Origin of the sequence: Carnobacterium gallinarum DSM 4847, assembly GCF_000744375.1 — a bacterium.
Classification (GTDB): Bacteria; Bacillota; Bacilli; order Lactobacillales; family Carnobacteriaceae; genus Carnobacterium; species Carnobacterium gallinarum.
The window spans coordinates 576,715-634,385 of record NZ_JQLU01000005.1; the positions used below are offsets into that span (position 1 = coordinate 576,715).

The following is a 57,671-nucleotide window of genomic DNA, read 5'->3' on the forward strand; positions in this document are numbered from 1 at the left end:
CAGCGCTTTTGCTATCTTCATTCCATGTCGCCTTATAAAAACAATCATAGCTTTCAGTTAATTTATTTTGAATTTTCAACGTTAAACCTAAGTTAAATAATGGTTCTCCATAGTATGGATTCGGACTTTTCCATGTAAGTTTTGCTACGGCTTTACGGAAAAAAACTTCACTTTCGGCAAATAATCCTTTGCGATATAAAAATAAACCATAGCCATTATTTAAACGAATATCTTCACTCTCTCTTTTCAATCCTTCTAAATAATAATCTTCTGCATCCAGTGTTGCATGACGATATTGCTCGATATGAGTCGCTGCTAAAAATAATTCCTCTGTTGATTTTAATTCTTCCGGACGTAACAATTCCTCGGCTGGTTCAGGTAAAGCTTCTAACTCATCCGCTATCCCTCGATAGTCAACTAGGATGTCGCCAGTCTGACTCAAAACCTGAATGTGTAAATCCGTAGAAATCACTGTTAAGTTCGTTGGGATTTTTTCTTGGAAGAAATTTTCAGGTGCTAGCTCTATTTCTTTTGCAAATAAAAGTTCTTCTTCTAATGTCACCCTTACTTGTGCCTTAGAGTATACTTGCGTTCCATAAATAGTGACAACTAATTGATTCATTTCTAACTCCACATTAACAGCCGCTTGAATCGTTGCATTTTTCACTCGTCCAACACCTTTATAAGGCATAAAATATTGTTTGAAAGTCTTTTCTTCATAAGGTTTTAGCCACGTAAAATCTGGTTGGTTATCGGTAAATACGCCAGTCATCAACTCAATATACGGACCATCCTCATCTGTCAAATTCCGATCCCATGCTTGTCCAAAATCACTATTTCCCCAGGTCCATTGCTTTTTCCCAGGTGATACATGATGATCGGCTACATGGAGTAAACCTGCTTGCTTTTGTTCATCATAGTTGCCAATAAAATCAAAATCAGAATGATAGGCCATATAAGATGTCGGAACTTTGATATTTTTATATTTAGAAATATCAACACCTTCTGAATAATCATACTTATAATAAGTTCCTGTAGCAATCGGAAAACTAGACACTGCCCGTTTACCATGATCCATTACAGCATGAACATCTGGTGGAAACACTGAAATTGTATGATCGTTAACTGGTACTGCTGGATTCGCCCACCATAAAAAAGTTTGAGGAATATCTGTCCGATTATAGACTTTACCAGTAATTTCAATATACGCCTTATCTGGATAAAGTGTGAAACCAGCCATCCCCTTAGTGCCGTACATTTGATCGATTTCGCTCACCCAAACAGTTTTACTCCCATCTGGATTTTCTGTTAGCTGATATTCAGTTGGCATAAATGTTGAAGGGCGATGATGTTGTGGCCAATTAAATTCAATTCCACCTGAAATCCATGGTCCAACTAACCCAACTAACGCTGGTTTTATCACCTGATTATAATAAACAAAATCATAATCATTGGTTTTATCATAAGCTCTCTGAATACGTCCACCTAATTCTGGTAAAATCGTTACTTTTAAATACTCATTTTCAAGATAAATCGCTTGATATTCAACATCTACTTGCTCATCAGCTATTTTCTCAGTCACCGGAAGTGGATAAACTTTCCCACTACTTCCTTGATAAACACGTTTTTCAAAAAAAAGAGGATTTTTATCTGGTTCTGCTGCCAGATAAGTTGGAATCATTATTTTCTCTTCTTGTATTTGAACCGTTCCTTTTTTCATAGACGTTCACTCCCATTCTCATTTGTTGCCTTAATCATAGCGAATTCATTGATTTAAAAGAATAGGTTATTCCATTCATTCATGGACTATTCTACACTTTTTTGCTATATTAAAGAAAAGGAGGAGAGTCTATGTTTTCAATTAAGAAAAAAGATGGATTTAAGGATGAACGCCATCTAACACTTCCGATTAAAAATTTCCCTACTTACTTAACTCATCCACTTGTTAATCACACTTATGTAACCGAATTAGGATTTTATCCTAGTGCGAAATATCATTATCGTGAACGTTTTGATGGTGTAAGTGAAAATATTTTAATTTATTGTCTCGATGGTCGCGGCATGATTGAAATTGAAAATGAATCTCCTGTTACCTTAGAACGAGGACATATTTTTTGTATTCCTGCTAATGCTCCCCATCGCTATTACTCTGATGAACTGCATCCATGGTCCATTCTCTGGTTTCATTTTAATACCCCATTAAGTCAGCATTTTCCGATTATTGAACGAACCGAAATTCTCATAACTACTCCAGAAAAAAGCAATTTATTGCAAAGTCACTTTATTGATTTATTTACAATTGCTGAAAAAGACTACACCTTAGGCAATATGATTTGCATTTCTAAATTAATGTTAACCATTCTAACTGAAGTTTATTTATTAGAAGATGGAGTATCTTATGATAAACAAAACCGATATTTGACCACTTGCATTCGCTATATGAACGAACATATTCATCAAGACTTAACTTTAGGTGAATTAGCTTATGAGTTAAATATTTCCCAAAGTTATCTAAGTAGTATCTTTAAAAAATATACGCAAAAATCTCCGATAGATTTTTTAATTACGTTAAAAATAGAACAAGCTTGTAAATATATGAAAATGACTGATTTAAAAGTCTATGAAATCGCCACAAAAGTCGGTTATCAAGACCCTTATTATTTTTCTCGCATCTTTAAAAAACATATGGGAAAATCACCTAAAGAGTATAAAAAAAAATTAGAAAAGAAGTTTGTTTAAATCACCTCCTCAAGAATTAATTACAAAAAAAAGACAGAATATGCTGATGTGCCAACATTTCCTGTCTTTTCATTCTATTTTCAGTTCTAAACATCTTCACCAATAATCCGTACTTCGGTTTCTAATGCCACACCAGCATCTTTCAGAATAACTTCTTGAATATAAGCAATTAATTCAATATAATCTGTTGCCGTTGCTTCATTAATATTTACAATAAAACCAGCATGTTTCTCAGAAATTTGAGCACCACCCCAAACTTTCCCTTGTAAACCAGCTTCTTGAATCAACTTGCCAGTAAAATAACCTGTTGGACGCTTAAATACACTACCACAAGACGGATATTCTAAAGGTTGTTTTGATTCACGCAAAACAGTCAGCTCCTGCATCCTTGTTTGAATAGCTTCTGGATTGCCTTTTTTCAATTGGAATACTGCTTCTAAAATAATTCCACCACGTTCTTGAATTGCACTATAACGATAGCTAAAATTTAATTCTTCATTGCTTAAACGCTGAACATCTCCAGTTTCAGAAATGACTAAGGCACTCTCAAGTACTTCACTAATTTCACCTTCATAGGCACCAGCATTCATAAAGACTGCTCCACCAACACTTCCAGGGATTCCACAAGCAAATTCTAAACCTGTCAAATCAGCTCTCAGCGCTTGATAAGAAGTATCAATTAATTTTGCTCCACTTTGAACAATTAAGTGGTCTTTTTTCACTTCGATTTGTTTCATATCCGTCAAGACCATGACTACACCGCGAATTCCACCATCTTTAACAATCAAGTTACTAGCGTTGCCCAAAACAATCAAAGGCAATTCACGTTCTTTAATCCACGCAACTAATTCAATAACTTCTTTTTCCGTTTTAGGGAAAACTAAGATATCGGCTGGTCCTCCGGTTTTTGTATATGTGTAACGTGACAATGGTTCGTTCACTTTAATAACCACTGTTGGAAAATCGCTTTGCATTTCATTTACTACCATTTTATAACCCTCACAAACTTTTGATTTTATGTCTTCTATTTTAACATGAGGAGTGGGCTTTTAATAGTCTTTGTTGGACTTCTTCACGAATCTTTAAACTGATTCCGCTTCATTTTTAGCTTGGATAAAATTTGCAACCGCTCCAATTAAATTCGCATCATTTTGAAACATACACGGCGCTAAATCAGGCATAAACGTAGCATATGGCGTTCGATCTCGAATCACTTGAATTTTAGCTTCGATTGCTGAAATTAAATCTGGTTTGGCTGAAACGCCTCCACCTAAAATAATTTTTTCCGGATCAAAACAATAGGCTAAATTATAAATTCCAACTGCCAAATAATGATAAAAACGTTCAACTGCCTTCTTCGCCCAATCATCCCCCTGTTCGGCTAATGCAAAAACTGCTTCGCCTGATAAAGCTTGATCGCCGCTTAAGCCTTTTTGCTCTGATACTGTTTTTGCCATCACAACCGCTGACCCATAATGGCTAAATTCCTGATCATCTTGAAGTAGCATCATCCCAAATTCACCGCCAAATAAATGTCGTCCTTCTCGAATTTTTCCATCAACAATAACGGCTCCACCAATCCCAGTTCCCAACACAACGAAAAGTACATCCTGACATCCTTTTGCTGCACCTTGCCAAACTTCAGCTAGCCCCGCACAATTGGCATCATTTTCAATGGCCACAGGTATCCCAAAGCTTTTTTCTAAGACATCACAAATCGGAAATCCTGCCATAAAAGGTAATGCACTAGCAACTTCAATCCGTCTAGCCGACTTATTTACTACACCCGGGCAACTAAAACCTACACCAGTTAGCTCATAATTTTGACTTAATTGTTCTTTAATTACAAGCAATGTCGCTTCCATATCCACCCAGTTTTTTGGAGTCGGTACACTGCCTTGCTCCTTAATCATTTCTTGATCCCACACACCGAACTTAATAGACGTTCCACCAATATCTATTGCTAATAGCCCCATTTTTATACTCCTTATCTCTGTTTTTAATTACAATGTCCGTTTAATTTCTCCGGTAACAATCTGATGGCACAATTCATGGCTAAGCAACGTAGACTCTGTTGAAACAGGATTTTCACCATTAGGAATGCTTGCAATAAAAGTCCGAATTAAAGGCGCAAAACCGCGTTTTTCCAAAGTAGGCTCCCAATCACCAAACTGTTGTACCTGCTCTTTTCCTAATTCATTGCTACTATAATCAGTTAAATTAACCACTCGATGCGTACCCGTTGGTGACATAACTTCCATCACTTCAGAATTAGCGCCTGATACATAGTTCATTGAGGCCACACAGACAGTCTTAGCTGTAATCAGCTGCATCACACAATTTTTCAGTTCGCCTTTTTCTTCAACTACATGATAGCTCGTTTTTAAAATCGGATCATCCAACAAATAGACCGCCGTATCTAAAACATGGATAAACATATCATAAATACCTCTTTGTACACTGCCGCCACCATTTTCCTTGTTTTTCTGTACAAAAATCATATTTTTATCTGGAACAGCCTTTAACTTCTCAACCATCGGCGCAAATCGACGATTAAACCCAGTCACCAATTGCAATTGATTGTCTTCAGCTAATTGAATTAAAGCCTTCACCTCTACCAAATCTTCACTAATTGGTTTATCTACATAAACATGAATATTATTTTCTAATAGTTGACGAATAATTTCACCATGTGTTTCTGTCGCCGTATGCACAAAGGCTGCTTTAATTCCACTGTCTATTAGCGCTTCAATGCTTGGATAGATATTCTTCACACGATATTGTTCTGCGATTTTCTTTAATTTTTCTTGATTTCGTGTATATAAATGCCATTCAACTTCTTGTCCCATCGCCATCATTACTGGCAAATATGCTTTTTGTGAAATTCCACCTAAACCAATAACACCAATTTTCATCATATTTTCTACCTCTTTACTTAATTATTTATTCTTCAACGAACACTAACTAACCTTCATTCATACATTTAATTTATAAAAAAGCCTTTTCAACTTTTAGTTTACCAAATTTCCAACAGAAAATCTGCATTTGCCTTCCATAATTAAACAATAAGTTTGAATGATTTACTATTTCTAAAGCTTTCAGTACAATAGGGATAGACTATTTAATTTAAAAAGGAGTTTAATATTATGAAATTCATCTCATGGAACGTCAACGGTTTAAGAGCTGTGGTCAAAAAAGGCTTTATTGATATTTTTAATGAACTTGATGCTGATTTCTTCTGCTTACAAGAAACAAAACTACAAGCAGGTCAAATTGATTTAGATTTACCTGGCTATCATCAATATTGGAATTACGCTGAAAAAAAAGGGTACTCAGGTACCGCTATTTTTACAAAGCATGAACCTGATGAAGTTCTTTATGGCATTGGCAAAACCGAACACGATCAAGAAGGACGGGTGATTACTCTTAGCTACCCAACCTATTACCTTGTAACTTGCTACACGCCAAATTCACAAAACGAACTAAAACGGTTAGATTATCGAATGACTTGGGAGGCAGATTTTTTAGATTATTTAAATGAACTCGATGCACAAAAACCTGTGATTATTTGCGGTGATTTAAATGTTGCTCACCAAAACATTGATTTAAAAAATTGGAAAACTAATCAAAAAAATGCTGGATTCAGCCCTGAAGAACGCCGTAAATTTACTGAATTCCTTGAAAATGGCTATATTGATACATTCCGTTACTTCTATCCAGAACTAGAAGGTGCTTATTCTTGGTGGAGCTACCGTTTTAATGCCAGAGCAAACAATGCCGGTTGGCGGATTGATTATTTTATTATCTCCGAACGTCTTAAGGATCAATTGGAAGCCGCTTCTATATTAAATACACTTACTGGTAGTGACCATTGTCCTGTTGAACTAACACTTAATTTAACTAAATAATCGACTTAAAAAGTGGCTTCATAATTAGGTGAATAGTAGTCAAATTCCTTATCTATTATGGGATTATTACTTGTTTCAAGTTCTTTAATATGGTAGTATTTTGTGTACAGAAAAAATAAAATGAATTTAAAATTAAAACTAATAATGTAATTATTTTTACATTATAGATGTTTAAAAAGGCTTTAAAATCCATTTTAATCGACGTTGTTATTTTAATTTCTATTCACTATGCGTAATACATTTGCACATGTACGTTCCTTATTTAGATGTTTTTATATGAAAGGGTGGCTTATTTGGAAGCTTATCAAAAAGATCAAGAACAAGTTTTAACTGAGTTAAACACTTCTATGGAAGGTTTACAAAATACCGAAGCAAAAAAACGCCAAGAACAAGATGGCTTAAATGAACTTCAAACAAAAGAAAAAGATTCTGTTTTAAAATTATTTCTGGGTACATTTAAAGACGCCATGGTAATTGTCTTACTCATTGTGGCTGCTATTCAAATGATTCTTGGTGATGTTATGGAGTCCGTGATTATCTTTGCTGTTTTAATGGTGAACTCAATCGTGAGTGTTGTTCAAACAAAAAAAGCAGAAGGTTCACTAGATGCGCTTCGTCAATTATCAGCCCCATTGGCTAAAGTCATTCGTAATGGTACAAAAGAATCCATTCCAGCAAAAGAATTAGTTGTTGGTGATATCGTTTTACTAGACGCTGGTGATTATGTTCCTGCTGACGGTCGATTATTAGAAAGTGGTTCATTGCGCGTCGATGAAGGTATGTTAACTGGTGAATCATTACCTGTTGAAAAAAATACCGAACAATTAACAGGTGATGCTCCCGTTGGCGATCGTCGCAATATGGTCTTTAGCGGTTCAATGGTTGTTTATGGTCGTGGCTTGTTCGTTGTGACAGCTATTGCTAACCAAACAGAAATTGGAAAAGTAGCCAATCTACTAAATAGTGCTGAACCAAAAGCAACGCCGCTTCAAGTAAAATTAGATGCTTTCAGTAAAAAATTAGGTTTTGGTATTCTTGGGTTGTGTATTCTGATATTTGCCATTCAAGGCGCTCGTATTTACTTTACACAACCAGAAGATATGACTAAAGAAATTTTACAAGCCTTCATGTTTGCCGTAGCAGTTGCAGTTGCAGCCATTCCTGAAGCTTTACAGTCAATTGTTACGATTGTCTTATCTGTTGGAACGAATAAAATGGCAAAAAAACATGCAATTATTCGTAAACTTCCAGCTGTCGAAACATTAGGTTCAACTAGTGTCATTTGTACAGATAAAACAGGAACATTAACTCAAAATAAAATGACCGTTGTTGATTATTATTTACCCAATGGACAAACTGGTGATTTTGCTACAGATCCAACTCAATGGTCTGCATCTGAAAAACGTCTAATTCAAATTGCTGTTTTGTGTAATGACTCAACAATCAATGAGGAAGGACAAGAACTTGGTGATCCAACAGAAGTAGCTTTAATTGCATATAGCAATGCTGTCAATCAACCTTACCAATTAGTTCGCTCTTCATTCCCACGAGAAGATGAGATTCCTTTTGATTCTGATCGTAAATTAATGTCTACTGTTCATACTATCTCTGGCGAACGGATGATGTTAACAAAAGGTGGTCCAGATGTTGTCTTCCAACGTTGTAGCCATGTATTGCTAGATGGTGAAGTTGTTCCATTAACTGACGATTTACTTCGTAGCCTATCTGATCAAAACGAAGATTTTTCTAACCGAGCTTTACGAGTATTAGCTTATGCTTACAAACCTGTAGAGACTAACCAACAAATTACTTTAGATGATGAACAAGATTTAGTTTTAGTTGGACTAACTGCTATGATTGATCCTCCTCGTGACGCTGTTTATGCAGCAATCGACGAAGCAAATAAAGCAGGAATTCATACAGTCATGATTACAGGTGACCACAAAACAACTGCCAAAGCAATTGGACGTGATATTGGTTTAATGGTAGATGGTGATATTGCCTTAACTGGGCAAGAATTAGATGCTTTAACTGATCAAGAACTAGATAGTAAATTAGAAAAAATTAGTGTTTACGCTCGAGTTTCTCCAGAGAATAAAATTAGAATTGTTCGCGCATGGCAACGCAAAGGCAAAATCACAGCAATGACTGGTGACGGTGTTAATGATGCACCTGCCTTAAAACAAGCTGATATCGGAATTGCGATGGGTAGCGGAACGGATGTTGCTAAAGATGCCTCTGCAATGGTATTAACAGATGATAATTTTGTTTCAATTATCAGTGCAGTTGAAGTTGGACGTAATGTCTTTGATAATATCAAAAAAGCTATTGCTTATCTATTTGCTGGTAACTTAGGCGCAATCATTGCAATCATTGTTGCGTTACTAATGAACTGGGTGAATCCATTTACTGCCTTACAATTACTATTTATTAATTTAGTGAATGACTCTTTACCTGCAATTGCATTAGGTATGGAAAAAGCTGAACCAGATGTAATGAACCGCAAACCTCGTAATGTTCAAGAAGGAATATTTGCTGGAGCTACATTAAAATCAGTTATTTATCGTGGAACTTTAATCGGAGTAGCTGTAGTAATTTCACAATATATTGGTATGGGTATCTCACCTGAAATTAGCGTGGCAATGGCCTTTACAACCTTAATTTTAGCAAGAACCTTACAAACATTCCCTGCTCGTTCAAATACCCAAACTTCTCTTGCTGCTGGCTTTTTTAGTAATAAATATGTCTTTTTAGCAGTTGGCATTTGTTCTGTCCTTTATGGAATTACGTTATTACCAGGTGTTCGTTCAATCTTCTCAATTCCAACCAACTTTGGTTGGGCACATTGGTTAACAGCGGCTAGTTTAGCTGTTATCGCAGTAATTTTAATGGAATTAGCTAAATTTTTACCAGGAAAAAATAACTAATATTTATTAAGTACTCTTAGAACAAAGCTAGAAAAAGGCTAACTGAGGAGATTCCTTCCTCAGTTAGCCTTTTATTTTTTAGTTCGATTTCATTAATTCAGTTACATATGCAACTGTTTCTGGTTGATTAGCTTCAATTTCAGCAATCTTATCTGCAAATTGTGGCAAGTGTGCTTTATGAGCAATTAATAACTCATCAAGTAAAGTTTTCGACATCTTTCCACCTGGCACTAATGGATTGATTGTAAATGCATGTAAAGCTGCACCGTAATCGCCATCAATTGCTGCACGGATAACCGTTTCTTCCATTGCTTTCATGCCTTGGATTAAACCACGTGCTGCTGGCGGGAATGTTCCCCAGTTATAAGGTTCTGGACCATGACCTGTAACAGGACCAGATACTTCAACCACACAATCATAAGGAAGATCAACAATTGTTCCATTATTTTCAGTCGAAACAACCATGTCTGTCCGTTTATCATTTTGGATAGATGCGATTAACTCACAAGCTGCATCACTATAATGCGTACCACCACGTTGCTCTAACTCTTTTGGTTTATAATCTAATTTAGGATCTTTATACAGTTCAAACAAACGCGTTTCTGTTGCTTTTACAACTTGAGCCCTTGTTTCACCTTTTTTAAATTCCTCTACCGAATGCGCTAACATTTCGTCTTCGATATAGTAATAACGATGGTAGCCACATGGCAACATACCTAAATCTTTAATTTGTTCATAATGGAATGGCACATTATGAATATTTTTCAAATGACTTTCAGATGCATGTTCTGGTGAATAAATTAAATCAATTAATTCTTGTGTACGTTCATTTCCTTCTTTATCCCACACACGGTGCCAATGGAAATGGTTAATTCCTGCATATTTGATAAATAAATCTTTTTCAGGAATACCTAATTTTTCTGCTGCTTGCTTGCTATGTCCGATTGGAACGTTACATAAACCAGCTGTTTTTTTCCAGCCGCCATGTTTAATTGCTGCTTCTGTGACCATACCTGCTGGATTCGTAAAGTTTACTAACCATGCATCTGGACATAATTCTTTCATATCTTCAATAATCCCTAAAATCACTGGAATTGTACGGAACGCTTTAAACATTCCACCAGCACCATTCGTTTCTTGACCTAACACACCATGAGATAATGGAATACGTTCATCTTTAATACGTGCTTCTAATAAACCAACACGGAATTGAGTGGATACATAATCCGCATCTTTTAAGGCTTCACGACGATCTAAGGTTAAATGTACTGTCCAAGGAAGACCAGCAGCCTTAACCATCCGTTTCGCCATCTCACCAACGATTGCTAATTTTTCTTTACCTGCTTCAATATCTACTAACCAAATTTCTTTAATTGGCAACTCATCTTTACGTTTGATGTAGCCTTCAATTAATTCTGGCGTATAACTTGAACCGCCACCAATAGTTACAATCTTTAATGCATTTCTCGACATATAAATATCCTCCTATTAAGCGTTTTCTTTTCTACAAATTAACTATACTTTGTGTAATGCATTACATGTCAAGAAAGGAATTGTATATCTTTGTATTTATTTTAGAACCGCTTACAAATCAGCGTTTCTGAGTTTTCTATTTAGCCAGTCTTTGTCTTAAACTATAGGAAATTTGTAGGAAGACATCATAATAAAAAGAACTACGTGGACATACATAAAAAAAACTATTAAGCTACCAATTACCGATTGACCATCGATTATCAGCGGCCTAATATGTTTTTTGTTACTGCTCCATTATTTTGGAGCAGCTCCCCAACCGATTAGAAATGAGAAGCTTTTTTCTATTAATTTATATTATTTCCACTAAACTAAGTCGTTTTATGACTTTTTGCTATGAATAGCAGACATTACTTTTCGAGCTAACGGCTGTGCAATCAATAGTTCAATAAATAAAACAATACCAAAGTTTCTAGGCCAAGCCATTAAAAATCTAGCTATAAGTCCTTGTTCAAAAACAAACCCATGGCCAATAAAGTCTCCAATCAAAGTCATGCAGAATGACATACCGACTACAGTAAATAATATTGAAAAAAGAAGGTGAGCGTTAAAGCTATCTTGAGTTCCTGAATATTTTTCTACTAGTTTATTAACAAAGCGGCTAATAACAAAATTTTCAAGTAACATCGCCACAATAAAAAATAATGGAAAAGCTTTTAAGATGATAAATAGCACCTCTTTATTTATTGTATAGAATTGAAGGTAAATATTTAGGAAAGTCATTAAAAATGCTGTTATTCCACAAATAATCACACCATATAAAAGCCCTTCTTTATTACTTTGAGGTAAGCGTAAATCATGTTTCATTGTCAGTCTCCTATCTTTTTATCAGAGAACAAAAAAAGACGCAGAATCCCATCTGTTCAGATGGTTCCTACGTCTACTTGTAATGTTCACTGTTTGACAATTATAACAAAACAATTGAGTGCTGTCTAGATTAAAATGATAAATATTGTTTATTCCAATTTTTTTAATAAATACTGATTGCTTTTGTTGTAGGATGTTTTTGTATGTCAAAAGGCTTCTCTTATAACTACGTAGTTGTTTTCTATTTAACTTTTAAGAATGTAATTTCGAAGAGTTCAAGCAAGCTAATTTTATTTAAACTCAATTAAACATGACTGAAAAAAATTAAAATAGCTCCTTTAGAATTAATGATTTTTAATCCTTTGATTTCATTAAGAAGAAATGAACTTGCACCTCTACTAGCATTTCACCACCAAAAAGTTTATACTAATAACAAATCAAAAATAGTTCGAGGTGAAAGACATGAATTTTGTTGCATTGGATTTTGAAACAGCCAATCATGAACGCCATAGTGCTTGTTCCGTTGCTATGACGGTGGTACGCAACAGCCAAATTGTTGATAATTACTATACACTCATTAAACCTGAGACGCCTTTTTTCTGGCGGAATGTCCAGATACATGGCATTCATGAGGAAGATGTTGCTGATGCACCAAAATTTCCAGATATATGGGATAATATGAAGCCCTTCTTTATTGAAAATCGTCTAATCGTTGCACATAACTTGCCGTTTGACCAAGGCGTTCTCAACGCATGCTTAGATTACTACGGGCTTGAACGTCCGCACTTCCAGACTCTATGCACCGTGCAGTCAAGTAAAAAATTATTGACTCAGCTTCCGAATCATAAGCTGAATACTGTTAGTGATTATTTAGGAATCGATTTAAAAAATCATCATCATGCCTTAGATGACAGTAATGCTTGTGCCAACATCTTGCTTTATTTAGAAGATCAATTTGGCACGGATCCATTAAAAAAATTAGTTAAGCATGTCTGACTTAAAATAAAACAAAGCGAGCCACTAGAAAGTCTAGCGGCTCGCTTTGTTTTATTTTCTATATTTTTTACTATTAATCTGGATCGATCATCTTACTCATTAAATATACATCGAGATAAACGCCATCTGAAAAGACGCCACGTTGCATGACTCCTTCTTCGACAAATCCAACTTTGCGGTATAGATCAATTGCTCGCTGATTTCTAGCTTGAACGGTTAATTCAATTCGCCGAACGCGTTCTGTTTCTATAGCCCACTCAATTAGCTCCGTAACTAGATTCGTTCCTAAACCAAAGCCCCAGTAATCTCGCTCTACTGAGACGCCTAGCTCAGCAATGTGACATAATTTAGGCTCTTGATTCCCTGTCAGTGACGCTGCCGCGATTACTTTTTTGCCCAATAACGCCACTAGCAAACAAACATTTTCAGCCTCTACGATTCGCTCAAGATGAAGCTCCTCTTCTTCTAACGTAAGCTGTACACCTTCAGATCCCATTGATAAAAAATCCGTTTCGACTGCTGTTTTTTCTAAAAAGCGAATCACCTCGGCTGCATCACTTGGGAGAGCTTCGCGTATGACGATATCAATTTCTTCCGACAAAAACGATCACCTTTTTCCATCCTTTATAGTTGCTACGCTTGATTATTACTTTTAGCAAATGCCTCTAACAGAGCTTCATATCGTCTTCCAACTGCTGACAAAGAAATTTCACGTTCTGCCAGATCGGTTCCAGCTGGGACAAGCTTGACTTGTAGATAATCCTTAGGTAAATCTTCTGGAATAAAAGTCGCCCATTCAACTACAGAGACGCCCTCGCCTTGAAAATACTCTTCTAGACCAAGTTCATCGCCACCTGTTTCTTCTAGACGGTAAACATCCATATGATACAACGGCAAACGTCCATCTGTATATTCTCGAATAATCGTGTAAGTCGGACTTTTAATCACCCGTTGAATTCCAAGACCTTCTGCCAAACCTTTAGTAAAGGTTGTCTTTCCAGCACCTAGATTGCCTTCTAAAAGCACTACATCACCCGCTTCTAAATAATTCGCCAGCTTTCTAGCTACTTTTTTTGTTGCTTCTTCATTTTCGGCTCTAATGGTAACCATCGATTATCCAACCTTTCCATAATTATTAAATAGTTCAATTAACGTTTTCAGTTAGAGGTTACATTTACTTAAATTTCGTGATACGCACCGTATACTTCTTGTTTCTTTAGCTCACGAATTTTAGCGACTTCTTTAATTGCATCCTTACTTGAGCAGTCTGTTTCTGTCATTATCAGCTCAACATGTTCTTTTAAACTTAACGCTTGCCAGCTTAAATCCACTGCTGCTGCTAAACTTCCATCAGGATTTCCGTCTAGAATTAAACAAAATTCACCACGAATTTCATTATCCGTCGCCCAGATTAAAGCATCTGCTAAACTGCCTCTTAGGAATTCTTCAAACTTCTTCGTTAATTCACGACAGCAAACAATCCGTCGTTCCTCACCAAATACAGCAATCATTGCTTTTAAGACTTCCTTTAGACGATGCGGAGACTCGTATAGAATGATCGTTTCTTGATGACGGTTTAACTCCTCTAGCGCTGCCAGCTGCTCTTTTTTCTTTCTTGGCAAGAAACCATAAAAATAAAAAGGCTGTGGTGCTAATCCAGAAGCAATTAATGCAGTTAATCCAGCATTTGCGCCAGGTAAAGGTACAACTGGAATTCCTGCTTCAATACACGCCACAACTAATTCATGACCAGGATCACTAATTGATGGCATACCTGCATCGCTAACTTGGGCGACTGAAAGTCCCTGTTCTAGCTTTTCAATTAATTGTCCGATTCGCTCCTGGGTGTTATGTTCATGAAAGCTAATTTGCGAGGTCGTTATTTCAAAATAATTTAATAGCTTTTGCGTATTACGTGTATCCTCAGAAGCAATCAAGTCCACTTCTTTTAGCATCCGGATACCTCGAATCGTCATATCTTCCAAATTGCCAATCGGCGTCGGAACTAAATAAAGGATGCCTCTTGTTTCATCATGAAAGCTCTTTTGACTTTGAATCATCTCCACTAACCTCCTCACTATTTATCACACAAATTTGCTGGTTATCGATAGGAAATACAACGCCAGCCTTTTTTAAAAAATTAATCTTTTGTAAGCGTGTCTGCTTTTTAAAGGCATATTCTGCCTTTGTTGCCTCGCTCCGAGTTGCAAAGCTAGCCGCATAAATCATTTTTAAAGGACGGCGAAATTTAGGCTTCGTATATTTGGCGCCCACTCCATCATTATGTTCCTTTTCACGACGTTTTAAATCTGTTGTATAACCGCCATAAAAACTATCATCCTTACAGTGCAATACATAAAAATAGCTAAGCTTCTTTTCCATACATAATCTCTCTTATCTCTGGTAAATAGTCGTTTTCCTCACTATAAACAGTTAATGGCGGCATTACTCGAAAACCAGTATCCTTGCCGTCCTTAATTCCTTCAATCAATAGAATATTGGCTTCGCGTCCCTCTTTTGGATAAACTAATTGCATTCTTTTAGGCGCTAAACGATTTTTCTGCATCGCGGCTAAAATCTCAACTAATCGATCTGGTCGATGAACAAAGTAAGCTTTACCATTCATTTTCAGTAAGTCGCTTGTGACTTTCATGACTTCGTTTAAATTTGTATAAATCTCATGTCTAGCAATCGCCAAATGAATATTCGGATTTTTCTGACTTGTAACTGGTGTTGAAAAATAAGGTGGGTTACAAGTTACCACATCAACTGAATCCTTAGGAATCCATTGAGTTGCATCCTTTAGCGCTCCATGAATCATTGAGACTTGCTGATCCAAGTGATTTAGCTGAATACTTCGTTGTGCCATATCGGCTAGCCGCTCTTGTAATTCAATACCAATAATTGGACTTTGAGTTTTTTCACTTAATAATAAACCCACTGCGCCATTTCCGGCACATAAATCAACAATTTTAGCCTTAGAATAACGTGGTAAATTAGCAAAATGGGCTAATAAAACCGCATCAAGCGAGTAAGAAAAAACCGTTGGACTTTGGATAATATCAAGATTTGCTCGGACTAATCGGTCAAGCCGTTCATCCCCTTTTAACCATTGATTCAAAATTAGTTCACTTCCTTGTCCATTCATTCCATTGTCGCCATTTATTATAGCATAATTTAGGACTAGGCGGATGATTGATTTTAATTTGAAACAACTAGCTTTTACGATTTAAATAAGTTGTTACTTGACCATCTACTTGACGTTCAAAGTTAATTGGTTCACCCAAAAAAGCACTTAATGATTCTTTGGTGAGTAAATCGTGAGTTGCTCCTTTGGCAACTATTTGACCTTCTTTTAGCAATAACATTTTATCAAAACAAGGCAATAGTTCTTCTGTATGATGCGTAATATATAACAAGGTCGTCATGGGCGAATTTTTTGCAATTTCTTCAATATGATTTAACAAATTTCGCTTTGCAACTAAATCCAAGCCGGTGCAAGGTTCATCCAAAATCAATAATTTGGGCTGGGCCATCAAGGCTCGAGCAATTAAAATTAGTTGACGTTGCCCCTGAGAACATATTTCATAGCCCTTACCAATCAAATGCGCTCCGCCAGATAAACGTAATTGTTCTTTGGCCGTCTCCATTAATTCTTCCGTTGCTTTAACATGGAGACCAATCGTAGCAAAACGTCCACTAGCAACAATTTCCTCTGCTGTTTCATGTTCATATAGGCGCTGTTGTAAGGCCGAACTAACCCAACCGATAGATTGTCTTAAATCAGGCAAAGAAGTTTGACCAAATACTTGATCGAACACTGTTATTTTCCCTTCACTTGCCCACATGTAGCCATTAATTAATTGCATTAAAGTCGTTTTCCCTGAACCATTTAGACCTAGTATGCCCCAACGTTCTCCGGCTTTTACTTGCCAGTTAATCTCTTTTAAAATCCAATTATTTTGTCTTTTAAACCACACATCTTCAAATTCAAACATCCTATCTCCCCCGAGTTCTCAATTTGTTAAAACCATTATTATCAGAGTACCACATAACTGAAGCGACTAATAATAGTTTCTTACATACTTAGTATCCTAAAAGAATACAGCGAGTCGGATAACATTATCAGTTTAATAAACTACTAAAAAACCATAAAAAATCAACATTCGCTAAAATAGATTTCTTATGGTTGATACTGTTTAAACTAGCTATCCCACTTACACATAATTGGTAAGAATGTTATTGATTAAATTCATTTAAAGGCGGGTATTTTAACTTCTGCATTTCAGCATTGGACAGACCACTACCACCCCAATATTTCTGTTGTATATCTTTTTGTAATTCTTTATAAGCTTGAACTGTTACAGTACCTTTTTCATAATGGTATTCATAATAACTATCTGGTTCATCTTTGACGGACACTAGGAGATTATAACCACCTAATTTCCAATCTTTTTGAAATTCTTTAATAAGAATTTCATTTTCTGTTATTCCTTGTTGGTCCATATAGCTATTTATAGAAACCTCAGCTTTATTTTTATTTACTAGTACCACCAAGAAAAAAAGTAAACCTATAGTTATTAAAATTATAATATATTTTTTCATATTCTACTCCCTAGTACGTTTTAACTAACACAGGTTTGTATGAAAGCGTAAAATGATCAATTAATCCATATGGTGAAACAATTCCTACTGAACTAGTTCCATTAGCCCAACCACGTGATTCGATTGCAATTTCTTCTGGAAATTGCCCAAAATTATTTGATTTAAGCCAATCTGAGTATGATAAAGAATTTTCTAAAACTGATTCATTCTTTCCATCTTTAAAAACTTTTTCAAACTCTTCATTCTCTACAATCCACTGCTCTAACGAAAGTTGATTAGAGTCAATGTATCCATCTTGAACCCCCTCATAGTAAAGAGATTGATAATCTATATTCTCTGCTGCTGCATATTGTCCTCCACACAATAATCCAAGTACCATTCCCATAAAAACTACTAATTTTTTCATTGTCTCACTCCTAAAATTGAATTTTAGACATTATGTACTAGCTATAATAAGCATAACATATCTATTTAAAAACAAAAATATTATTTTGTAACATTATAAAAATATAAAAATAAAATAACTGAAAAAATTATTAATATAACAAAAAAAGATGCTACCGACTCAACTAAAGAGTCTCTAGCATCAATTTATTTTAAGTTACGATTAATTATTTTGAAACTACAGTAAAACGTTGATTTATATGTTTTCCTTGTTCGGCTTCATCAATTAATGCAATCGCATAGTCTGCATATGAAATCTCGCTTTCACCTGCTCCATTAACTAATAAATTTTCTTCTCCTGCTGTATAACTGCCTGTGCGTTCTGCATCTGGCAAGAACATTGCTGATGGGCTTAAATAAGTCCAAGTTACATCAGATACTGTTTTTAATGTATTCAAAGCTATCCCCATACTATTAGAAGTTGGTTTATAAGCATCTGGAAATCCTGGTGTATCCATCAAACGAACCGTTTGTTCTGGATCAACATACAAGCTTCCAGCCCCACCAACTACCATTAAACGAGGTGCTTTATGACCTTTTAAGAGATCCGTTAAATGCGCTAACGTAGTTTGATGCATTTCTTCTTCACCATCAGGTGCATTAAAAGCATCAACTAAAATATCTAGCTCTTTTACATCATCATAGCTAAGTTCTAGAATATCACGTTCTAAAACAGTAACTTTAGTATCTGTAATTTTAGCTGCATTACGAACAATAGCCGTTACTTCATGACCTCGTGACACAGCTTCTTTCAAAATAAAATTACCTGATTTTCCACTTGCTCCAATAATACCAATTTTCATCTAAAATTCCTCCTAATTCTTTTTTGTAACTACGAAAGTTACAATACGTATATAATAAAAAGGCGAACAACTTGCTCAACCTTACTAAAACCATCCTCTACATCTAAGCCAATTGATCATGCTTTTGAAGCTTATCTAAGATATCTGCCAAAGTTTCATTACCTAGCTCGTTAATTAAAGCTTTTTCAGCATTAGACATACTTTCTTCTAAAGCACTCTGAATGTTTCTTCCAATAATACAATCTGGATTTGTATTTTGATGAAGACTAAACAGCTTACTCTCTGCCGGTGTCACAGCCTGATAAATAGCTGACAAGCTGATTTCACTTGGCTCCTTAATTAAAGAAATACCACCAATCCCTGGTGCTGAATTCACCATTCCCGCCTTCTTTAGCAAACCAACTACACGCCGAATAACAACTGGATTCGTATTCACACTACCTGCAATAAAATCTGAATATATTGTCATTTGACGATTCAACGCTAACAAAGATAACACATGAACAGCTACTGGAAATTTAGTTGAAATACTCATAACAACTCTTCCTCTCTATCTGTAACTATTATAGTTACAAAAAACTTTTTTGTCAACAATAAAATAAGCTTTTATCAACTAAATGACCAAAAGCTTATTAGCGACTTCTCTTTAATTGCTTAAATCCGTTCATTTGCAGCAATTAACTCAAAAATTGATTCTGTATGACTTGTAATAAAATGATACGCAGTTGGCTCATTTTTTAATTCTACTACTTTAAACTGATCATCTTCTTTTAGCATATGAAAAGTAAATTTTGTTGTCACTTTTTGACGTCCTAAAAATTCATTTAATTCTTCTGCATTCATTTTATTCATCTGTTATTCCGCCTCTCGATTTGCATTCTTTGATTTGATACTACTATAACACAGATTTTATTTTTACACTTCTGTTTTAATACAATTTTTTGTAGTAATTTTTTCAATTGTCAAATTTCAGACATATTTGTTCATTTATTCACAATGTATTCCTTTTTATTATTCATTAATCAAAAAAACCTTTTATACAGCACATTAAATTTACCAATAGTTTTCAAAAAATGCTCAAACAATCACAAAATAACATAAAAAAAGACTATGCTTTTAAAACATAGTCTACTATTTTATTAAAGTAACTCATTTGCATCCGTTAATTCAAATGTTGCTTCTGCATTTTCTTCAATAAAGGTATAAGCCTCTGGTTCATTTTTTAATGAAATTACAATCATAAAATTATCAGGATTTACCATGTTAAATGTAAATTTCGTTGTTTCCTTTTGACGTTTTAAAAATTCTGTTATCTCTTCTGCTGTCATTTGATTCATAGAAATCCTCCAACCTTTCTGTGTATAAAGCGTTTTCTTTTTTGGTTACTTCTTAATATAACACAACTTTACAGATATATCCTAGTATTTAGTTTCTAGCCACAGAAAAAACTCTCTAAAAAGAGCATTTCTTCAATCCTATATCTGATACTTTAAATAGATAACAGAGATACATACCAATAGCAGCACCTATAAAGCCTACTAATTGATTTTCAAATAAGGATCAAAGATTTTTTGCTTTTTCTCCCCCTATCAAAAGAGATCTATACACCAAATTAAGCAAAAAACTTCAAGCAAGATTCCCCTGCTTGAAGTCCAATTTATTAGTTTAAACTTTACTTTCTTTCTCCATAGATAACATCCAAACAAAATGCACATGGTTCATCATCAACTCGACGAGAGCCATAAAAGACGTTACAGACATGAAAGCCATCTTCATATAACTTTTCCAAATTCATACGGGATTTAGTCATCTCAGGCTCAATCACTTCTTCATCAACCTGTTTTTGCTTTTCAATATCACTTAAACGATCTCTTAGATGCTGATTCTCAATACGTAAAATAGCATTTTCTTCTACCAATTCTTCTACTCCAGTTTTAAGTGCAGTAATTTGGCGTAATGTAGCATCAGTATCTAATTCTAATTTGGTAAAACTATCATACAAAGTTCTTTTATCCATGCGTCCTCACCTACTTTTTTTATATGAACTTTTCTAAGAATTAAGTGTAACAGTCTTCCCATTATTGACTTGCTAAAGCTTCATTTAGTTCATCCATCGTGTATTCTAAAGGCGTTTCTCGACCTTTCAAACGCACTTTAATAATTCGATTAAGTAGATTTAAACCAATAACAGTACCTTCACCATCTGGTGTAACTACTTTCTTTCCATAATCTGGTAATTCACGTTTAGCTGCTTCGTATTCATCATTCTCATATTTCAAACAGCACATCAAACGACCACACAAACCAGAGATTTTTGTCGGATTTAATGAAAGATTTTGATCTTTCGCCATCTTAATAGAAACAGGCATAAAATCACCTAAGAACGTTGAACAACACAGCATCCGACCACAGGGACCAATCCCTCCCAATAGCTTCGCTTCATCACGAACACCAATCTGACGTAATTCAATTCGTGTTTTAAAAATACTAGCTAAATCCTTAACTAATTCTCGAAAGTCAACTCGACCTTCTGCACTAAAATTAAAGACCATCTTGCTACGATCGAAAGTATATTCAACATTAATCAGTTTCATTTCTAGCTTATGTTGAGCAATTTTTTCAGTAGCAATCTCATATGCTTTAGTTGCATCCTGTTTATTTTGTTTTTCTTTATCAAAATCTTTTTCAGTTGCAACACTGTTAATGGGTTTCAAAGGATGAATTAAATCTTCCTCTAAAACTTCTTTTTTATCTATCACAACACTGCCGATTTCGACACTATGCTGCGTTTCTACAACTACTCGGTCACCAACACTACACTCCCAAACACCAGGAGAAAAGTAATAAATTGTGCCAGCATGTTTAAATCTAACACCAATTACGGTTTTCATGAACGTTCCCTCACACTCCGGCTTTATCTTGTTTTTACGGGAGATACACTCATTAATAGAAGGACCATTTGTTCAAATACACCTTGAGCAGAAACATTGCTTTCCAGTTTTTTCTTACTGAACAAAATCGTTTCGATTGCCTGAGTAATATCTTTTCCTCGACTTTGCGCCAGAAACTCCTGTAAATTTTTTTGATATTGAGGATAGGCTAATAAATCAACGGAACCATATAAAAGCATCAACGCATCTCGATAAGCCAATAACAATAATTCAAAAATTAACAGTTGTTGCTCACGTTCTTTAAAGTGAGGCATCACATCTGTTTGAACAAAAATAAAAGCCTGTTTTTCATTTTGAGAAATTAATTGAAACCATTTCCAAATAATTCCCCTAGATTCATTAAACCACTCATTGCGATTCATTTCAACTGCTGTTTCTAAACTATTTGTTAAATGTACCAATAATGAACCTTGATTTTCACTAATATCAGATTTTTGCAGTTCATTTAATAGCATTTTTTTCGATAATGGAGAAAAATGCACTAATTGACAGCGGGATAAAATAGTCGGTAAAATACGTTGCTTAGCTGTTGTCAGTAGAAAAGCAATTACGGTTCCCTCTGGTTCTTCTAAAAATTTTAGTAAACTATTCGCTGCTCCAATTGTCATTTTTTCGACATCTTCTACAATAAAAATCTTTTGACGACTTTCAACACCACTTTTAGAAAATTCGACTTTTAATTCTCTAACTTGATCCACTTTAATCGAAAGACCATCTGGCGCTAACTCAATCACATCAGGATGCTGATGTTCTAGAATTCGGGTACAATTCTGACAGTGACCACAAGGTAAATTATCTTCCTGTTTATTTAAACAAAAAACACCTTGTGCTAACCATAATGCCATCTCTTTTTTCCCAACTCCAGCAACGCCTTCAAAAAGGTAAGCATGAGCAAGTTGCCCATGCTTAAGATTTTGTTTAAATCGAGTAAAAAGCTGCGGTTGGAGCCATTCTAGATTTTGTTCATTTTCCATACCCATAACCTCAGTTTCTTCTCTCATGATTAAAATTGATGGAACTGATCAACTGGCATAACAAAGACAGTTGCACCACCAACTTGAACTTCAATCGGATAAGGCATATGTGTGTCCATTGAAACATCTAAACTAATTGGAGGCGTCATAAATTGTTCTCTTGCCTGACAAGTATCTTTAATAATATTCAGTACTTCCTGAACACGTTCATCTTCAATCCCAACAATAAATGTCGTATTTCCTGCTTTTAAAAAGCCACCTGTTGTTGAAAGTTTAGTGGCACGAACTCCAGCATCCACAAATTCATTTGATAAACGTCCGCTATCTTTATCTTGTACAATCGCTAGTACTAATTTCATTTTAATCAACCTCTCTCAATTTTATTTAGTTTAAAATCTTGTTGGAAATCGTTCCTTAATTAAATTAAAGCACGTTGTAACTACTTCTTCAATTGATCCTGCAGCATCAATTAATATAATTCGTTCTTGATTATCTTCCACTAAAGTTAAGTAGGCAGCACGAACTTGTTCATGAAATTCAAGTTTTTCTTGATCCAATCGGTCAAATTGACGTTCTTCCTTACTACGATTAATCCGCTCCAAACCTACACTGGCTTCAATATCTAAATAAAGCGTTAAGTCTGGCTCAATTCCCTCTGTTGCAAATCGATTCATTTCAGCAACTTCTTGAATACCAATTCCACGACCAGCACCTTGATAAACCAATGAACTATCCACAAAACGATCACAAATTAATAATGCTCCTCTTGCCAATGTTGGTTTAATTTTTTCTACTAAATGTTGTCTGCGAGATGCAGTATAAAGCAAAGCTTCTGTTCGAACATCCATTTCTGTATTCGCTGGATTTAAAATTAATTCGCGAATTTCTTCAGCAATTCGACTACCGCCTGGCTCTCTAGTTGCAACAATATCAATTGTCATCGCGTCCTCAAGCCTTGGCAACAACTCCCGAAGTACACTCGTCTTACCAGCACCATCTGGACCTTCAATCGTTATAAAAATACCTTCCACTTTACCCTACCCCTTATCTTCTATATCTAATTCTTATTATACTTTATCCACACTTAACCGTCTAATTCTTCCGCCTCAAGAATTTAATTTAACTGTAAAATCACCCAGAAACATAAAAAAATTAAACTACAGCCTCCACATAAAATAGCCAATTCTTTCAAAATACTCGGACGTTTATTCACACCATCAGGAAAATTTTTATACTTTTCTTCCAAAAATCGGCTACGTCTAAGGAACCAAATTAAAAAAACAGCAATTGAAGTGATTCCAATTAAAAGTAGACCATTTAAAATACTTTCCTTCTCTGATCCCGTCATGACTTTAATCATGATAATAGCGCCTGACAGTCCCGTAAAAAAACTCCAAAATGTAAAATTAATAACAAATAACGTTCGCCAATCAAATGTTGATTCTCGGCTATTTTCATCCATACGTCTAAATAATTCCTGAAAATCTCTGATTTTATCTAGCAACTATGAACTCCCCCAATTTATACCCCTTAATAAAATAATGTTCTCCCCAAATTCACATTACAATTAATAAAAAAAACCTTCATCTGCCAAGTAACCTTCAGCAGCCTCTTTTGTTTTAAAAATTGCCTCAAGTCCACCATGAGACATTAAGATCGACCACATGCCATTAGAATACTGTAAAGTCAATACATCTCGATGATCGTCTTGCCATTCCTCCGAATAACCTTCTTCAAAACCATCCTCAGTTTTCTTTAAATATTCAATTGCCTGTTGTACAAGCTTATGAATTGTTCCTTCATCTTCATCTCTAATTGAAATATACCCTTTAACCGTCTCTTCATCAGGCAAATACCCCGCATAAATTAAGGCATTCCCATTTTTAGGGTGTAAGAATTTTACAACCGTTGTTTTGGCTACCGCACTTTCTGTAAAATGATAGTTTAAACGATTCATTGAAACTTCATTAACCGTCAACTCTGAGTAGCTATCAAAAATTGCCTTTTTCTCGTCAAATGATAACATGTATATCATCCTTTCCCTACATATCTATTTCCTTATTATAACAGGATTTAACCTGAAATACTTAGTTGCTTGCATAATTTTAAAAGTTTCTGTAAATTCAATTAATTTTCTGTTCTTTTTTTTGCCTTTTTCTACTCATTTAGCAGTATAATAAGTAGATAAAACTTTTTAGATAGAGGGGTTTCAATGAATTTATTTTTAGAATTTGCAGTCTTACTATATTTTATGTATCAACAATTTTCTTTTGAGCGGGTATCTCGACTAAACTTTGTAGCGATTCCTATATTCTCACTGTATCAATTATCCTTAACACTTCCTGAGGGAGAAAAATCAATCTCATTAGTAGGTATTCTTCTAATCAGCCTGATCGGACTTTTAATTGGATTTTTTCAGGCTAGCCATGTTGAAGTAAAACTTGTAGAAGCCAATAAAAGCTATGTCCGCATTAACGGAGAGGAAACACCTATTTATAAAAAAATTGTAGAATCACGAGCGGGTTTTCGGTATTTAATTGGTTGGATTTTTATTTTCGGCTTAAAATACGGAATTGGCTTTCTACTTCATGAAAAAATTGAAGGTAGCCTGATTCGTTCTCTTTTCGCTGAAATTCTACGAGAAATCTTTCTATTTCTCTCTTTAGCTCCACGCAACGAAGCAACTGCTTGGATTGACTGGTTGTTAATTGGTACTTCAGGAACAGCCTTCAGTATTTACACATTACGAAAACATGAATTAATTCGGAAAATCGTAATGAAGAAAGAATTATAGTTCTCTACTAAAATAAACTCTTGAAAGTTAGATTAAGCATCTAACTTTCAAGAGTTTTTATTGATAAATCCAATCTCAATACAAATTCTCACGATAAATTCGGAGATTTAACAAGTTCTCCTCTTCTTGATAGCTAATCTCCACAGAATCCACTAGCATCCCAACTAAACTATAATCTTCCTGTTCACAATGCATCCCCATTAAATGTTCGTAATAATCGTCCATCTCTGGTTGTCGTTTTACTTCTAACAAGCTACGAAGACTCGTTAAATCATTCGGACACTGAGAAATCTGACCTTCAATTTCTAACCAAGTTCCCTCTTTATTAACAGTCAAATTAATTTGAACATCTTCAACCTTATTATCAAAGAAATAACCCACTAATTCTTGCATAATTTTTTGTGCTTTATTTCGCTCTTCATTCATATACATGACATTACTCCTTTTTCCGACTCAAAATAGCATCATAGATGGGAACCAAGAGTGCTGCTGTAAAGCCTCCTGAAAAACCATTATTATACAAGTTCATTCCACCATGTAAATAACCAACGTTCATGACCAACGCCATGTGCATAAACCCTGCAATAATTCCATAAACACTTCCATAATATCCACTAATCGGTGCCAACGTTGTACCGAATAACGCTGCTAGCAAAGCATTTGTAGAATCCGGTTGATAAATATTCAAAATCGAAGCTAGATACACTCCAATAAAAATTGGAATACTATTTCGTGGATGTTTTCCAAAAGCACTGAATCCAATAATCGTAAAGATCCCACCAATGATTGGACCATTTAATTGTCCACCAACTAATAAAACATAACACGTTGCAATCACACCTTGCAAGGCCATATTAATTAAAGTTTTCCCAAATCCTTCTAATAAAAAGAAATCTGTCACTAGTTTCCCTGAATGTTTTAATAACAACGGATAACCACTTAAGCTCTTACCATTATAATAAAAACCAAGCATAAATAACAGCAAACAAAAGCTAAATACAACAATCGACATGTTAACATTATTTCCACTAGATAAAATCGAGGCGCTTTCAATAGTGCCACCAAACATACGAATAACCGATGTAATAAACATCCCGATAATCCCCGAAGTAAAGCCAATATTATATAAACTAAATCCTTTATGGAAGCTTAAAAAATGACCTGATAGCGGTGGCAAAATCGCACCAATAATAATTCCTACACCATAGCCAATTAAAATTCCCGTCACCGGTTCAAATCCCATACCAAAGGCTAGCTCACTTACTACCGGTCCTAATGCTGTTCCAAATAAACTAATCAATAAGAAATGTGAAAATGGACGATGCTCGAATTTAGCATATAATACAACCCCTAATGTAATCGGAATCGAATTAAATAAATTTTTCCCAAATAATGAAAATCCACAAACTGTTAAAATCCCTGCAACAAGTGGTCCTGAAATACTCACTTTTTGCGAACGAACCATTAAAACACTTAATAATGTCAATAAGCCACTATTAAAAAAAGCTGCACCAATTGAAGCTAATTCCATATAATCCGTTAACAGTTTTCCTGAAGAAGTCATAATAAGTTTCATGCCTTCCCAGATTTCTCCTGGTGTTTGAAACACAAAACCTAACATCATTAAGGAAAGACTAAAAGCGACTAATAAATAATATTTAGTATCCTCCGTCACTTCATTTTTTGTAAAACCTTCCTGCTTTTCAAGTACTTGTTCACTGGTTTTAGCTAACTTTCCTTTCATAAATTCCCCCCTATCTTAAAATTGCCCCTATCCTTTAAGTACTTATTTCTTATCACGCAAATATGTTAGCTTTTATTTAGCTTATTTGAATATACCAAAAAAATGGATCACAAACAAGATAGGACTAATCTTATTGATAAGAAATAAAAAGCCCTTAATCTATAAAACAGATTAAAGACCACTTTTTTTCAAACTAAACTTCCTCACAATACACTTCCATTTGCGCTTTATCATCCAAGCCAACAATTCTTGCCTTTTGATTATGCCACACATGAAGTTGTTTTAACTGTTCTTCTGCAACTCGCTCACCTTTTAACACTAACGGAACTCCCGGCGGATAAGGAATAATATTTTTAGCACTCACCCGATTTAAGCACATCTCCCAATCTAACTTTTCCGTTTCTAATTCTTGCTGCTTCCCATAGTCAATCGCTAGATTAGTACACCCGGGATAGCTAGGTAGACGTTCTATTTTTTGAAATTTTTGTAACGATTTTTTTTTATCTGGCACAACTAAACTATTGTCATTTGGTTGAAAATCAATCATCTGCTCCACTTTTATTAACGGAAAGGTCAGAAGTATTTTTTTCTCATCTGCCAGTTCAGGAAATAGCCCAACCGACTCAATCACCTGACTTAGTTCACTCCCATTCAATCTGTCCGAAGCTACAATTAATTTTAATGGATCATCACAAAACGAGACCTTCAAGTCATGCTGTTGGAACCACTTAGCCCATATACGCACTAATTCACAACTTGCTTCACTATCCCTAACTGTCAAATTTGCCACAAACCAACGAGCATATTCTAACGACAACATCAATAAATAAGATGGGCTACTAGACTGGAACATATGTAAATAATGCTCCACCCGCTTTTTATGAGGCTGAGAAAGTGACGTACCAATATGCAAATACGCTCCCTGAGTCAGAGCCGGTAACATTTTATGAGCTGATTGCACAACTATATCTGCACCATAAGCCAAAGCCGACATTGGAAACTCCCTATTTTTCTCTGCTACTACAAAGTGCGCTCCATGAGCTTCATCCACTAAAGTTATACACTTGTATTCTTTAGCTAACGCTAGTAACTCCTTGATAGGATAAATCGCTCCATCATATGTTGGATAAGTTAAAATTAAAGCTTCTACGGTTGGATAACGCATAAAAGCATTTCGTAAAGTTTCTAGAGAAATTCCCACTGGCGACTGATTTTGAACATCAATCTCTGGTGCTAAAAAGATTGGCTGCAATCCATTTAGTTCTAATCCATGAATAATTGACTGATGCACATTACGATCAACAAAAACGCTACCACCTTTAGTTGTCGTTCCCATAATCATTGCCAGATTCCCTACAGTTGAACCATTTACTAAATAATAACTTTGCTGACTTTGATAAAAATCAGTCAATAAATCCTGACTTTCTTTTAATACACCTTCTGATTCATGTAAATAATCTAAGCCTGTGACTTCTGTTTGATCAAATTTCAATACGTCTCTAAATACAGCCATTTCATCAATCCAGTTTAATCCATTTTTATGACCTGGAACATGGAAGGAAAACTGCTCTTTCTCTCCATGCTGCTTCAAAGCTGCAAAAAGAGGCCGTTGTTGTTGATTGAAGTAACTACTCTCCTTCATCAATTCAGACCTCCTTTTATCTTGTATTCATTTATCTTACTTTTGTGCTTTTTATTTCTCTAATCCGAGCCTCTTTGAATAGATAAAAATACTTTGCCTCTGCCAATTTTGTTTGAGAAAATAACAGACCATCCTTATCAAATACAGAATCCTCGATGCCTTTTTTGTACTCCCACTCATCTTTGGTACGATACATCAACTCAAGTAATTCTTCATCGTATTCTTTACGCAATAGCCCTTTTTTTCTTCTGCCAAATACCATGATAATTTCCTCCTTCTTAAAGTTCTCTTCGACCTTCAACAGCCTTAAGCAAGGTAATCTCATCTGCGTACTCAATGTCACTTCCGACAGACAAACCATGAGCTAATCGTGTTACTTTAATCCCTGCTGGTTTAATCAAACGTGACAAATACATAGCCGTTGCTTCGCCTTCTGCTGTTGCATTCGTTGCAATAATCACTTCATTAATTTCATCTGCCTGCAAACGTTTAATCAAGCTAGGAATATTAATATCTTCAGGTCCTGTTCCCTCAATTGGAGACAAAACACCATGTAAAACATGATACAGCCCATGATATTCACGCATTTTCTCCATTGAAATGACATCTTTAGGATCTTCTACTACTAAAACAACACTCCGATCACGAGTTTTATCTTGGCAGATTTCGCAAGGATCTTCCTCGGTAATATTGCCACAAATCGAACAATAATGTAAATCTCGTTTAGCACTAATTAGGGCTTTAGCAAAATCGGTAACATCCTCTTCCTTCATATCAATCGTAAAGAATGCTAAACGTGCTGCCGTTTTCGCGCCAATTCCCGGTAATTTTTGATAACTATCAATTAATTTTGAAATCGGTTCTGGATAATGCATTTTTTTTCCTCGCATTCATTTGGTTGCTAAATAATTTAGCGAATTAGGTTAAAAATGGGACACAATATCTGCGCCCCATTTGAATCGTATTGATTTAGAATCCTGGAATTCCTTTAGTGAATTTGCCCATTGTTGCTTGCGTTTCAACTTCAATCTTTTCTAAAACAGCATTTGTTGCCATAATAACTAAATCTTGTAACATTTCAATATCATCTGGATCCACAGCTTCTGGTTTAATGACAATATCTTTCATTTTTTTATCACCAGTCATTGTAACCGTTACTAAATCGCTACTTGAACTTGCAACAAACTCTTTTTGGTTTAGAGCCTCTTGCGTTTCGCCCATTTCCTTTTGCATTTTTTGCATTTGTTTCATCATACCTTGCATATTTCCCATTCCACGCATCTTAAAATCTTCCTCTCGTTAATCAGTCTATTTTATTGTTCACTATATTTATTCTACAGTCATCGACTCTTTTATTATAACAGGAAAACAAAAAACAGTGAAGCACTCCGTCTAAAATAAAGAATAACTTTACTTTCTTATAAACTCAATATGCTCGAAATCCCAACAGAATGCGGATTTATTATATAAATACCCTAGACAATTTTCTCTTTATCCTTAATGTTTGTATAATAGCATGTTTTTTTCGCCAAATAAATGAACGTTTTTCTCTAATGAATGAATTGTAGCAATTACTTCTAATTCTTCACCAATTTTTATACTATATTGTTGATTTTCTAATTCTTTAAATAGTAAATCTGTCTTTCACTTTTTGCTAAATTCCCAGTATTCTCTATATAAGCCTGTTTCTCTAGGACTTAAAGGTTGGTTTAACATATCCATATTTAAATTTCCCTTTTATCCTATTGCCCCTATTTTTTATAAAATAAAAAAAGACAGACACTAATGGTTGCTGTACAAATCTCAATAAATAGAAATTGATACACATTACTGCCGTCTTATTTTCATCACTAGTCATTAATTACTTCAACAATTGATTCTCCAAACAACTGCATGGCTTCACTAACAATCGAGTTATCCTCTGGATTTTCTTCCGGTGGTGCGGCAAAATCATCTAAACCATCAAATGGTGAAGGTACATTTGTAAATTCCGCTTGCTGTGATTGTTGAGGCTCTGGTTTAGTTGAATTTGATTCGGTTACTGGCTTTGTGCCTTGAGTTCCAGTAGCAGATCCTTGATTCATCGCTGGTGATGCAGGAGATTCCTCACTTGGACTTGAAGCTGCTTTATTTTGACTTAGATATTGCGTGCGAATCGTTGGCCATTGTTCACTTGGCACACAAATCATAGTGGGTGTATGTCCAATCAAACGGCGCATATACTCACTAATCGCTTCACTCAACTCAGTATCATTCGTTGCTTTTTGACACAAAATATCGTATTCAAATGAAACAATTAAACCACTTGGGCTGGCTGCTACTGGTGTTGAAGCTTTCATAATCGCACGTTGCGTTACCGATAACATATTCAACAAGTCTGGCCACAAATCACGTAATTGTAGTAAATTATCTTTAGTCGCTTCTTTTAACACACTATAAATCGCTGTAGTATTCGGCTTAAACTGACCACCATTCGCTTTCTTTTGAACCACTTTAGCTGGTGCTTTTTTAACAGCTGTACCGATACCTTGCTCTTTCATTTCTTGTAGTTGTTTTTTCAAAGCTTGCATTTCTGCTTCTAGTTGGGAAACATCTCCATTTGATGATGGCTGACTTTGAACTGAATTGGCAGTATGCACTGGAATTGGCATCTCACTTACCACTGCCGTCACTCCCGTAGTTCCACGTAATTGGGTCATTTTAACAGTTGCCACTTCAAGATAAATATCCGGATGATTGCTAAAACGCATCTCACTTTGAGTTTCATTTAAAATCGTAATCACTTGATACAAACTCTCTGCTGGCATTTTCTCACTTAACTCTTTAAAACTACTATCAGCACTAGCTTCTTCCAACAATTCAATCATTTGCGGAGCTTGCTGATAAACGAGTAAATCTCGACTGAATAAGATTAAATCCTCAACAAAACGGGCAGCATCTTTTCCTTCTGCCAAAATACTTTGTAAGAGAGACAGCCCTTGCTCAGTATTATGCGTTAAAATCGCATCAAAATAATTAAGTAAGAGCTCTTGAGTTAAACTTCCAGTAACACTCATAGCGTTAGCTAAAGTGACCATATCATCTCCATATGAAATAACTTGATCTAAAATGCTCAAAGCATCCCGCATTCCACCTTCAGCGACCCGAGCAATAACTGGTAATGCTGCATCTTCAAAACCAATTTTTTCTTGATTTAAAATATACACCATTCGCTCACAAATATCCTTCACAGAAATACGTTTAAAATCAAAACGCTGTGTTCGTGAAATAATCGTCAAAGGTATCTTATGAGGTTCTGTTGTTGCGAGAATAAAAATAACATTTTTAGGCGGTTCTTCTAATGTTTTTAAGAGTGCATTGAAGGCCCCTGTAGAAAGCATATGCACTTCATCAATAATATAAACTTTATAGTCAGCACTAGTTGGTGCATATTTTGCCTTATCCCGAATGTCGCGAATTTCTTCAACACCATTGTTACTAGCCGCATCAATTTCAATAACATCATTTAACTGTCCAGAAGTAATTGCTTTACATGATTCACATTCATTACAAGGCTCGCCATTCTCTAAAAAATGACAGTTAATAGCCTTGGCAAAAATCTTCGCCGCACTTGTTTTACCTGTTCCTCTAGGTCCAGTGAATAAATAAGCATGACTTGATTTCCCTTGAATCAAAGCATTTCTAAGTGTTTGTGTAATGGCACGCTGTCCGGCAATGTCTTGAAAACGTTGGGGACGCCATACCCGATAAAGTGCTTGATAGCTCATCCATTTCCCTCTTTCTTGACCATGTAGTTACTGTCCTCCATTATACTTTATTTATAAATGAATTTCATTAGGAAAGCTAGAATTCTTAGAATAAACTCGTTAACAACTACGATTACTTATTTGTTTTTTTATTTTGCTAAAAATTACTATTTAAAATCCTAGAAAATACATCAGCCTAATTACATCAAAAAAATAAGATTTCTAGTAAGGAAGCACTAGAAATCTGATTTTATTTTTATTACTTATTTTTGAACTACTTCAGCACCGAAAGGCATTAAAGCAAGACGTGCTAATTTGAAACATTGTAATCCGAATGGAATTCCCACAATTGTGATGCAAAAAATAGCTCCACTAACTAAATGTGTTATCGCTAATGGAAGCCCACTAACAATCAACCAAATAATATCTACCACAATCGACAAACTGGAACCATTATAGACGACTTCTTTACCAAATGGAAAGAATGTCAAACCTGCTATCTTAAAACACTGTTGCCCGATTGGAATCCCAACAATCGTAATTGACCACAAAATACCTGCTAAAATCCAACCAAGTCCGGACACTAATCCACCAAAAATAAACCATAAAATATTTCCTAAAGTACTCATTGCTATCCCCTATCCTTTTAGACTACTTCTTATTATACAAGATAATAAATAAGATGCTATAAAAAATACTTTTCTTAAGATTAATTTATATTCAAAAATAGTATCTACTAAACACGTCAGAAAATCTAATTCCCTATTTTTTATTGACTAAAAAAAAGACTTTAAAATCAAACATCTGATTTTAAAATCTGTTTTTCTATTTTTAATTAATTTACTTTTGAATACCAAGGTTGCGCTGTTCCTTTTAAGACTTGATCCAACGCTTCAATATTGGCTTTCCCTGTAGTTTGTAACCACTCTCTAGCAACGTCTTCTCCCTCTTTGGCAAATGGAGCTACGCCATTCTTCCACGTTGCTCGCCCACACAAAACACCGTTGAAACGAGATCCGGCTTCATGGGCAAACTGTAACGTTTCTTGGAATAATTCAGCACTAACGCCAGCACTTAGAAAGATAAATGGTAGCTCTGTTGCTTGACTTTGCTTAGTAAAATAACCTAATGCTTCTTCTCTAGAATACACACTTTCATCACCAAAACCAGCCACATAATTCATATTTACTGGGACTTCCATTTTCAACACATCCACATTGTATTGTGGTTTTGAGAATTCTTTCATCATGTCAATCACTTTATGTGGTTTGACTTTGGCATATTCTTTTCCGTTAACATCAGCGTTTTCTGCATCATATGAAACCAACTCTAAGAAGAAAGGAATATCTTCGGCAACACATTCTGAACCAACCCGTTCCATAAAAACATGTTTTAATTCATTGATCTCAGCGGATTCATCTACATCATAATATAACAAGAATTTCACAGCATCTGCGCCATTTTCTTTTAGACGTTTCACTGACCAATCAGGCAATAAGTCTGGTAAACGACCAGGTTCTGACGCATCATAGCCTGTTTTTTCATAAGCAATTAATAGCCCCGCCTCTGAATCACGGACTTGCGCTGCTGGCAAACCAAATTCTGGGTCTAATAAAATTGAACTTGCATAAGGCGTTAATTCTTCCGAAACCAACTCTTTAAACCGAATAATGCCTTCATCACCAATTTCTTTTGGACTATCTTGGGCAATCATTTTCTTTAACGAGCCTCTTTGATCAATTGCCAAAGCGCCAATAATCCCATTTTCATCAGACAATCGTTCTAAAGCCGCTCTTTTATTTTTCGTTAAGGTTAACATATTTTTAAAACTCCTTTATTTTTATTAAGCAATTCGCTCTTTAATCGTTTGAATAATAATTTCCTTTGAATTAGCTGATTTTAATGCAGTTTTTGCTTCTTCATTCATTAATAATCTCGCTACTTTTGATAATAATTGTAGATGAGTTGTGCCTTTTTCAGCTTCTGGAATCAATAATGAAATCACAAAATCAATCGGTTTTTCATCCATTGAATTCCATTCGACACCCTTCGTTAATTTCAAAATAATAATTGCTGGTTGCTGAATCTCACTACTTTTTGCATGAGGAATGGCAAATCCATCCATCATTCCCGTTGTTCCTTCAGCTTCCCGTTGCTCCAATCCTACTAAAACGGCTGCTTGGCTTGTTGCTAATCCGTTTTCATAAGCAATTTTGGCAATTAATTGAAAAGCGGCTGCTTGATCTGTTACATTCTCATCTAAACGAATCCATTCATTTGCTAATAGTTCCATCTTTATTCGCTCCTCTTTTTGTTAAGCTTTGACTGGTGCTTTTCCAATAATATGCTTGTGGATTAAGCCTAATAAAAGCCCTCCAACGATTGATCCAATTAAAATCGCTACTACCCATAACAACCCATGAGTCACAACAGGTAACACTAGAAATCCTCCATGAGGTGCTGGAACTTGAACATTAAACATGTAAGTTAGAACCGCGGCAATCGATGAACCAAGCATCATCACTGGAATGACACGAATCGGATCTTTTGCTGCAAACGGAATCGCGCCTTCGGTAATATGCGTTGACCCTAAAATAAAGTTCACAAGTCCTGCATTTCGTTCGTTGCTATCAAAATAATCTTTAAAGAATAACACTGCAAACCCTGTAATTAATGGTGGTGCAATACAGGCAGCTGAAACACCCGCCATAAAATAGGTATTTCCTTGTGCTAATAGTGCTGTCCCTGTAACATAAGCCGCCTTGTTAATTGGACCGCCCATATCAAATGCACACATACATCCAACAATAACCCCTAAAACAATTGGACTTGAATTTTGAAAGCCTGCTAAGAAATCCATCATGCCATTGTTGATACTTTCCATTGGGGCTGAGATTCCTGTCATGATTAAACCCGTTACAAAGACGCCAATTACTGGATATAAGAAAATCGCTTTCAATCCATCTAATGATTTTGGTAATTTTTGTAGTAGTTTGCCTAACAGAACAATTACATACCCGGCTAAAAACCCTGAAACAATTCCACCTAGAAAACCTGTTCCGCCATTAGAAGCAATCAAACCACCAACAAATCCCACAACTAAACCGGGACGTTTTGCAATACTTTCAGCAATATAAGCAGATAAAACGGGGACCATTAGCCCCATCGCCAAACCACCAATAGTCTTTAAATTAGCAGCAAATTCATTGTATTGGGCATTTGCTGGATCAGCTGAGTAGATGCCCCACAAAAAGGAAATCGCCACAAGTACCCCACCACTGACAACAAAGGGCAACATATGAGAAACACCATTCATTAGATGTTTATAGATTAAACGTCCAATATTGGTTTTATTTTCCAGTGATTCAGCTGCATCAATTTTTTGATCTGAGTTGCTGGCACTTGAAGTTTCGCCAGCCATAATTGAGCCTTTACCATCTAATGCATCTTGAATTAATTTAGTTGCTTCTTTGATTCCTTTACTTACAGATACATCAATTACTCGTTTCCCCACAAAACGTTCAGCATGAACATCTTTATCTGCCGCGATAATAACAGCATCTGCATTAGCAATTTCAGCTTCCGATAACGCATTTTCAACTCCAATTTGACCATGTGTTTCTACTTTAATGCTAATTCCTTTTGCTTTAGCTGCTTGCTCCAAGGCCTCTTGCGCCATGTACGTGTGAGCAATACCAGTTGGACAGCCAGTTGCTGCCACAATTTTAAATTCTGACATCTTATTTTCACTCCTTTTTCCATATCATTTGGTTGTTAAATCTTTGATCGTAATCTGTTTCTGTAGTTCCTTAACATCTTTAAAATCGGTTAATCCTGGTGAAAAAGCAGTTGAGCTTCCGGCAGCAATTGCCATTTTCAAAGCAGCTTCTGTTGCAGCGCCTTTTTCTAAACACCCAATAAAGGTTGCCAATAACGTATCCCCCGCACATGCCGTATTGACGACTTTCCCAGTTGGTGCATTGCCGTATAAAATCTTCTCTTTGCTGAAAAACAATGAACCTTTACTTCCCAGTGAAACCAATACCATTTCAGCTCCTGATAAGATCAATTGTTTCCCCGCTTCCAACAATTCCGAATCGGATAACGCTGTCTTTTGAAACCAGACAGCTAATTCTTCATCATTTGGTTTTAAGCAGTAAGGTTTTGCTTCTAAACAATCCATGACTACTGCTGAACTTGTATCCAGTACGAAACGAAATTTATTTTTTTTCGCTATTTCAGCAATCTTCTTCAAAACCTCATCTGTGATTCCTTTAGGATTACTGCCAGAAACAATCAATAAATCCTCTTTGGTTAACTCGCTAATCTGAGTTAACAATTGCTGTATCTGTTTTTCTTGAATCAGTGGACCTTGATTTACTAGTTTATATTCTGTATTTTCTGATTCAACATGAGTAAAAACATTAATTCGCGTTAATCCATCTACCTTAACAAAATCTGTTTGAATGCCTTTTTCTTGCAACTCCTCTTCAATAAAACGACCAGTAAATCCACCACTAAATCCTAACGCTTTACTCTCAATATCCAACATTTTTAAAACGAATGAAACATTAACTCCCTTGCCATTTGCTTGAACATCATCCTCCACCGTTCGATTAACTATTTCTGGTAAATATTCATTAGTGGAAACAAATAAATCAATCGCTGGGTTCATTGTGCATGTATAAATCATGAAACCCCTTCTTTCTTTTTAGCTTGCCTTTCTTTATACTAGTAGTATGACAGAAAAAAGATTGTAAAGGTTTTCAGTTTTAAGGATAATTTAGTGTTTTTGGCTGAAAAACTTTTCAATTTCATTTGTTACTATTGGGGGAATCAATCATGAATGCACAATTTTCAAAAAGAATCGCTGAACATAAACTCACACTAAGTAATTCTGAACAGTATCTCTTAGCTTATATTGAAGAGCATTTAGATGAAATGCCTGAGATTTCGATTGTTAAATTAAGTGAGCAAGCCAATGTTTCCACAGCTACCATTGTGCGTACAATGAAAAAATTAGGCTATGAAGGGTTTACTTCTTTTAAGCACCATTTGAAGGAGGAGGAAGAACACAATCCTCGTTTTGCCATTATGGAACAAGTCGATCAAAAGATTCGTGAAGCGATTATCAAAAATGAACAAGAAGTCACCCGAACGATTCAAATGCTTGATAGCGGCACTATTGAAGATGCGATTCAGAAAATAAAAGCTTCTAAGAAAATTATTATATTTGCACGTGGCTTTTCTGAACTAATCGCCAAAGAAATGATGATTAAATTTCAATTAATGGGGAAAAGTTGTGAGTTACACGATGATCCTAATATCATTCGGAGTATTAGTAAAAAAATCAGTCCAGACGATATTGTGATTTTTATTTCTTTAAACGGAGAAACACCAGAATTAGTCGAAGCCGCTAAAAATTGTCAGCACAACAAAGTGTCTTCAATTACATTTACGGCTAACGCCGAAGGACTTTTAGCGCAATTATCTGAACTCGCTTTTGTCGGCTATAAATCATCCATCTCATATTTCCCTGATTATGAAGTTCGCTCCAGACTTCCTTTACAAGTTATGTCCCGTATCCTATTGGATTCTTATGCGATACGAATTAAATAAATAAAATAGAGGATTCTTTTATTTAGATGTACCGACCCCAAAAAGGCAACTTTTTGAGGTCTTTTTATATGACAAAATATGACGTAGAATTTAAAATGACTATTGACCATTATAATCATTTGCGAATCAAAAAAATTAGACTAACAACGTTCAATTTAGAAATAAAATGAGTAAAACTATGTAAAAAAACAGAGTAGAAAATCTACTCTGTAAAAAGTCTAACTTTTTGGGTCACTACACTAACATAAATTTACATACAATTTTTCTTTTTCAAAATAACTGTTTTAAGAACCATGAATCAAACTAAGTTAGAAACTCAAAAGTAATACAGCAGGCTTGTGTCGCTTTTGAGTTTCTACTAGATTAGATTTATTATTGACTCTTTTTAATTTAAACTTATTTTGTTTACAACCACTACTGTCTTAGAATTTTATTATTAAAACTGTATCCTCATTCAATACTCCAGCAGATACTATATCCCAATCTTCATTTGATCTATTCGTACTGTGTTGAGAAATATATAATTTACTTCCTACTTTTTGGGTCACAAATGTGATGTGATGAATTTGATACGAATTTCTTGAACTATATGCTAAAAAATTTCCAACTGTAGCATTTGCCTTTACAGATGAAACAGTCGTATAACCTCGTACATTTTTACCTTCTGCAGTCCAGTAAGTTGCAAAATTATGTGCAAGTTTCCATGCAGTACTTGCTCCACTTGTTGAAAACCAACTATTTCCTGACCCATTAACTTTTGAAGATTGTTCGACTCCACCATAAAATGCTATTTGAGAAGCAAAGTTTGTACAATCTTCTTTATATACAGGAAAAGCTATATTATGACCTTTACCATAGGTTTTAGCATACTTTACAGCGTTGGCTACATTTAGCGCTGTACTTCTTCTGCTCATAGGATTATTAATAGAACCCATAGTTTCAGTTTCTAATAAATCAGAAATATTTTCATTCTTTATATCGTTAAAAGATTTCTTTAAGAGTTCTTCTCTTGCCAGACTTACCTCTTCTTTATTGCTACCATCAGCTTCTTGAATTGCTCCAATTCTAGCTACATAAATAATCGAAAATTCTTTTGCATACTCATAAAAATCTGTATTCTTAATTATATTATTTTCATTTACTACAAAACCATCTAAATATTCAAAATATTCAAAACTTTCCGGATCAATTTTTATAGCGTTTTCATTCATATGAGCTATAATTTTCATTTCAATATTTCCTAGTGTCTCATTTAAGTTGAACGTACTGATTGTCCGCTTCATTTCATCAGTTTTTACCAATTCAGAAATTGTCTTTCCTTCTTCTGCATAAGCATTACTTGCAGGAATTACAATTGTACCCATTAATGCTAGTGCTACTCCACAAAATAATAAACTAAAAATTTTCTTTTTCATTCTCATTAAAATAAACCCCTTTTCAATAGTTTTATTAATTAAATTTAGTTAATAAAATTAATATATCCCAATAATATAACATATGTAAATATTATGCAATAGCAAATAATAAACATTTACACCGTTATATATTTATGATAAATTATAAATATATACTTACAGGAGGTTATCATGAATAAGAAAAAAAAGGTTCCATATTTAATTTTCGTATTAATTATATCTCTTATTATTTTATTTATGGTTTTTACTTCAAGGGATAGCTCATTGAAAAATGAAATAAAAAATTCAAGTTGGAATTTCCAAACCAGTGATGGAGACACAGGAGAATTTATTTTCCATGAAAATACTGCTGATTATACTAACTCCAATGGTGAGCAGTTGTCTGGTCATTACAAAATAAATAGTTTTTCTAAAAAAATAACCATTTTAACTACATCTAGTACTATTGTCATCGTAGTTGCTAGCGTTACCGATAACTATTCGGTTTTAACAGTAGGGTTGAGCGGGTTTAAAGGGGCTGAGGAGACTGTTAGTTCTCTAATGATAAAAAGAAATTAGATTGCAAAAAATCAGCATTTACAAAAAATTGGTTTCTTGCAATTATCATTTTTGAAAATCACAATTCTCGTACGGATTATTTGGGCATTCGATTCTCATATTAACATAGTAAAATATATAAAATGAACAGGATACAATCGGATTGCGTCCTGTTCGTTTTTTATTTGTTACAATCATTTCTTCCAAATTTCATATCGACTTCTTTCTAAAGTAATTTTAAACTAAAATTTATTAACAAAAAATGAAGGGATGACTATTACTCAGCAAACAATCGAAGAAAAGAGTCATCTATTTTTAATTAATTTACTTTTGAATACCAAGGTTGCGCTGTTCCTTTTAAGACTTGATCCAACGCTTCAATGTTGGCTTTTCCTGTAGTTTGTAGCCACTCTCTGGCAACCACTTCTCCCTCTTTGGCAAATGGAGCGACGCCATTCTTCCATGTTGCTCGTCCACATAAAACACCATTGAAACGGGAGCCAGCTTCATGGGCAAACTGCAAGGTTTCTTGGAATAATTCAGCGCTGACACCAGCACTCAGGAAGATAAATGGTAGCTCCGTTGCTTGACCCTGTTCAGTAAAATAACCCAATGCTTCTTCTCTAGAGTACACACTTTCCTCACCAAATCCGACCACATAATTCATATTTACTGGAACTTCCATTTTCAACACATCCACATTGTATTGTGGTTTTGAGAATTCTTTCATCATGTCAATCACTTTATGAGGTTTGACTTTAGCATATTCTTTTCCATTAACATCGTCATTTTCTGCATCATACGAAACCAACTCTAAGAAGAAAGGAATATCTTCTGCAACACATTCTGAACCAACTCGTTCCATAAAGACATGTTTTAATTCATTAATTTCAGCAGCTTCATCTACATCATAATATAACAAGAATTTCACCGCGTCTGCGCCATTTTCTTTTAACCGCTTCACTGACCAATTAGGCAATAAATCTGGTAAACGACCGGGTTCTGAAGCATCATAGCCTGTTTTTTCATAAGCAATTAATAGTCCCGCCTCTGAATCACGGACCTTCGCCGCTGGCAAACCAAATTCTGGGTCTAATAAAATCGAACTTGCGTAAGGCGTTAATTCTTCTGAAACCACTTCTTTAAACCGAATAATTCCTTCGTCGCCGATTTCTTTCGGACTATCTTGCGCAATCATTTTCTTTAATGAGCCTCTTTGGTCGATCGCCAAAGCGCCAATAATTCCATTTTCATCAGACAATCGTTCTAAAGCCGCTCTTTTATTTTTCGTTAAGGTTAACATGAATCATAACTCCTTCTTATTTTTAATTTGGTAAGCCAATGAACCTTCTAAATACGTTGCTTCTAGTTCTAATTCCTTTGACAACACAATAAAATCTGCTGCCAGTCCATAGGCAATCTTGCCACATTTATCAGCAATTCCAACACTTTTTGCAGGAACTGAGCTTCCCATCTGAATCGCTTCAAAAGGTGTGGCAATTCCCCAATCCACCACATTTTTAATCGCATCCTTCAGTTGTAAAACGCTACCTGCTAAACTGCCGCTTTCTAAACTCGCAACGCCGGATTGAACCGTCACAGGAAATTCTCCTAGTTGATAATTACCATCTGGCATTCTTCCTGCTCGCATACAATCCGTAATTAAAGCAATTCGATCACGACCAGTTGCATTCATTAAAATATCAGCGGCTACAGGATGAACATGATGCCCATCACAAATTAGCTCATTAAAAACATTTTTTAACGACATCGCTGCGCCCACCATTCCCGGCTCACGATGATTTAAAGGACTCATGCCGTTGTAGGTATGCACAAAAATAGAAGCTCCATTTTCAACAGCTGTTTTAGCTTCTTGATAAGTAGCATCACTATGAGCCAAGGCAACATAAATACCTAATTTTTTCGCAAACCGAGTAAATTCTGCTACCCCTTCTCGTTCTGGAGCAATCGCAATCTTCTTAATTAAGCCTTCTGATTTGATTTGCCATTTCTCTAATTTAGCAAGGCTCGGATCACCAAAGTAACTCGTATTTTGAGCGCCTTTATGTTTTTCTGTAAAAAATGGACCTTCTAAGAAAATCCCTTGAATCTTAGCTCCCTTAACCTTTTGATACATCTTGCCAATCATTTCAACGACTGAATCCAATTGTTCTGTCGAAGCTGTTAGTGTTGTTGGCAAAAATGATGTAACGCCACAAGCTAAAAGACCTTCTGAAATAGCATGAATTCCTGCAGCCTCATTGTCCATCACGTCATAACCTAACAAACCATGAATATGAGTATCCACCAATCCCGGTGCAATCCATTTGTCTGTGTAATCTAAAATTTCGATCTCTCCGCCAGGTAATTCCAAGGAAAATTCACCAAATCGAGTTTCATCTAAAGTTAAAAAACCCGGTCCTACAACACCTGACTCTAAGAAAAATTTTTCTGCATAAATGACTTTTTTCATTTGACCATCCCTGATTTCTTTATAAAAGCAGAAAAGAGACGATACTCTTTCCCACTTTCAAATTTTTAAAATAATCCGATAAATTTCCCAATAACACCGACTAAAACAGTAATGCCAATTAATAGCAATGGTGATTTTCCTTTTTTAAGCATCCAGTAACAGAAGAATGTATAAAGTAACGGCAACATTTTTGGCATAATTTGATCAAGTACGCCGCCTTGAATGTCAACTTTGACTCCGCCTGCTTTAACCGTCAAGCCTAAATTAAAATTAACAACCGTTGCTATCAAGGCTCCAATAACCGTCAACCCCACAATAGAAGCCGCACGTGAGATTTTTTTGGTACTTTCTTTTAAGGAAACAATCGCCTTTGTTCCAGTATTGTAGCCATAACGCATTAGGAAAAAACGCAAACCAAAATGAACTAGATTAAAGACTACTAAAAACAGGATCGGACCTGAAGCATTTCCATCAGCAGCTAAAGAAGCTCCAATCCCTGCCGTAATTGGCAACAATGTTAACCAGAAAAGTGCATCCCCAATCCCACCAAGTGGGCCCATCATCGCAACTTTAATCCCGCGAATTGTTGACCTTTTTTCCTTGTTTTCCTCCATTGCGAGAATAACACCTTGCATAAACGTGACTAAAAATGGATGAGTATTAAAAAATTGCAGATGATCTAATAAAGAAGAAGACAAGTCGTCTTTATTTTGATGAATTTTCTTTAAACCAGGAATTAAACTATAGGTCCAACCACCACCTTGCATACGTTCATAGTTAAATGAACCTTGTAGCAATAACGAGCGCCAAGTCATTTTATTTAAGTCCTTCTTAGTAATCACCTTGCGGACAGTTGGATCTTGATAATCTTCTTGAATTAAGTCAACTTTACTTTTTGCATCATTAGATCCCATCGCTATAATCCTCCTCTTCTTCCCCATCTATCGCTAATACTGGTTTACTGCCACTATTGCTATCATTGGATTTCCCACCAATAAAGTAATCATAAGCAGCAATTGAAATTCCGATAATTGCTACAGCTAAAATTGGAAGTTGACCATATGCAGCTGCGACAAAACCAATAGCAAAGAATGGCGCATATGTGATTTTAAACATGATTTTTAGTAACATCGCAAAACCAACTGCTGGCATAATAGCACCTGCAACTCCCAGACCACCAATTAACCATTCAGGTAACAACGCCACAATATTTCCAGCTTGCTCAGCACCAAAGTAGATTGGTAGAAAGGCAATAATAAAATAAAAAACAAATAAAATCATTGGTTCTAAATAATTTAAACGATCAATTCCTTTTGTATCTCCTTCAACAGCTAAATCATCCATTTTATGCATAACTGGCGAGAATGCTGTAAAGATTAATGTGATACAACCTTGCACTGCTACTGCAAATGGCACAGCAATTCCAACTGCAACTTCTGGTGGCTGTTTAGACAAAATTGCAAATGAACTTCCAATAATTCCACCGATAACAACATTCGGTGGCTGCGCTCCTGCAAGCGGAACCATTCCAGCCCAAACTAACTCTAACGTTGCGCCTGCCATTAATCCTACTTTGAAATCACCTAAAATAAGTCCAATAATTGCTCCTGTCACTAATGGTCGATGAATATGAGTTAGCCCATTAAATAAATCAATTCCGGCAATTCCCGCCCAAAGTCCAATTAATAATGCTTGTACTAACATTCCATTTCCTCCTTTATCTAACTAACTTAACTGTCCTTTAACCTCTTCATTAAATCGTAACCACGTTCGCTAGGAATTCCTTTCGCCTCTAATTTAATCCCCAGTTCATTTAACTTTTCAAAAATCGCACTATCTTGTTCATCCACTGAAATCGTTGATGAAATTTGTTTTTTCCCTTCCGAAAAATGTAAATTCCCGATATTTATCTCCTTAACCGGCACACCTCCTTCCACTAAAGTCAACGCATCTTCTGGTGTTTTAATAACCAATAAGATTTTTTGTCTTGGAGCAGCCTTACTAATAATACGAATCGTTTTTTCTAGTGTAAAAAAACGGATTTCAACTGTGTCCGGTAAAACCATATCCATTAAGTTTTGTTGAACTGGGTCAGCGGCAACTTCATCATTTGCCACAACAACTAAGTTGGCCCCTAGTGTATTGGTCCAAGTCATTCCAACCTGTCCATGAACTAAACGATTATCAATTCTTGTTAATAAAATATTTGGTGTTCCCATTTTTTCTTCCTCCTAAATCTATGATTATTTAATTAAAGGATGAATCGTTACCCCTTGAACAACGCGATTAACCGTCCCTGTTGGTGATGGCGTATCAGGCAAATTCTCCACTTTAATCGAAGCCTTTAAAGCAACCATTTGTGCAAAAATAACATAAGCCAACGCTAAATAACCATCTGGTAGTATTGAGCCACTTTCCAAATAAGCAAAGTGATTCCCTTCATAATTCGCTTCTTTCGGTACCATTAGACCCCCAACATATTCCGCAATCTGATCCTTACTTAATTCATCTAAAATATCAAGGTCGTATTGGCGAGTATAAGGATCATTTGAGACAAAAACAACTACTAAAGTCTTATCATTAACAAATGATTTTGGTCCATGACGGAAGCCCATTGAAGAATCAAAAACAGTGGCGATTTTACCAGCCGTTAATTCAAGTAGTTTTAACTGTGCTTCACGAGTTAAACCAGCCAAACTCCCAGATCCAAGATAAATTACTCGATTAAAATCTAGCTCAATTATTTTTTGGATTTCCTCTTCTCTTTTTAAAACATCCTCACCTAACTGAATCAGCTTTTGAACATAATCGACTTTTTTAGTGGTTATCAGACTATCAAAAACAAGTAAAGTTGTTAAGGTCATACAAGTAAAGCTACCTGTCATAGCAAATCCTTTATCATTTGATTTTTCAGGCATCAATAAAACTAAATTTCGCTTATCTCCTACTGCTTGTTCTGCTAATACACCATCTGCAGCACATGTAATCGTTAATTGATAAAACTCATTGACAATTTGTTGCCCTAATTTTACTGCCGCTAAACTTTCAGGACTATTGCCACTTCTAGCAAATGACACTAATAAAGTTGGAATCTCAGCCTTAAAAAAATCAGTTGGATTTGAAACTAAATCCGTCGTGGGAATACTCATCACATTCCAGATAGTTTCATCCATTTTACCTTTTAAATAAGGCAACACAGTATCGCCAACATACGCCGATGTGCCTGCTCCCGTAAAAATAACACGAATTGGTTTCACTTGCTTTATTTCAGCTAAAAATTGGTTAATTTCAGTTTGTTTTGCCATATAATTGTCTAGTGCTTCTTGCCATAATATTGGTTGTTGCTTAATTTCATTCGTTGTAACGGCTGCCCCTAATTGACTTAATTCTTCTTCCTTCATATTGAAAACTTCCATCATTTCCACTTCCTTTACTTAAATTCCATCAGAATCATTACTGATTTCTTGTGGTTGTTTTAACTTAAATTCTTGTACTCCTGATTTTCCAATCTGGATCACTTCATTCACAAAATCACTTAACTTCATTTGACGCTTAAAACAACTATCCAGTAGCAATGGCAAATTTGTACCTGCAATCAATTTAGCGCTTTCATTTTTTGCAATTAATAAACCTGCTTGATTAAATGGTGTTCCACCCGGAATATCTGTAAAAATAACAACTCCATCACCAGTGTTTACGAATAATAATGCCTCTTGTAACTTAACTTCTAACTCATGTGATCCCATTCCTTCAATAAAATCAATTACACTAAAATTCTCTTGTTCGCCAGCAATTAATTTTAAAGCTGAATACATTCCCGTTGCAAAATTTCCATGCCCACAAAGAATTACTCCAATCATCATTTCAGCTCCTTTCAATCATCCTATTTCTCAAAACTGGTAATTACTGGTAATTACCAGTTGGTTAAAATATACAACTTACTGATTAGAAAGTCAAGGTAAATTTATAATTGTCCACAGAAAAAAGCATGAAACAAAACTAAAAAATAGTTTTATTTCATGCTTTTATTCCTTATAAATATGAAGAAAAAAAGGGTTTCTACTTATTTTAATATCTTCTAATAACTTCATTATTTTGTATGACGTACTTTATAGACAAATTGATCACTACGAGCTGTACTTAACGTAAATTCAATGACTTTATTCGCTTTATTGTAGCTTGTTCGTTTTAATCGCAAACATGCCGAGTTTTTTTCAACATCAAGCAATTCCGCCTCTTTATCCGTTACTAAACTAGCAGAAAACTCCTCATCTGCAACACGGACAACTTGATTATAATCGTCTTGAAAAATTTCATACAACGGTTTCGTTGCAATTCGTTCTTCCTCTAGATTCTTAAATAATTCAACTGGAATATAACTAATTTCAACCATCATTGGTGTTTCATCAGCTAAACGCAATCGTTTTAATCGATAGATTGCTTCTCCAAGATCAATTCCCATTTCTTCACTAACATATTGATTACTCTGAACGATTTCAAAAAGCAACACTTTTGTTTGAGGCGTTCGTCCCATTTCACGCATTTGGTCAGTAAAACTATAATTGTCCAATAAATTTTGTTTTCCCTGACTTAATGCAGCAACAAACGTCCCTTTGCCGTGTCTTTTATAAATCCACCCCATATTTTCTAGCTCGGATAAAGCCAATCTCACAGTAGTTCGACTAACATCATAAGTTTGACAAATTACTCTTTCAGATAGCATTTTATCATTTGGTTTCAATTCATTTTTTATCATTCCTACTAAAATATCTACTAATTGATCATATAATGGAACTGAGCTTGCCTTATTTATCTGTGCTATTTCTTTCATAGATTTATTTCAACCTCCCACAACTGGTAACTACCACCATCCCATTACTATAAGTCTTATCAGGGAGGAAGTCAAGATATAGTTATAACAACAGTTAATTTAAGCTTTGTTCTGCCTTAATTGCATCTGTCACTGCTTCTGCTTCACTTTCACCTTGTTCTAACAGAACTTGTTTGCGCTCAGACATTTTAAAGAATGGCAAATAAATTAAATAAGCAATTACAATACTACAAGCTGACCAAATTGCTGCTCCAAAACTGCCATTTGTAGCTAGATACGGACCAATAATTGGTGGAATTGTCCAAGGGACTTGGAAAACAATTTTACCGACAAACCCAATTTTCATTAATACATACGTAGCTGATCCTAAAACGACTGGTGCCGTAATAAAAGGAATCATCATAATTGGATTCATCACAACTGGAAAACCAAAAATTACTGGTTCATTAATACAAAATAACGCTGAAGGAAACGCCATTTTCCCAAGAGATTTATACATTTTACTTTTGGAGCGTAGCATTGCTAAAACTAAACCTAAAGTCGAACCCGTTCCACCTAGACACATAAAGAGAATCCAAAAACCGTCGGCAATCTCATACGGAATGGGTTGACCATTTTGAAAAGCTGCTGTATTTGCAGCTAAATAACCTAAAAATATTGGTGAGGCAATTCCAGACAGAACGTTGTCCCCATGAATTCCACAACTCCACAAAAAACAAACCAATAATGTATAAACCATTAAACCAGGTAGCGTGCTTAATCCAAACACTAGCGGCTTAAAAATAAATTGAATGACTTCATTTAAATCAATTCCTAATAAAACTCGAATAATCCAGATACTGGTTAAAATAGCTGCTGCTGGAATCAAACTGGAGAAAGATTGTGCAACAGATGGCGGAACACCATCTGGCATTTTGATTGTGATTTTATGTTTAACAAAAAAACGAAATAATTCAGTTGTAAAAAGAGCAACAATAATTGCTGTAAACATTCCTGTTGCACCTAACGTATCAATATTAATGCTAAAATCATCAGCTAACGTTGCCAATAAAAAAGCAACAGTTGTCACAACAGTATTGGAAATTGGATCAACATCAAACTCTTTCCCCATATTGTAACCGATACCAATTGCAGAAATCAGACCCAACATACCGAATGTTACAGTGACAGGTGCATTTAATAAATCAGAAACGGGTGCAATAAAATTGGTCCATGCTTCAATTGGCAAATTGCCTAAAATCAAGAAAATACTGCCTATTATAGTGAAAGGAATTGTTAAAGTAATCCCATTGCGAATTGCAATCAATCGTTTATTTTCACCAATTTTTAGTAAGATTGGTAAAAAATTTTTCTCTAGTTTCGCTAATATCATCCTATTCATCTCCTTTTAGTAACATTCAGACTAGATGGAGAGTGAGAGACCCAACCACTGAATCTCTCACTCTCATCTAAATTAATCCACCACTGCTTGATCGACGATTACATAACAGTTTTTGTGAGTTCTCACAGCTGTTACAGGCCACTCATTGACTGGTACTTCCACAGACAGCAATTGCTTAATCGCAGCCTTTTTCTTAACTCCACTAGCTTCTACAATCAATAGTTCTGAGTCCAATAATTGTTTAATTCCTAATGTTATGCCCTTGCTACGATCAACTTCTGCTGTAAAATACTTTTGTCCCACATTTTGAGTTGATTCATCTAGCTCAACAACATGAGCCTGATTTTCAAAACTAACCCCTGGCTCATTAAAACCTAGATGTCCGTTAACGCCAACACCTAACAGACTTAACGTTACCCCACCATGCTCTTGAATGACTTGATTTGCTCGCTGACATTCCTCTAACAAATCAACGGCTAATGCATTAAAGTAGTGAACTTGAGAATCCGGTACACCCGCTGGATCAAATAGTTCTCGTTTTAAATAAGCGATACAACTACCAGAATTCTGTTCATCCAGACCAACCCACTCATCTAACTCAATATAATAAGCTTTTGCTAAATCAATTATGCCATTTTTGTGGGCATCCACTAATAAATTCAGCGTTCCTACAGGTGTATCTCCTCCGGCAAAACAATAAAGTCCCGTTGGCTGCTCTTGAAATTTTTGAATAACTAAATTTGCTGCTACCTGACTCATTTCTTGGTAATCCTTTGTAATCTCAAAATTAAATGGTTGCATTATTCCGTCTCCTTTTCTCTCTTAATTAAATTGTGGTAAATATTCTTTATGTGCTGCTAATAATTCATCCAGCATTCCTTTAGCATCTGTATCACTTGGTACGAGTGGATTAATTGTCATTGCTAACAAAGCTGTATTATAATCTCCAGTTACTGCTGCTTCTGCCGCAGTTCGTTCAAACGATTTAATCTGTTGAACAAGTCCCTTAATTGGTACTGGTAATTCCCCTGTCGTCAACGGAATCGGCCCTTGCTTCGTAATGACACAATTAACCTCTACCGCTGAGTCTGGCGAAATATCCAATATTGCCCCATTATTCCGTGTATTTACTGTTTGAATATCACGTTTATCTGTATAAATTGAGCAAATTAAATTACAGGCGGCTTCACTGTAGTATGCTCCTCCGCGTTGTTCAAGTTGTGGTGGCTTTACTGCTAAATCAGGATTTTTATATAGCTCAAAAAGTTCTTTTTCTACTCGCTGAACAACTTCTGCACGCGTTCCTTCGTTATTCAGAGATTCCAATTGCTCTGCAAGCATTTTGGAAGTTTGGAAATAATAACGTAAATATCCAATCGGCACCATACTTAGCGTTCTTAAAAATTCAGGTTCCCAACCAAGGTCTTCGATATTTTTTAATGAAATTGTATCCCCCGCTTCAGAAGTCATCTCCTCTAAAACACGTTTTGTTACATCGTGTCCATCTAAAAATATTTTTTTAGCAAAAACCATATGATTTAATCCAGTAAATTCTACATAAATTCGACGTAAGTCTGCATCTAGTATTTTAGCAATTCCTTTTTCAATACCAATCGGTCCATTACATAATCCAACTACTTTTTTTAGATTACTATAACGTAATACAGCTTCAGTCACCATCCCCGCAGGATTCGTAAAATTCACTAACCACGCATCTGGACATAAACGTTCCATATCATTGCATATTTCTAAAATAACAGGAATTGTACGCAACCCTTTAAATAATCCACCAGGACCATTTGTTTCTTGTCCAATAGTATTGTACTTTAAAGGAATTCGCTCGTCCTTAGCTCGTGCAGCTAGTTGACCAACGCGAAATTGTGTTGTCACAAAATCTGCATCCTTCAAAGCTGCTGCTCGATCTAGCGTTAAAACAATCTTAATTGGTACATTTGCATTTTCAACCATTCGTTTAGCCAATGCTCCAACTATTGCTAATTTCTCTTTTCCTGCTTCAATATCTACCAACCAAATTTCAGAAATTGGCAATTCTTGATACCGTTTAATAAAGCCTTCAATTAATTCAGGCGTATAGCTTGAGCCTCCACCAATTGTTGCGATTTTCAATCCTTTTCCCATGTTAGTTCCTCCTTATGAATATAGCGCTTTCTTATCAACACTTTCAGTATAATCATAATCTATCTTTTTAACAGATTATTTAGAAAAGTAGGAACCCATCTGAACAGTGGGAACTTGTTCCAAATCTGGTACGTATTGTAACAGCAGATTGAATTATGGTATGATGTAGCTAATTACAATAGGAGGTACAACCATGCTATTTCTTGATAGAACCCCTGATTTAACTCCATTTGACTTAGATATTTATAAATACATTTCAGATAATTTAGAGCAAGTCTCTTACATGCGTATTCGTGATTTAGCAGCTGTCACTCATACTAGTCCGACAAGTATTTTACGCTTTTGTAAAAAATTTGATTGCAGTGGCTTTGCTGAATTCCGAATTAAACTTCAACTTTATTTAAAAGAACGTAAAGCCGAACAAGAAGTTGTAGCTGTAGATGAAACTGCTTATATGGATTTTTTAGCCCGTAGCACCCAACCGCTTTATCGTGAAAAAATAAAAGAAGCCGTGACCTTATTAAAAGACAAAGAATTGGTTTTATTCATTGGACTAGGTTCATCAAATATCATGGCTGAATACGGTGCTTTATATTTTTCATCAATCTTTACTATCGCTCTGCGTATTGAAGATCCCTCTAACTATCCAATTGATTTTTTATCTAAAAACTTATCTGATAAAATTTGCATCATAGCATTGTCTGTTTCTGGTGAAACCGCAGAGATTATTAGTTATTTAAATCATTTAAATTTCAGCAATAGCTCCATTATTTCCATTACGAATAGCTCTAAGTCTACCATTGCTCAACTGGCAGATGTAAATATTCCTTATTACATCGCTCGGGAATCTATGCAAGGCGCTGATATCACCTCGCAATTGCCAGCACTTTATACCATTGAATATTTAGCCAAAGAAGTTCGACTAGCTTTTAAAAATAAAGACAACTAAAAAAAGCATTCTACCTCAATTAAGATGAGGCAGAACGCTTTAATTTATGTTTATTTTTTTGATGGTCTTTTCTTTTTAGGGGCTTCTTTTGAAGTTCTTGGCACTCCAGGTCTTTCAGCACCTTGATTTTTTCTCTTTTTACGTGCTCTTGCTGCTTTCATTTTTCTACGACGTTCTTCTTCTTTTTTCTTATCAAGATGACGCTTAATTAGATACGCAATTACTAGCAACAATAGTAGTAATAATCCACCAATTATAGCATAGATCCACCATTGGATTGGTTCTTTTTCTAATTCTAAAGCCTTGTCATTGATTTTTTTCGCTTCATCCGCTGTAATTGTGAAATCTTCTTCAAAATCCCATACGCGGTTCATCTCTTCCGTTTCACCGGCACTTGCTTTGTTTTCTGCATGTAGTTTAACGGTATATGTTCCAGCTTTTAAGGCTTGATTACTCCAGTCAACTGCATAATTAAAGTTTGAGTTTGGCGCCATTTTCAAGCTATTTTGCGTTGCTTCATGTAACACTTCACTTGCACCTTTTTTATAAATCTTTGCATCAACTGACAGATCTCGCATCATTGCCATTTCAGTATTTTGTAAATTAATCAAAACTGCGTTATGCCCATTAAGTGATGCAGGTTTGATTTTATCTTTTGCCATCTTCATATCTGGAGCAACTTTTGTTTCTGTTTCTCTTAATAATAATCCAATCGCATAGGCAAATTTATTCTCAATCTGAACACCCTTTTGGCCTTCAGTTTTTTTATTAGGATCATCTTTTTCAGTAAAGCGAATTCCACCTAAGATAACACCGTCAAATGATTCTTTCGGCATTTTTATTTTAATTTTATAAGTAAAGTCAGATTTTGCTGGTATTTTCACTTCTTTTTCACTAGTTGTAATGTCTGGTATTGGATATTTCAAAGTTGAATCATAAACAATTTCTTTAACATCAATTGGTTCATTTTTTTTATCTTTATTATTTTCTTTAGCTAATTCTAGCGTATTTTCTAAATTCCAGCTGTAATCAATAACACCTTTACTATTTGTAATAGCTGCATTCACACCAACTTCTACTGTGATTTCACGATCTGATGAGTTTGTCATTTGCACTTCTATTTCTTGTTCCTGACCTGGTGTCATTTTCAAATCAAAATAAGATTGCTCTTTATCAATTTGATTATCTGGTCTAATTGCTGAAACTGAAAAACTCATTCCTTGATCTGCTGCTTCAACTTTGATTGGGTGGATACTTGCTACCGTCATCATAAGTACTAAAATTCCGATCAGCCAAATCGATTTAATCTTCTTGTACATGGTTGTTATTACCTCCAATTTATTATTCACTTTCTTTGTAAAACATGGTACAAATTCTACAATACAGTATATACTTTGACTTTTCAATACATCGATTGTTACCCTCTTAACTTTCTAGTATTTTCATGCTATGTTATCAAAATTCTGTCACATTTTCTATGTTCTTATTTATTAGTTAAAAACGGACATCAGAAATTTCCTCTGTCCGTTTTCTTTTTCTTACAAAGTTCTTTATTTATTAATTAAGGTGTAGTTGATAATGTCCATGTTACTTTTGAAACATAAGAAACATTCGCTTGTGGGACTGCATTTGCAGGAACCGTCAATGTTATATCATTAATTTTTGTATTACTATCATACGCTGTTGGCGTTGTAGGATTACTAAATGTTCCTTCATAATTCTTATCAAATACTACAGCTGTTAACGCTGTACCATTTCCTGCTTGTGCAGTTAATAATGGTAAAGCTGCATATGTTCCATTTGTTCCTGGAGATAAAACCAATTCATCTTTAGTATCAAATTTTGCAGGATCATTGATTGCTGCCGGACCATTTTCAGCATCGTTATAAACTTTACGTCCAGTACTAAATGTAAGATAAGCACCTTCTAATTTTTTATCTCCATCTGCCGCACTAGTTTTAAACTCAGAACCTTGAACAGAAACTGTCCATCCAGCCTTTGTTCCACGTACATCTTCGACTGTTAACATATTCGGCATGTAAGCATCAGTAGCTGTAGTTACATTTTTATACTGCATTGTGTTACTTGCATACACAGCTCCACCAGTTTTAATCTTAACTTTACCAAAATCAATAGTTGGTGCAAATGTAATTGCTAACGATCCTGTTGGTTTTAAGTTACCATTACCATCTGGAAGACCATTTTCGCCACCGATTGGCGGTTGTGGTAAAATAATATCTTTATCTTTATCATCTGGTTTTGTTAATCCGCCATCTGGATTTACTGAACCTTCTTCAAACATCACTTTTGAATCTGTTATTACTGGAACTGGATCAGCTGCTAATACTGGTGTTGCCATCACTAAAACCGCACCAAATGTAATCATTGAAACTAAAGTTACTTTAGTTAATTTCATTTATAAAAACTCCTTTTAATGTTATTTTTATTTTATACTTATTCACTAAGAATTAAGGTGCTGTTACAATTGTCCAAGTTAATGCTGTTTTGTATGATCCTGCAGATTTACTTGAAGCCGCTGGAATTGTTAATTTAATATCATCAGTTCGAGTATCTACAGTTGCACCTGCTACCTCTGCTCCATAATTAGCAGACCAAATTCCATATCCACGATTAGCATCTGTTCCCGATGTCTGAAAGATTTCTTCTGAGTTTGCTGCAGTATTACTTAAGTTTAATTCAAATGCTTGAGTTACAGGCATACGTTCAACAATCGATACACCAGAATTTGATTTAACTTCAGGGTTTTTGAAAGTAATTTTTGCATTTTCAACTTCAGAACCAACAACTGGCAGACCTGCTGTATCATAACGTGTCAAAGCTCCACCACTAACAGTTACTTTCCAACCAAAGATATCTCCACGAGTATCATTGACTTGTAAAAAGTTTGGTACATACGTTTCTGTTGCTGTTGTGCTATTTTTAATTTTTGTGTAACGTGCATTAACATCTACCGCTGCTCCATTTAATTCAACTGAACCAAATTCTAAAGTTGGTGCTTGGTTGATTCTTAATAAACCAGTAGTTCCAGCCGGTTCTTCAGGTGTGATTTCATCTGGCAATTCTTTACCTGGATCAACTGGATTAGGAGTATCTCCACCATTGGTAAATTCAACTTTACCATTTGTATCTACTGTATTTGCTGCATGGACTGGTGTTGCTGCTAATACTACTGTTCCTAAAACTGCTACACTAAAAAGGGTTACTTTTGTTAATTTCATTTTATTTATTCCTCCAATTAATTCATTCAATAGTTAGTTGTGTATCAAAGTGAATGAATACTTTTAACTTTCTAAAAGTACTCATCACTTCTTTAATTGTTAAACTTGATTATGGTGTTTCTTCCATTGTCCAAGTAATATCAGCTTTATAAGAACCAGCTGATTTATGTGCGCTTGCTGGAATGAAAAGAGAGATATTCTCATTTTCATAAGCTGCAGCATCTGCTGCTGGAATATGAGTTTGGCTTTCTGGCGCGTATAGAGCCGTCCAAATTCCATATCCTTTAGTAGGTTCAGCCGTACTTATTGTGGCATCAAGCATTGGCATACTTGCACTTCCAGCTGTCACTGTATTCAAATCTAATACAACGTCTGTTGAACTAGGAGTTAGTGCTGCTACCGTCGTATCTACTCCAGACTTAGAAAGAATGGTTGGTTGTTTAAATGTTAATTTAGCACCAACTACTTCTGATCCAGGTATCACTGTTGTTAAATTACCATTTGTATCTTTATCATATTTCATTAAATTACTCGCTTGTGCTGAAACTTTCCAACCAAACTTATTCCCACGAATATCCGTTACTTGTAGGAAATTTGGTGAAAATCTTTGCTCATTACCATCTGTTACATTATATTCAACTGCTTTAGCAAACGATGTTTGATCTGTACCAGAAACAACAACATCTTTAAAAACAACGTTTGGCGCTAAATCAATTCTAAGCACACCTTTAGTTCCAGGATTCGGACCTGGATTTACTGGCGTAATTGGTTTAGGTGTTGGATCAAGTGGATCAACAGGATTGGCATCATCTGATTCATAAACAAAATCAACTCGCCCTTCCGTATGAGCATCATCCCCTGGTGCCACTCCATTAATTGCATATGCTGTTGGAGCTGTTGTTAATAAAAGCGCCCCTAAAGTTACACAGCCGATTAAACTTTTTGTTGTTAATTTCATAATATCCTCCTTTTTAATTACTCAGCTCTAATAAAAATTAAGCAGGAGTATTTGACATTTCCCAAGTAATTACAGATTTGTAATCGCCAGGAGTTTTCTTAGCTCCAGATGGAACGTGTAATTGAATAGTGCTATTTGTTGGAGCAGGATCATTTTGGTTTGTCGCATCAATGTCATAGGCCTCATCCACACCACCGTATAAACTAGTCCAAATATTAATTCCTTGTGTTCCAGAAGCATCTGCTTTAAACATGTCTACTTGAGAAGCTGAATTACCTGCTTGAGGTGTTGCTAAATCTAATTTAATTCCATCAATGTTAGCTTGTCCTGGTGCAATTGTATTCAATGCAGTTGGTACTACTGGTGTAAGAGTAGCATCTGTAGCATCCATCCCAGAAGCTGAAACAACAGTAGCATCTTTAAATGTGATAAATGCGCCTGTCACAGGAACACCTGTACCATCAACACGAACTAAGTCAGTAGCGCTAGCTTTAACAGTCCAACCAAATGCATCTCCGCGAGTATCATTGACTTGTAAATAGTTTGGAATATAACGTTCAGTTGTACCGTCTGCTTTAGTATTTAAACTAAATTGTGCATTAGTAGCTGTATGCGTACCTTTAATTTGGATTTCACCAAATTTCAATGTTGGTGCTTGGTTAATACGTAATTGCCCAATTGTTGAAGCTGGTGGTTGTGGTGTAATAATATTAGGTTCATCCGTTGGATCGACAACCGGACCTGTACCATCATCTAAGATAAATGTTGCTTCTCCATTTGTTGTTGCTTGATCTGAAGCTGGATCTGGATTTCCATCTTTATCTAAACCTGTACCGTTAATTGCAAATGCTGGTGTTGCTGAAACAAATAATGCCCCAATTGTTACGAATCCGATTAAACTTTTTTTAGTTAATTTCATTATATATTCTCCTCTTTTATCTTTTTTTGTGTTATATGTTATCTTTTTTTTAATTATGGTGCGTCAGATAATTGCCAAGTTAGAACTGAATTATAAGGTTTATTCTCAATTTTTTTAGATCCACCAGGCACTTCTAATTTAATTGCTGAATTTTTAGTCATTGCCGTAGCATCGGCTGGAACTTCTCCAAATTCATTTAACCATGTTCCAATACCTTCACCAAGTTTACCAGCTACAAGAACACCTGAAGCATCGCGTTCTTCACCAGCAGCAGAAAGAAGTGTTTGTAGACTATTCGTACCATCTAAAACAAGAGCAGACGCAACCGATGAGTCATTTAACGTCAATGAATCTGGAGTTAAAATTGTTGGTGGAAGTTTAGTTGTATCCCCATCTGCAGATGTTGATTTTGCTGAATGGAAGCTTAATTTTGCACCTATTAACTTTTCGTCTTCTTCAGTTCCCGCTGAAAATTGCGTATTGCTTACTTCTAATTTCCAACCAGCATTAGTACCACGATTATCAACTGTTACAATATTCGTTGGTGAAAATGTACCGTCTGTATTTGCATTGAAGATTGCATCGTAAACTGTACGATTTC

The 57,671-nt window shown here is 35.3% G+C and carries 63 protein-coding genes (2 of these 63 only partly in view); 8 read left to right on the plus strand and 55 right to left on the minus strand.

The features are described from left to right. A protein-coding gene (locus tag BR43_RS07550) for a DUF5107 domain-containing protein (RefSeq protein WP_034560747.1) crosses the window boundary here: on the minus strand, nt 1–1,720 show its 5' portion. The gene continues 1,562 nt to the left of window position 1, outside the view; the window shows 1,720 of its 3,282 coding nt (coding positions 1–1,720); the start codon lies at nt 1,718–1,720; its stop codon lies off the left edge, out of view. 131 nt (nt 1,721–1,851) lie between these two features. On the opposite strand from BR43_RS07550, the gene BR43_RS07555 reads away from it, so the two are divergent. Continuing rightward, the gene (locus BR43_RS07555) at nt 1,852–2,739 is read left to right on the plus strand and encodes a helix-turn-helix transcriptional regulator (RefSeq protein WP_034560749.1); all 888 of its coding nucleotides are present in this window, start codon (nt 1,852–1,854) and stop codon (nt 2,737–2,739) included. Nucleotides 2,740–2,825: 86 nt separating this feature from the next. Here BR43_RS07555 and murB read toward each other — a convergent pair whose 3' ends face one another. The 3 genes from murB to BR43_RS07570 all read right to left on the minus strand — a co-directional run bounded on the left by murB (nt 2,826) and on the right by BR43_RS07570 (nt 5,657). After that, nucleotides 2,826–3,728: a UDP-N-acetylmuramate dehydrogenase gene (gene murB / locus BR43_RS07560; protein WP_034560751.1), complete on the minus strand. Its 903-nt coding sequence runs from the start codon at nt 3,726–3,728 to the stop codon at nt 2,826–2,828. A gap of 93 nt (nt 3,729–3,821) precedes the next feature. Further along, on the minus strand, nt 3,822–4,715 hold the full coding sequence (locus BR43_RS07565) for an ROK family protein (RefSeq protein WP_034560753.1): 894 nt from the start codon (nt 4,713–4,715) through the stop codon (nt 3,822–3,824). A gap of 27 nt (nt 4,716–4,742) precedes the next feature. Next, complete coding sequence (locus tag BR43_RS07570; RefSeq protein WP_034560755.1) at nt 4,743–5,657, minus strand: Gfo/Idh/MocA family protein; 915 nt, start codon at nt 5,655–5,657, stop codon at nt 4,743–4,745. A gap of 228 nt (nt 5,658–5,885) precedes the next feature. On the opposite strand from BR43_RS07570, the gene BR43_RS07575 reads away from it, so the two are divergent. Both BR43_RS07575 and BR43_RS07580 read left to right on the plus strand, forming a co-directional pair. Further along, on the plus strand, nt 5,886–6,647 hold the full coding sequence (locus tag BR43_RS07575; RefSeq protein WP_034560757.1) for an exodeoxyribonuclease III: 762 nt from the start codon (nt 5,886–5,888) through the stop codon (nt 6,645–6,647). A 266-nt stretch (nt 6,648–6,913) separates the two neighbouring features. Continuing rightward, a complete protein-coding gene (locus BR43_RS07580; RefSeq protein WP_211252916.1) occupies nt 6,914–9,574 on the plus strand; it encodes a cation-translocating P-type ATPase in 2,661 nt (886 codons plus the stop codon). A gap of 78 nt (nt 9,575–9,652) precedes the next feature. Here the strand turns inward: BR43_RS07580 and BR43_RS07585 are convergent, their stop codons facing one another. Beyond that, a complete protein-coding gene (locus BR43_RS07585) occupies nt 9,653–11,047 on the minus strand; it encodes a 6-phospho-beta-glucosidase (protein ID WP_034560761.1) in 1,395 nt (464 codons plus the stop codon). Nucleotides 11,048–11,425: 378 nt separating this feature from the next. Beyond that, nucleotides 11,426–11,911, minus strand: a complete 486-nt coding sequence (locus BR43_RS07590) for a DUF2798 domain-containing protein (protein ID WP_034560763.1) — start codon at nt 11,909–11,911, stop codon at nt 11,426–11,428. Between the two features lie 462 nt (nt 11,912–12,373). Here BR43_RS07590 and BR43_RS07595 point away from each other — a divergent pair, with 462 nt between their 5' ends. After that, the gene (locus BR43_RS07595; RefSeq protein ID WP_034560765.1) at nt 12,374–12,907 is read left to right on the plus strand and encodes a 3'-5' exonuclease; all 534 of its coding nucleotides are present in this window, start codon (nt 12,374–12,376) and stop codon (nt 12,905–12,907) included. A 73-nt stretch (nt 12,908–12,980) separates the two neighbouring features. On the opposite strand, the gene BR43_RS07600 is transcribed toward BR43_RS07595, so the two are convergent. The 19 genes from BR43_RS07600 to BR43_RS07690 form a co-directional block, all read right to left on the minus strand. Then, on the minus strand, nt 12,981–13,508 hold the full coding sequence (locus BR43_RS07600) for a GNAT family N-acetyltransferase (RefSeq protein WP_034560768.1): 528 nt from the start codon (nt 13,506–13,508) through the stop codon (nt 12,981–12,983). Nucleotides 13,509–13,540: 32 nt separating this feature from the next. After that, on the minus strand, nt 13,541–14,017 hold the full coding sequence (gene tsaE, locus BR43_RS07605) for a tRNA (adenosine(37)-N6)-threonylcarbamoyltransferase complex ATPase subunit type 1 TsaE (RefSeq protein WP_034560770.1): 477 nt from the start codon (nt 14,015–14,017) through the stop codon (nt 13,541–13,543). A gap of 68 nt (nt 14,018–14,085) precedes the next feature. Continuing rightward, nucleotides 14,086–14,967, minus strand: a complete 882-nt coding sequence (gene rsmI, locus BR43_RS07610; RefSeq protein ID WP_211252917.1) for a 16S rRNA (cytidine(1402)-2'-O)-methyltransferase — start codon at nt 14,965–14,967, stop codon at nt 14,086–14,088. Continuing rightward, nucleotides 14,939–15,289: a GIY-YIG nuclease family protein gene (locus BR43_RS07615; protein ID WP_034560773.1), complete on the minus strand. Its 351-nt coding sequence runs from the start codon at nt 15,287–15,289 to the stop codon at nt 14,939–14,941. Before BR43_RS07615 ends, rsmI begins: the two co-directional genes overlap by 29 nt. Continuing rightward, on the minus strand, nt 15,273–16,055 hold the full coding sequence (locus tag BR43_RS07620; protein ID WP_051933867.1) for a tRNA1(Val) (adenine(37)-N6)-methyltransferase: 783 nt from the start codon (nt 16,053–16,055) through the stop codon (nt 15,273–15,275). The genes BR43_RS07615 and BR43_RS07620 overlap by 17 nt, the downstream gene beginning before the upstream one ends. Nucleotides 16,056–16,122: 67 nt before the next feature. Then, complete coding sequence (locus tag BR43_RS07625) at nt 16,123–16,905, minus strand: ABC transporter ATP-binding protein (protein WP_034560781.1); 783 nt, start codon at nt 16,903–16,905, stop codon at nt 16,123–16,125. Between the two features lie 241 nt (nt 16,906–17,146). Next, nucleotides 17,147–17,512, minus strand: a complete 366-nt coding sequence (locus tag BR43_RS07630; protein ID WP_034560783.1) for a DUF3139 domain-containing protein — start codon at nt 17,510–17,512, stop codon at nt 17,147–17,149. 10 nt (nt 17,513–17,522) lie between these two features. Beyond that, a complete protein-coding gene (locus BR43_RS07635) occupies nt 17,523–17,918 on the minus strand; it encodes a hypothetical protein (RefSeq protein WP_051933868.1) in 396 nt (131 codons plus the stop codon). Between the two features lie 205 nt (nt 17,919–18,123). Continuing rightward, a complete protein-coding gene (locus tag BR43_RS07640; protein ID WP_034560784.1) occupies nt 18,124–18,759 on the minus strand; it encodes an NAD(P)-dependent oxidoreductase in 636 nt (211 codons plus the stop codon). Between the two features lie 103 nt (nt 18,760–18,862). Beyond that, the gene (locus BR43_RS07645) at nt 18,863–19,294 is read right to left on the minus strand and encodes an Rrf2 family transcriptional regulator (RefSeq protein WP_034560787.1); all 432 of its coding nucleotides are present in this window, start codon (nt 19,292–19,294) and stop codon (nt 18,863–18,865) included. A 119-nt stretch (nt 19,295–19,413) separates the two neighbouring features. Beyond that, a complete protein-coding gene (locus tag BR43_RS07650; protein WP_034560789.1) occupies nt 19,414–19,611 on the minus strand; it encodes a hypothetical protein in 198 nt (65 codons plus the stop codon). A gap of 287 nt (nt 19,612–19,898) precedes the next feature. After that, the gene (locus tag BR43_RS07655) at nt 19,899–20,096 is read right to left on the minus strand and encodes a hypothetical protein (protein ID WP_034560797.1); all 198 of its coding nucleotides are present in this window, start codon (nt 20,094–20,096) and stop codon (nt 19,899–19,901) included. Nucleotides 20,097–20,431: 335 nt separating this feature from the next. Continuing rightward, complete coding sequence (locus BR43_RS07660; protein ID WP_034560799.1) at nt 20,432–20,776, minus strand: initiation-control protein YabA; 345 nt, start codon at nt 20,774–20,776, stop codon at nt 20,432–20,434. Nucleotides 20,777–20,837: 61 nt separating this feature from the next. Further along, the gene (locus BR43_RS07665; RefSeq protein ID WP_034560802.1) at nt 20,838–21,650 is read right to left on the minus strand and encodes a PSP1 domain-containing protein; all 813 of its coding nucleotides are present in this window, start codon (nt 21,648–21,650) and stop codon (nt 20,838–20,840) included. 23 nt (nt 21,651–21,673) lie between these two features. Beyond that, nucleotides 21,674–22,684: a DNA polymerase III subunit delta' gene (gene holB, locus BR43_RS07670; RefSeq protein ID WP_034564905.1), complete on the minus strand. Its 1,011-nt coding sequence runs from the start codon at nt 22,682–22,684 to the stop codon at nt 21,674–21,676. 29 nt (nt 22,685–22,713) lie between these two features. Further along, complete coding sequence (locus tag BR43_RS07675) at nt 22,714–23,043, minus strand: cyclic-di-AMP receptor (protein WP_034560804.1); 330 nt, start codon at nt 23,041–23,043, stop codon at nt 22,714–22,716. Between the two features lie 30 nt (nt 23,044–23,073). Continuing rightward, a complete protein-coding gene (gene tmk / locus BR43_RS07680) occupies nt 23,074–23,715 on the minus strand; it encodes a dTMP kinase (protein ID WP_034560807.1) in 642 nt (213 codons plus the stop codon). An 83-nt stretch (nt 23,716–23,798) separates the two neighbouring features. Then, the gene (locus BR43_RS07685; protein ID WP_034560809.1) at nt 23,799–24,188 is read right to left on the minus strand and encodes a hypothetical protein; all 390 of its coding nucleotides are present in this window, start codon (nt 24,186–24,188) and stop codon (nt 23,799–23,801) included. Between the two features lie 63 nt (nt 24,189–24,251). Beyond that, nucleotides 24,252–24,719, minus strand: a complete 468-nt coding sequence (locus BR43_RS07690; protein ID WP_245617837.1) for a hypothetical protein — start codon at nt 24,717–24,719, stop codon at nt 24,252–24,254. Between the two features lie 177 nt (nt 24,720–24,896). Between BR43_RS07690 and BR43_RS07695 the strand changes: the two genes are divergently transcribed. Further along, nucleotides 24,897–25,478 (plus strand): hypothetical protein, encoded by a 582-nt coding sequence (locus BR43_RS07695; RefSeq protein ID WP_034560818.1) that lies wholly within the window; start codon nt 24,897–24,899, stop codon nt 25,476–25,478. A gap of 75 nt (nt 25,479–25,553) precedes the next feature. Here BR43_RS07695 and BR43_RS07700 read toward each other — a convergent pair whose 3' ends face one another. The 12 genes from BR43_RS07700 to pfkB form a co-directional block, all read right to left on the minus strand. Then, on the minus strand, nt 25,554–25,910 hold the full coding sequence (locus BR43_RS07700; RefSeq protein ID WP_245617838.1) for a hypothetical protein: 357 nt from the start codon (nt 25,908–25,910) through the stop codon (nt 25,554–25,556). 4 nt (nt 25,911–25,914) lie between these two features. Further along, entirely contained in the window at nt 25,915–27,222 is a 1,308-nt protein-coding gene (locus BR43_RS07705) for a DUF1576 domain-containing protein (RefSeq protein ID WP_034560821.1), read from the minus strand. A 193-nt stretch (nt 27,223–27,415) separates the two neighbouring features. Continuing rightward, a complete protein-coding gene (locus BR43_RS07710; RefSeq protein ID WP_034560831.1) occupies nt 27,416–28,864 on the minus strand; it encodes an aminotransferase class I/II-fold pyridoxal phosphate-dependent enzyme in 1,449 nt (482 codons plus the stop codon). 31 nt (nt 28,865–28,895) lie between these two features. Next, nucleotides 28,896–29,126 (minus strand): YaaL family protein, encoded by a 231-nt coding sequence (locus BR43_RS07715; RefSeq protein WP_034560833.1) that lies wholly within the window; start codon nt 29,124–29,126, stop codon nt 28,896–28,898. A 16-nt stretch (nt 29,127–29,142) separates the two neighbouring features. Then, entirely contained in the window at nt 29,143–29,739 is a 597-nt protein-coding gene (gene recR / locus BR43_RS07720; RefSeq protein ID WP_034560835.1) for a recombination mediator RecR, read from the minus strand. A 94-nt stretch (nt 29,740–29,833) separates the two neighbouring features. After that, the gene (locus BR43_RS07725) at nt 29,834–30,145 is read right to left on the minus strand and encodes a YbaB/EbfC family nucleoid-associated protein (RefSeq protein WP_034560842.1); all 312 of its coding nucleotides are present in this window, start codon (nt 30,143–30,145) and stop codon (nt 29,834–29,836) included. Nucleotides 30,146–30,714: 569 nt separating this feature from the next. Beyond that, complete coding sequence (gene dnaX, locus BR43_RS07730; RefSeq protein WP_034560845.1) at nt 30,715–32,631, minus strand: DNA polymerase III subunit gamma/tau; 1,917 nt, start codon at nt 32,629–32,631, stop codon at nt 30,715–30,717. A gap of 242 nt (nt 32,632–32,873) precedes the next feature. Beyond that, nucleotides 32,874–33,239, minus strand: coding sequence for a YccF domain-containing protein (locus BR43_RS07735; RefSeq protein ID WP_034560847.1), 366 nt, complete (start codon nt 33,237–33,239; stop codon nt 32,874–32,876). A 206-nt stretch (nt 33,240–33,445) separates the two neighbouring features. Continuing rightward, complete coding sequence (gene lacD / locus BR43_RS07740; RefSeq protein WP_034560848.1) at nt 33,446–34,429, minus strand: tagatose-bisphosphate aldolase; 984 nt, start codon at nt 34,427–34,429, stop codon at nt 33,446–33,448. A 24-nt stretch (nt 34,430–34,453) separates the two neighbouring features. Next, nucleotides 34,454–34,903, minus strand: a complete 450-nt coding sequence (locus tag BR43_RS07745; RefSeq protein WP_034560850.1) for a PTS sugar transporter subunit IIA — start codon at nt 34,901–34,903, stop codon at nt 34,454–34,456. A gap of 21 nt (nt 34,904–34,924) precedes the next feature. Further along, the gene (locus tag BR43_RS07750; protein ID WP_034560852.1) at nt 34,925–36,349 is read right to left on the minus strand and encodes a PTS fructose transporter subunit IIC; all 1,425 of its coding nucleotides are present in this window, start codon (nt 36,347–36,349) and stop codon (nt 34,925–34,927) included. 24 nt (nt 36,350–36,373) lie between these two features. Beyond that, nucleotides 36,374–37,303, minus strand: coding sequence for a 1-phosphofructokinase (pfkB, locus tag BR43_RS07755; protein ID WP_034560854.1), 930 nt, complete (start codon nt 37,301–37,303; stop codon nt 36,374–36,376). A gap of 149 nt (nt 37,304–37,452) precedes the next feature. On the opposite strand from pfkB, the gene BR43_RS07760 reads away from it, so the two are divergent. Continuing rightward, nucleotides 37,453–38,229, plus strand: coding sequence for a MurR/RpiR family transcriptional regulator (locus tag BR43_RS07760; RefSeq protein ID WP_051933869.1), 777 nt, complete (start codon nt 37,453–37,455; stop codon nt 38,227–38,229). A gap of 422 nt (nt 38,230–38,651) precedes the next feature. Here BR43_RS07760 and BR43_RS07765 read toward each other — a convergent pair whose 3' ends face one another. After that, complete coding sequence (locus BR43_RS07765) at nt 38,652–39,650, minus strand: amidase domain-containing protein (protein ID WP_034560856.1); 999 nt, start codon at nt 39,648–39,650, stop codon at nt 38,652–38,654. Between the two features lie 165 nt (nt 39,651–39,815). On the opposite strand from BR43_RS07765, the gene BR43_RS07770 reads away from it, so the two are divergent. Then, nucleotides 39,816–40,202 carry a hypothetical protein gene (locus BR43_RS07770; protein WP_034560857.1) on the plus strand — a complete coding sequence of 129 codons (387 nt, stop codon included), beginning with the start codon at nt 39,816–39,818 and terminating at the stop codon, nt 40,200–40,202. A 298-nt stretch (nt 40,203–40,500) separates the two neighbouring features. Here BR43_RS07770 and lacD (BR43_RS07775) read toward each other — a convergent pair whose 3' ends face one another. The 11 genes from lacD (BR43_RS07775) to BR43_RS07825 all read right to left on the minus strand — a co-directional run bounded on the left by lacD (BR43_RS07775) (nt 40,501) and on the right by BR43_RS07825 (nt 51,005). Further along, the gene (gene lacD, locus BR43_RS07775; RefSeq protein ID WP_034560859.1) at nt 40,501–41,484 is read right to left on the minus strand and encodes a tagatose-bisphosphate aldolase; all 984 of its coding nucleotides are present in this window, start codon (nt 41,482–41,484) and stop codon (nt 40,501–40,503) included. Nucleotides 41,485–41,487: 3 nt separating this feature from the next. After that, the gene (gene nagA / locus BR43_RS07780) at nt 41,488–42,654 is read right to left on the minus strand and encodes an N-acetylglucosamine-6-phosphate deacetylase (protein ID WP_034560861.1); all 1,167 of its coding nucleotides are present in this window, start codon (nt 42,652–42,654) and stop codon (nt 41,488–41,490) included. Nucleotides 42,655–42,719: 65 nt separating this feature from the next. Further along, nucleotides 42,720–43,568 (minus strand): PTS system mannose/fructose/sorbose family transporter subunit IID, encoded by an 849-nt coding sequence (locus BR43_RS07785; RefSeq protein WP_034560863.1) that lies wholly within the window; start codon nt 43,566–43,568, stop codon nt 42,720–42,722. After that, nucleotides 43,558–44,358 carry a PTS N-acetylgalactosamine transporter subunit IIC gene (gene agaW, locus BR43_RS07790; protein ID WP_034560865.1) on the minus strand — a complete coding sequence of 267 codons (801 nt, stop codon included), beginning with the start codon at nt 44,356–44,358 and terminating at the stop codon, nt 43,558–43,560. Before agaW ends, BR43_RS07785 begins: the two co-directional genes overlap by 11 nt. 26 nt (nt 44,359–44,384) lie before the next feature. After that, nucleotides 44,385–44,873, minus strand: a complete 489-nt coding sequence (agaV, locus tag BR43_RS07795) for a PTS N-acetylgalactosamine transporter subunit IIB (protein WP_034560867.1) — start codon at nt 44,871–44,873, stop codon at nt 44,385–44,387. Nucleotides 44,874–44,897: 24 nt separating this feature from the next. Next, entirely contained in the window at nt 44,898–46,055 is a 1,158-nt protein-coding gene (locus BR43_RS07800) for an AgaS family sugar isomerase (RefSeq protein WP_245617839.1), read from the minus strand. 33 nt (nt 46,056–46,088) lie between these two features. Then, nucleotides 46,089–46,514, minus strand: coding sequence for a PTS galactosamine/N-acetylgalactosamine transporter subunit IIA (gene agaF / locus BR43_RS07805; RefSeq protein ID WP_034560871.1), 426 nt, complete (start codon nt 46,512–46,514; stop codon nt 46,089–46,091). A gap of 230 nt (nt 46,515–46,744) precedes the next feature. Continuing rightward, nucleotides 46,745–47,485, minus strand: a complete 741-nt coding sequence (locus tag BR43_RS07810) for a GntR family transcriptional regulator (RefSeq protein ID WP_034560873.1) — start codon at nt 47,483–47,485, stop codon at nt 46,745–46,747. Nucleotides 47,486–47,579: 94 nt separating this feature from the next. Beyond that, nucleotides 47,580–48,857, minus strand: coding sequence for a PTS sugar transporter subunit IIC (locus tag BR43_RS07815; RefSeq protein ID WP_245617840.1), 1,278 nt, complete (start codon nt 48,855–48,857; stop codon nt 47,580–47,582). Nucleotides 48,858–48,938: 81 nt separating this feature from the next. Then, nucleotides 48,939–49,667 carry a glucosamine-6-phosphate deaminase gene (locus tag BR43_RS07820; RefSeq protein ID WP_034560877.1) on the minus strand — a complete coding sequence of 243 codons (729 nt, stop codon included), beginning with the start codon at nt 49,665–49,667 and terminating at the stop codon, nt 48,939–48,941. A 21-nt stretch (nt 49,668–49,688) separates the two neighbouring features. Next, on the minus strand, nt 49,689–51,005 hold the full coding sequence (locus BR43_RS07825; protein WP_034560879.1) for a 6-phospho-beta-glucosidase: 1,317 nt from the start codon (nt 51,003–51,005) through the stop codon (nt 49,689–49,691). A gap of 193 nt (nt 51,006–51,198) precedes the next feature. On the opposite strand from BR43_RS07825, the gene BR43_RS07830 reads away from it, so the two are divergent. Next, nucleotides 51,199–51,954: a MurR/RpiR family transcriptional regulator gene (locus BR43_RS07830; RefSeq protein WP_034560881.1), complete on the plus strand. Its 756-nt coding sequence runs from the start codon at nt 51,199–51,201 to the stop codon at nt 51,952–51,954. A 50-nt stretch (nt 51,955–52,004) separates the two neighbouring features. On the opposite strand, the gene BR43_RS07835 is transcribed toward BR43_RS07830, so the two are convergent. The 6 genes from BR43_RS07835 to BR43_RS07860 form a co-directional block, all read right to left on the minus strand. After that, a complete protein-coding gene (locus BR43_RS07835; protein ID WP_034560883.1) occupies nt 52,005–53,273 on the minus strand; it encodes a WxLIP family cell surface protein in 1,269 nt (422 codons plus the stop codon). A gap of 242 nt (nt 53,274–53,515) precedes the next feature. Further along, complete coding sequence (locus BR43_RS07840; RefSeq protein ID WP_034560885.1) at nt 53,516–54,370, minus strand: WxL domain-containing protein; 855 nt, start codon at nt 54,368–54,370, stop codon at nt 53,516–53,518. A 52-nt stretch (nt 54,371–54,422) separates the two neighbouring features. Next, nucleotides 54,423–55,193 (minus strand): WxL domain-containing protein, encoded by a 771-nt coding sequence (locus tag BR43_RS07845; RefSeq protein WP_034560887.1) that lies wholly within the window; start codon nt 55,191–55,193, stop codon nt 54,423–54,425. 109 nt (nt 55,194–55,302) lie between these two features. Further along, a complete protein-coding gene (locus BR43_RS07850; RefSeq protein WP_034560889.1) occupies nt 55,303–56,151 on the minus strand; it encodes a WxL domain-containing protein in 849 nt (282 codons plus the stop codon). Nucleotides 56,152–56,188: 37 nt separating this feature from the next. Next, nucleotides 56,189–57,070, minus strand: a complete 882-nt coding sequence (locus BR43_RS07855; RefSeq protein WP_034560891.1) for a WxL domain-containing protein — start codon at nt 57,068–57,070, stop codon at nt 56,189–56,191. A gap of 53 nt (nt 57,071–57,123) precedes the next feature. Continuing rightward, nucleotides 57,124–57,671, minus strand: partial view of a WxL domain-containing protein gene (locus BR43_RS07860; protein WP_034560892.1) — the 3' portion only. It continues 223 nt past the right edge of the window; only the last 548 of its 771 coding nucleotides appear in the window; its start codon lies off the right edge, out of view — the gene reads right to left on this strand; its stop codon occupies nt 57,124–57,126.

Coding starts and splice junctions, on each gene's coding strand:
- BR43_RS07665 (WP_034560802.1), bottom strand. CDS start 21,650: ATGAAAACCGTAATTGGTGTTAGATTTAAACATGCTGGCACAATTTAT.
- BR43_RS07585 (WP_034560761.1), bottom strand. CDS start 11,047: ATGTCGAGAAATGCATTAAAGATTGTAACTATTGGTGGCGGTTCAAGT.
- BR43_RS07785 (WP_034560863.1), bottom strand. CDS start 43,568: ATGGGATCTAATGATGCAAAAAGTAAAGTTGACTTAATTCAAGAAGAT.
- BR43_RS07555 (WP_034560749.1), top strand. CDS start 1,852: ATGTTTTCAATTAAGAAAAAAGATGGATTTAAGGATGAACGCCATCTA.
- BR43_RS07745 (WP_034560850.1), bottom strand. CDS start 34,903: ATGGAACTATTAGCAAATGAATGGATTCGTTTAGATGAGAATGTAACA.
- BR43_RS07615 (WP_034560773.1), bottom strand. CDS start 15,289: ATGGAAAAGAAGCTTAGCTATTTTTATGTATTGCACTGTAAGGATGAT.
- dnaX (WP_034560845.1), bottom strand. CDS start 32,631: ATGAGCTATCAAGCACTTTATCGGGTATGGCGTCCCCAACGTTTTCAA.
- BR43_RS07825 (WP_034560879.1), bottom strand. CDS start 51,005: ATGGGAAAAGGATTGAAAATCGCAACAATTGGTGGAGGCTCAAGCTAT.
- BR43_RS07855 (WP_034560891.1), bottom strand. CDS start 57,070: ATGAAATTAACTAAAAAAAGTTTAATCGGATTCGTAACAATTGGGGCA.
- BR43_RS07765 (WP_034560856.1), bottom strand. CDS start 39,650: ATGAGAATGAAAAAGAAAATTTTTAGTTTATTATTTTGTGGAGTAGCA.
- BR43_RS07620 (WP_051933867.1), bottom strand. CDS start 16,055: ATGAATGGACAAGGAAGTGAACTAATTTTGAATCAATGGTTAAAAGGG.
- BR43_RS07845 (WP_034560887.1), bottom strand. CDS start 55,193: ATGAAATTAACAAAAGTAACCCTTTTTAGTGTAGCAGTTTTAGGAACA.
- BR43_RS07580 (WP_211252916.1), top strand. CDS start 6,914: ATGTTTTTATATGAAAGGGTGGCTTATTTGGAAGCTTATCAAAAAGAT.
- BR43_RS07645 (WP_034560787.1), bottom strand. CDS start 19,294: ATGAGTATTTCAACTAAATTTCCAGTAGCTGTTCATGTGTTATCTTTG.
- BR43_RS07735 (WP_034560847.1), bottom strand. CDS start 33,239: ATGAGTACTTTAGGAAATATTTTATGGTTTATTTTTGGTGGATTAGTG.
- BR43_RS07800 (WP_245617839.1), bottom strand. CDS start 46,055: ATGAAGGAAGAAGAATTAAGTCAATTAGGGGCAGCCGTTACAACGAAT.
- rsmI (WP_211252917.1), bottom strand. CDS start 14,967: ATGATTCAAAGTCAAAAGAGCTTTCATGATGAAACAAGAGGCATCCTT.
- BR43_RS07565 (WP_034560753.1), bottom strand. CDS start 4,715: ATGGGGCTATTAGCAATAGATATTGGTGGAACGTCTATTAAGTTCGGT.
- BR43_RS07625 (WP_034560781.1), bottom strand. CDS start 16,905: ATGTTTGAATTTGAAGATGTGTGGTTTAAAAGACAAAATAATTGGATT.
- BR43_RS07690 (WP_245617837.1), bottom strand. CDS start 24,719: ATGATATACATGTTATCATTTGACGAGAAAAAGGCAATTTTTGATAGC.
- nagA (WP_034560861.1), bottom strand. CDS start 42,654: ATGAAAAAAGTCATTTATGCAGAAAAATTTTTCTTAGAGTCAGGTGTT.
- tsaE (WP_034560770.1), bottom strand. CDS start 14,017: ATGGTTACCATTAGAGCCGAAAATGAAGAAGCAACAAAAAAAGTAGCT.
- BR43_RS07630 (WP_034560783.1), bottom strand. CDS start 17,512: ATGAAAAAATATATTATAATTTTAATAACTATAGGTTTACTTTTTTTC.
- BR43_RS07650 (WP_034560789.1), bottom strand. CDS start 19,611: ATGAATAAAATGAATGCAGAAGAATTAAATGAATTTTTAGGACGTCAA.
- agaF (WP_034560871.1), bottom strand. CDS start 46,514: ATGATTGGAGTAATTCTTTGTGGGCATGGAAATTTTGCAACGGGAATG.
- BR43_RS07640 (WP_034560784.1), bottom strand. CDS start 18,759: ATGAAAATTGGTATTATTGGAGCAAGTGGAAAATCAGGTAATTTTATT.
- recR (WP_034560835.1), bottom strand. CDS start 29,739: ATGCATTATCCAGAACCGATTTCAAAATTAATTGATAGTTATCAAAAA.
- BR43_RS07810 (WP_034560873.1), bottom strand. CDS start 47,485: ATGAAAGAAATAGCACAGATAAATAAGGCAAGCTCAGTTCCATTATAT.
- agaW (WP_034560865.1), bottom strand. CDS start 44,358: ATGTTAGTACAAGCATTATTAATTGGACTTTGGGCGGGAATTGCCGGA.
- BR43_RS07700 (WP_245617838.1), bottom strand. CDS start 25,910: ATGTATATGAATGAAGAGCGAAATAAAGCACAAAAAATTATGCAAGAA.
- BR43_RS07705 (WP_034560821.1), bottom strand. CDS start 27,222: ATGAAAGGAAAGTTAGCTAAAACCAGTGAACAAGTACTTGAAAAGCAG.
- BR43_RS07815 (WP_245617840.1), bottom strand. CDS start 48,857: ATGATATTAGCGAAACTAGAGAAAAATTTTTTACCAATCTTACTAAAA.
- holB (WP_034564905.1), bottom strand. CDS start 22,684: ATGGAAAATGAACAAAATCTAGAATGGCTCCAACCGCAGCTTTTTACT.
- BR43_RS07820 (WP_034560877.1), bottom strand. CDS start 49,667: ATGCAACCATTTAATTTTGAGATTACAAAGGATTACCAAGAAATGAGT.
- BR43_RS07655 (WP_034560797.1), bottom strand. CDS start 20,096: ATGAATCAAATGACAGCAGAAGAGATAACAGAATTTTTAAAACGTCAA.
- BR43_RS07850 (WP_034560889.1), bottom strand. CDS start 56,151: ATGAAATTAACAACAAAAAGTTTAATCGGCTGTGTAACTTTAGGGGCG.
- murB (WP_034560751.1), bottom strand. CDS start 3,728: ATGGTAGTAAATGAAATGCAAAGCGATTTTCCAACAGTGGTTATTAAA.
- BR43_RS07715 (WP_034560833.1), bottom strand. CDS start 29,126: ATGGTATTTGGCAGAAGAAAAAAAGGGCTATTGCGTAAAGAATACGAT.
- BR43_RS07675 (WP_034560804.1), bottom strand. CDS start 23,043: ATGAAATTAGTACTAGCGATTGTACAAGATAAAGATAGCGGACGTTTA.
- BR43_RS07695 (WP_034560818.1), top strand. CDS start 24,897: ATGAATTTATTTTTAGAATTTGCAGTCTTACTATATTTTATGTATCAA.
- BR43_RS07770 (WP_034560857.1), top strand. CDS start 39,816: ATGAATAAGAAAAAAAAGGTTCCATATTTAATTTTCGTATTAATTATA.
- BR43_RS07835 (WP_034560883.1), bottom strand. CDS start 53,273: ATGTACAAGAAGATTAAATCGATTTGGCTGATCGGAATTTTAGTACTT.
- BR43_RS07575 (WP_034560757.1), top strand. CDS start 5,886: ATGAAATTCATCTCATGGAACGTCAACGGTTTAAGAGCTGTGGTCAAA.
- BR43_RS07840 (WP_034560885.1), bottom strand. CDS start 54,370: ATGAAATTAACTAAAGTAACTTTAGTTTCAATGATTACATTTGGTGCG.
- BR43_RS07570 (WP_034560755.1), bottom strand. CDS start 5,657: ATGATGAAAATTGGTGTTATTGGTTTAGGTGGAATTTCACAAAAAGCA.
- lacD (WP_034560859.1), bottom strand. CDS start 41,484: ATGTTAACCTTAACGAAAAATAAAAGAGCGGCTTTAGAACGATTGTCT.
- pfkB (WP_034560854.1), bottom strand. CDS start 37,303: ATGATTTATACATGCACAATGAACCCAGCGATTGATTTATTTGTTTCC.
- BR43_RS07660 (WP_034560799.1), bottom strand. CDS start 20,776: ATGGATAAAAGAACTTTGTATGATAGTTTTACCAAATTAGAATTAGAT.
- BR43_RS07725 (WP_034560842.1), bottom strand. CDS start 30,145: ATGCGTGGAATGGGAAATATGCAAGGTATGATGAAACAAATGCAAAAA.
- BR43_RS07710 (WP_034560831.1), bottom strand. CDS start 28,864: ATGAAGGAGAGTAGTTACTTCAATCAACAACAACGGCCTCTTTTTGCA.
- BR43_RS07830 (WP_034560881.1), top strand. CDS start 51,199: ATGCTATTTCTTGATAGAACCCCTGATTTAACTCCATTTGACTTAGAT.
- BR43_RS07590 (WP_034560763.1), bottom strand. CDS start 11,911: ATGAAACATGATTTACGCTTACCTCAAAGTAATAAAGAAGGGCTTTTA.
- BR43_RS07595 (WP_034560765.1), top strand. CDS start 12,374: ATGAATTTTGTTGCATTGGATTTTGAAACAGCCAATCATGAACGCCAT.
- lacD (WP_034560848.1), bottom strand. CDS start 34,429: ATGTTAACCTTAACGAAAAATAAAAGAGCGGCTTTAGAACGATTGTCT.
- agaV (WP_034560867.1), bottom strand. CDS start 44,873: ATGGGAACACCAAATATTTTATTAACAAGAATTGATAATCGTTTAGTT.
- BR43_RS07760 (WP_051933869.1), top strand. CDS start 37,453: ATGAATGCACAATTTTCAAAAAGAATCGCTGAACATAAACTCACACTA.
- BR43_RS07750 (WP_034560852.1), bottom strand. CDS start 36,349: ATGTCAGAATTTAAAATTGTGGCAGCAACTGGCTGTCCAACTGGTATT.
- BR43_RS07635 (WP_051933868.1), bottom strand. CDS start 17,918: ATGAAAAAATTAGTAGTTTTTATGGGAATGGTACTTGGATTATTGTGT.